General features: G+C 69.4%; 48 protein-coding genes, 3 tRNA genes and 1 pseudogene (1 of these 52 running past the window's edge). 10 read left to right on the top strand and 42 right to left on the bottom strand.

Annotation, left to right across the window (positions count from 1 at the left end):
- From IE173_RS14020 to tilS, 22 genes are all read right to left on the bottom strand, one after another.
- On the bottom strand, positions 1–71 hold the 5' portion of the coding sequence (locus IE173_RS14020; protein ID WP_191284142.1) for a hypothetical protein. Its footprint begins 67 nt before the window's first position; 71 of the gene's 138 nt are visible here — the first part of the coding sequence; the start codon lies at positions 69–71; the stop codon falls past the left edge of the window.
- Positions 72–94: 23 nt separating this feature from the next.
- Positions 95–700, bottom strand: a complete 606-nt coding sequence (locus IE173_RS14015) for a hypothetical protein (RefSeq protein WP_191284141.1) — start codon at positions 698–700, stop codon at positions 95–97.
- A 160-nt stretch (positions 701–860) separates the two neighbouring features.
- Complete coding sequence (locus IE173_RS14010; protein ID WP_191284140.1) at positions 861–5756, bottom strand: DUF11 domain-containing protein; 4896 nt, start codon at positions 5754–5756, stop codon at positions 861–863.
- A gap of 155 nt (positions 5757–5911) precedes the next feature.
- Positions 5912–7411 carry a lysine--tRNA ligase gene (gene lysS / locus IE173_RS14005; RefSeq protein WP_191284139.1) on the bottom strand — a complete coding sequence of 500 codons (1500 nt, stop codon included), beginning with the start codon at positions 7409–7411 and terminating at the stop codon, positions 5912–5914.
- 9 nt (positions 7412–7420) lie between these two features.
- Positions 7421–8275 carry a pantoate--beta-alanine ligase gene (gene panC / locus IE173_RS14000; RefSeq protein WP_191284138.1) on the bottom strand — a complete coding sequence of 285 codons (855 nt, stop codon included), beginning with the start codon at positions 8273–8275 and terminating at the stop codon, positions 7421–7423.
- On the bottom strand, positions 8272–8997 hold the full coding sequence (locus tag IE173_RS13995) for a DUF2520 domain-containing protein (protein ID WP_191284167.1): 726 nt from the start codon (positions 8995–8997) through the stop codon (positions 8272–8274). Before IE173_RS13995 ends, panC begins: the two co-directional genes overlap by 4 nt.
- Positions 8991–10592: a PH domain-containing protein gene (locus IE173_RS13990; protein ID WP_229842122.1), complete on the bottom strand. Its 1602-nt coding sequence runs from the start codon at positions 10590–10592 to the stop codon at positions 8991–8993. The genes IE173_RS13995 and IE173_RS13990 overlap by 7 nt, the downstream gene beginning before the upstream one ends.
- Positions 10589–11071, bottom strand: a complete 483-nt coding sequence (locus tag IE173_RS13985) for a PH domain-containing protein (protein ID WP_191284137.1) — start codon at positions 11069–11071, stop codon at positions 10589–10591. The genes IE173_RS13990 and IE173_RS13985 overlap by 4 nt, the downstream gene beginning before the upstream one ends.
- Entirely contained in the window at positions 11068–11547 is a 480-nt protein-coding gene (locus IE173_RS13980) for a DUF3180 domain-containing protein (protein ID WP_191284136.1), read from the bottom strand. Before IE173_RS13980 ends, IE173_RS13985 begins: the two co-directional genes overlap by 4 nt.
- Positions 11544–12041: a 2-amino-4-hydroxy-6-hydroxymethyldihydropteridine diphosphokinase gene (gene folK / locus IE173_RS13975; protein WP_191284135.1), complete on the bottom strand. Its 498-nt coding sequence runs from the start codon at positions 12039–12041 to the stop codon at positions 11544–11546. The genes IE173_RS13980 and folK overlap by 4 nt, the downstream gene beginning before the upstream one ends.
- Positions 12038–12433: a dihydroneopterin aldolase gene (gene folB / locus IE173_RS13970; RefSeq protein WP_191284134.1), complete on the bottom strand. Its 396-nt coding sequence runs from the start codon at positions 12431–12433 to the stop codon at positions 12038–12040. Before folB ends, folK begins: the two co-directional genes overlap by 4 nt.
- A complete protein-coding gene (folP, locus tag IE173_RS13965; RefSeq protein ID WP_229842121.1) occupies positions 12433–13224 on the bottom strand; it encodes a dihydropteroate synthase in 792 nt (263 codons plus the stop codon). The genes folB and folP overlap by 1 nt, the downstream gene beginning before the upstream one ends.
- The gene (folE, locus tag IE173_RS13960) at positions 13221–13796 is read right to left on the bottom strand and encodes a GTP cyclohydrolase I (protein WP_191284133.1); all 576 of its coding nucleotides are present in this window, start codon (positions 13794–13796) and stop codon (positions 13221–13223) included. The genes folP and folE overlap by 4 nt, the downstream gene beginning before the upstream one ends.
- A gap of 7 nt (positions 13797–13803) precedes the next feature.
- Positions 13804–15807 carry an ATP-dependent zinc metalloprotease FtsH gene (gene ftsH / locus IE173_RS13955; RefSeq protein WP_191284132.1) on the bottom strand — a complete coding sequence of 668 codons (2004 nt, stop codon included), beginning with the start codon at positions 15805–15807 and terminating at the stop codon, positions 13804–13806.
- A 115-nt stretch (positions 15808–15922) separates the two neighbouring features.
- Entirely contained in the window at positions 15923–18757 is a 2835-nt protein-coding gene (locus IE173_RS13950; protein WP_191284131.1) for a discoidin domain-containing protein, read from the bottom strand.
- Between the two features lie 149 nt (positions 18758–18906).
- Positions 18907–21450 (bottom strand): ROK family protein, encoded by a 2544-nt coding sequence (locus IE173_RS15550; RefSeq protein ID WP_461786906.1) that lies wholly within the window; start codon positions 21448–21450, stop codon positions 18907–18909.
- 173 nt (positions 21451–21623) lie between these two features.
- Complete coding sequence (locus IE173_RS13935) at positions 21624–22484, bottom strand: carbohydrate ABC transporter permease (protein WP_191284130.1); 861 nt, start codon at positions 22482–22484, stop codon at positions 21624–21626.
- On the bottom strand, positions 22471–23352 hold the full coding sequence (locus tag IE173_RS13930) for a carbohydrate ABC transporter permease (RefSeq protein ID WP_191284129.1): 882 nt from the start codon (positions 23350–23352) through the stop codon (positions 22471–22473). The genes IE173_RS13935 and IE173_RS13930 overlap by 14 nt, the downstream gene beginning before the upstream one ends.
- A gap of 75 nt (positions 23353–23427) precedes the next feature.
- Positions 23428–24666: an extracellular solute-binding protein gene (locus IE173_RS13925; protein WP_191284128.1), complete on the bottom strand. Its 1239-nt coding sequence runs from the start codon at positions 24664–24666 to the stop codon at positions 23428–23430.
- A gap of 60 nt (positions 24667–24726) precedes the next feature.
- Positions 24727–26127 (bottom strand): GH1 family beta-glucosidase, encoded by a 1401-nt coding sequence (locus IE173_RS13920; protein WP_191284127.1) that lies wholly within the window; start codon positions 26125–26127, stop codon positions 24727–24729.
- 178 nt (positions 26128–26305) lie between these two features.
- On the bottom strand, positions 26306–26857 hold the full coding sequence (hpt, locus tag IE173_RS13915; RefSeq protein WP_191284126.1) for a hypoxanthine phosphoribosyltransferase: 552 nt from the start codon (positions 26855–26857) through the stop codon (positions 26306–26308).
- Positions 26844–27845, bottom strand: a complete 1002-nt coding sequence (gene tilS / locus IE173_RS13910) for a tRNA lysidine(34) synthetase TilS (protein WP_191284125.1) — start codon at positions 27843–27845, stop codon at positions 26844–26846. Before tilS ends, hpt begins: the two co-directional genes overlap by 14 nt.
- Positions 27846–27888: 43 nt before the next feature.
- On the opposite strand from tilS, the gene IE173_RS13905 reads away from it, so the two are divergent.
- The gene (locus IE173_RS13905) at positions 27889–28380 is read left to right on the top strand and encodes an inorganic diphosphatase (protein WP_191284124.1); all 492 of its coding nucleotides are present in this window, start codon (positions 27889–27891) and stop codon (positions 28378–28380) included.
- 6 nt (positions 28381–28386) lie between these two features.
- On the opposite strand, the gene IE173_RS13900 is transcribed toward IE173_RS13905, so the two are convergent.
- Genes IE173_RS13900 through IE173_RS13890 form a run of 3 tightly spaced genes read right to left on the bottom strand, consistent with a single transcriptional unit; the run spans position 28387 to position 31682 of the window.
- On the bottom strand, positions 28387–29181 hold the full coding sequence (locus IE173_RS13900) for a YajG family lipoprotein (protein WP_191284123.1): 795 nt from the start codon (positions 29179–29181) through the stop codon (positions 28387–28389).
- 12 nt (positions 29182–29193) lie between these two features.
- Positions 29194–30420, bottom strand: coding sequence for a C40 family peptidase (locus IE173_RS13895; RefSeq protein WP_191284122.1), 1227 nt, complete (start codon positions 30418–30420; stop codon positions 29194–29196).
- Between the two features lie 11 nt (positions 30421–30431).
- Complete coding sequence (locus IE173_RS13890; RefSeq protein WP_191284121.1) at positions 30432–31682, bottom strand: M23 family metallopeptidase; 1251 nt, start codon at positions 31680–31682, stop codon at positions 30432–30434.
- Positions 31683–31910: 228 nt separating this feature from the next.
- On the opposite strand from IE173_RS13890, the gene IE173_RS13885 reads away from it, so the two are divergent.
- The 3 genes from IE173_RS13885 (at position 31911) to IE173_RS13875 (ending at position 32224) form a co-directional block, all read left to right on the top strand.
- A tRNA-Glu gene (locus IE173_RS13885) sits at positions 31911–31983 on the top strand.
- A 34-nt stretch (positions 31984–32017) separates the two neighbouring features.
- Positions 32018–32091, top strand: a tRNA-Asp gene (locus IE173_RS13880).
- A gap of 60 nt (positions 32092–32151) precedes the next feature.
- Positions 32152–32224, top strand: a tRNA-Phe gene (locus IE173_RS13875).
- A gap of 3 nt (positions 32225–32227) precedes the next feature.
- Here IE173_RS13875 and IE173_RS13870 read toward each other — a convergent pair.
- The 8 genes from IE173_RS13870 to IE173_RS13840 all read right to left on the bottom strand — a co-directional run bounded on the left by IE173_RS13870 (position 32228) and on the right by IE173_RS13840 (position 38029).
- On the bottom strand, positions 32228–33226 hold the full coding sequence (locus tag IE173_RS13870; protein ID WP_191284120.1) for a tyrosine-type recombinase/integrase: 999 nt from the start codon (positions 33224–33226) through the stop codon (positions 32228–32230).
- A 45-nt stretch (positions 33227–33271) separates the two neighbouring features.
- A complete protein-coding gene (locus IE173_RS13865) occupies positions 33272–33640 on the bottom strand; it encodes a hypothetical protein (RefSeq protein ID WP_191284119.1) in 369 nt (122 codons plus the stop codon).
- 79 nt (positions 33641–33719) lie between these two features.
- Complete coding sequence (locus tag IE173_RS13860; RefSeq protein WP_191284118.1) at positions 33720–34139, bottom strand: hypothetical protein; 420 nt, start codon at positions 34137–34139, stop codon at positions 33720–33722.
- 57 nt (positions 34140–34196) lie between these two features.
- Positions 34197–34856, bottom strand: coding sequence for a hypothetical protein (locus IE173_RS13855; protein ID WP_191284117.1), 660 nt, complete (start codon positions 34854–34856; stop codon positions 34197–34199).
- Entirely contained in the window at positions 34853–36004 is a 1152-nt protein-coding gene (locus IE173_RS13850) for an AAA family ATPase (protein ID WP_191284116.1), read from the bottom strand. The genes IE173_RS13855 and IE173_RS13850 overlap by 4 nt, the downstream gene beginning before the upstream one ends.
- Before the next feature lie 247 nt (positions 36005–36251).
- On the bottom strand, positions 36252–36377 hold the full coding sequence (locus tag IE173_RS15615) for a hypothetical protein (RefSeq protein ID WP_268248916.1): 126 nt from the start codon (positions 36375–36377) through the stop codon (positions 36252–36254).
- Between the two features lie 14 nt (positions 36378–36391).
- Positions 36392–37384 carry a replication initiator gene (locus tag IE173_RS13845; protein ID WP_308433107.1) on the bottom strand — a complete coding sequence of 331 codons (993 nt, stop codon included), beginning with the start codon at positions 37382–37384 and terminating at the stop codon, positions 36392–36394.
- A 279-nt stretch (positions 37385–37663) separates the two neighbouring features.
- Positions 37664–38029: a response regulator transcription factor gene (locus IE173_RS13840; protein ID WP_191284114.1), complete on the bottom strand. Its 366-nt coding sequence runs from the start codon at positions 38027–38029 to the stop codon at positions 37664–37666.
- An 86-nt stretch (positions 38030–38115) separates the two neighbouring features.
- Here IE173_RS13840 and IE173_RS13835 point away from each other — a divergent pair, with 86 nt between their 5' ends.
- Both IE173_RS13835 and IE173_RS13830 read left to right on the top strand, forming a co-directional pair.
- The gene (locus IE173_RS13835; RefSeq protein WP_191284113.1) at positions 38116–40101 is read left to right on the top strand and encodes a sensor histidine kinase; all 1986 of its coding nucleotides are present in this window, start codon (positions 38116–38118) and stop codon (positions 40099–40101) included.
- 76 nt (positions 40102–40177) lie between these two features.
- Positions 40178–40885, top strand: coding sequence for a VIT1/CCC1 transporter family protein (locus IE173_RS13830; RefSeq protein WP_191284164.1), 708 nt, complete (start codon positions 40178–40180; stop codon positions 40883–40885).
- A 15-nt stretch (positions 40886–40900) separates the two neighbouring features.
- Here the strand turns inward: IE173_RS13830 and IE173_RS13825 are convergent, their stop codons facing one another.
- Positions 40901–41557: a DUF1345 domain-containing protein gene (locus tag IE173_RS13825; protein ID WP_191284112.1), complete on the bottom strand. Its 657-nt coding sequence runs from the start codon at positions 41555–41557 to the stop codon at positions 40901–40903.
- Positions 41558–41603: 46 nt separating this feature from the next.
- On the opposite strand from IE173_RS13825, the gene IE173_RS13820 reads away from it, so the two are divergent.
- Positions 41604–42299, top strand: a complete 696-nt coding sequence (locus IE173_RS13820) for an alpha/beta fold hydrolase (RefSeq protein ID WP_191284111.1) — start codon at positions 41604–41606, stop codon at positions 42297–42299.
- 3 nt (positions 42300–42302) lie between these two features.
- Here the strand turns inward: IE173_RS13820 and IE173_RS13815 are convergent, their stop codons facing one another.
- The 4 genes from IE173_RS13815 to recQ form a co-directional block, all read right to left on the bottom strand.
- The gene (locus IE173_RS13815; protein WP_191284110.1) at positions 42303–44336 is read right to left on the bottom strand and encodes an acyl-CoA dehydrogenase family protein; all 2034 of its coding nucleotides are present in this window, start codon (positions 44334–44336) and stop codon (positions 42303–42305) included.
- Between the two features lie 128 nt (positions 44337–44464).
- Complete coding sequence (gene ypfJ / locus IE173_RS13810; RefSeq protein ID WP_191284109.1) at positions 44465–45337, bottom strand: KPN_02809 family neutral zinc metallopeptidase; 873 nt, start codon at positions 45335–45337, stop codon at positions 44465–44467.
- Between the two features lie 9 nt (positions 45338–45346).
- Complete coding sequence (locus IE173_RS13805; RefSeq protein WP_191284108.1) at positions 45347–45904, bottom strand: GNAT family N-acetyltransferase; 558 nt, start codon at positions 45902–45904, stop codon at positions 45347–45349.
- Positions 45901–47829: a DNA helicase RecQ gene (gene recQ / locus IE173_RS13800; protein WP_373298476.1), complete on the bottom strand. Its 1929-nt coding sequence runs from the start codon at positions 47827–47829 to the stop codon at positions 45901–45903. Before recQ ends, IE173_RS13805 begins: the two co-directional genes overlap by 4 nt.
- Between recQ and IE173_RS13795 the strand changes: the two genes are divergently transcribed.
- Positions 47813–48676: a DMT family transporter gene (locus IE173_RS13795; RefSeq protein WP_191284106.1), complete on the top strand. Its 864-nt coding sequence runs from the start codon at positions 47813–47815 to the stop codon at positions 48674–48676. The genes recQ and IE173_RS13795 overlap by 17 nt on opposite strands.
- 283 nt (positions 48677–48959) lie before the next feature.
- Here IE173_RS13795 and IE173_RS13790 read toward each other — a convergent pair whose 3' ends face one another.
- The gene (locus tag IE173_RS13790; RefSeq protein WP_191284105.1) at positions 48960–50756 is read right to left on the bottom strand and encodes a DEAD/DEAH box helicase; all 1797 of its coding nucleotides are present in this window, start codon (positions 50754–50756) and stop codon (positions 48960–48962) included.
- 300 nt (positions 50757–51056) lie between these two features.
- Here IE173_RS13790 and IE173_RS13785 point away from each other — a divergent pair, with 300 nt between their 5' ends.
- Entirely contained in the window at positions 51057–51977 is a 921-nt protein-coding gene (locus IE173_RS13785; protein ID WP_191284104.1) for an alpha/beta hydrolase, read from the top strand.
- Positions 51978–52079: 102 nt separating this feature from the next.
- Here IE173_RS13785 and IE173_RS13780 read toward each other — a convergent pair whose 3' ends face one another.
- Together IE173_RS13780 and yczR are read right to left on the bottom strand one after the other, a co-directional pair.
- Positions 52080–55157 carry an efflux RND transporter permease subunit gene (locus IE173_RS13780; protein WP_191284103.1) on the bottom strand — a complete coding sequence of 1026 codons (3078 nt, stop codon included), beginning with the start codon at positions 55155–55157 and terminating at the stop codon, positions 52080–52082.
- Positions 55158–55280: 123 nt separating this feature from the next.
- Positions 55281–56702: a MocR-like transcription factor YczR gene (gene yczR, locus IE173_RS13775; RefSeq protein ID WP_191284102.1), complete on the bottom strand. Its 1422-nt coding sequence runs from the start codon at positions 56700–56702 to the stop codon at positions 55281–55283.
- 97 nt (positions 56703–56799) lie between these two features.
- On the opposite strand from yczR, the gene yczE reads away from it, so the two are divergent.
- Entirely contained in the window at positions 56800–57411 is a 612-nt protein-coding gene (yczE, locus tag IE173_RS13770) for a membrane protein YczE (RefSeq protein WP_229842119.1), read from the top strand.
- 147 nt (positions 57412–57558) lie between these two features.
- On the opposite strand, the pseudogene IE173_RS15545 reads toward yczE, so the two are convergent.
- Positions 57559–57671, bottom strand: a pseudogene (locus IE173_RS15545) (IS481 family transposase); the annotation flags it as partial.

Here is a 57671-nt window from a genome sequence, read left to right as displayed (position 1 = left end):
ATCCAGACCGTGATGCGCGCCGGCGAGATCCGCGGCTTCTCGCCGGGGGTGGGGGGCGTCTTGTCGCTCACCGTGGCACTCTAACAGCCGGCCCTCAGGCCTCGCGGCGCACGCGCACCCAGGTGCGGGCGACGACGGCCAGCAGGATCACCGCGAACGTCGACGCGACGACGAGGTAGAGGATGCCGTCGACGGCCGCCCAGCCGCCGGCCGCGGCGGGGGTGCGCGCGGGCTGCTCGCCCGGGCTCTCCGCGCCATCCGGAGCGAGCGTGTCGAGTTGTTCGCCCTCGCCCGTGCCCGCCTGCACGACGAACGAGGATGCCGCCGACCACGGGCCGGCCGAGCCGTCGGGGCCGATCGCCCGCACCTGCCAGTGGTAGGTGAGGTCGGCGAGGTCGGGGATGTCGAACCGCGGTTTGGTCAGGCCGGCCACGGAACCGTCGGCCACGATGAGGCCGTCCGGCCCGAGCCCCTCGACCGTTCCCCAGCGCACCTCGTACGAGGCCGCCGACGTCGAGGGCGTCCAGGTGAGCAGCACGTGCCGCGCCGCGACGGTCGCGCCGTCGGCGGGTGTCGCCGGAGTGACGACCGGGGCATCAGCCGTGACCGCGCTCGCGGGGGCGCTCAGGCTCGCTCCGGCACCGAGCAGGAGCGCGACGGCTCCCACGAGGGTGATGATCCGACGCAGGGCGTTCGGCACGGGTTGATCCTCTTCGGGGGCGAGGCGATCGGTCGGGGGAACCGAGTCGTACTCACAACCGTAGCCACCTCCCTGTAACGCGACAACGTAGAACGGTCGGGCGGATGTCCCCCAGTTCGGGGCACACCCGCCCGACCGCGTCAGCAGTGCGATCCCCCGGTCAGGTGCTGTGTCGACCGCGCGGTCGACGGCGCAGCGCCATGACCGCGAAGGCGACTCCGACGGCCAGCAGGCTCAGGCCGAGTTGCGTGGCGGCCCCGATCGCGGCCCCGGTGAGGGCGAGCGTCGGCAGGTCGGGCTCGTCGGGCGGCAACGGCAGCGTGATCAGCACCGTCGTCTCGGCATCGTCCTCGTTGTTCGTCAGGTCGCTCTCCGGGGTGATCGTCGACGTCGTCGCGACGTTGTCGATCTGGAACGACGTCGCCTCCTCGTCGAACGGGTAGTCGACCGGAATCGAGACCGTGATCGTCACCGTGCGGGTCTGGCCGACCCCCAAGTCACCGAGTTCGCAGGTGACGACCCCGGCCGCGAAACCGCAGGTGACACCGGTGCCGGTCGCCGACACGAAATCCAATCCCGCGGGAATGGGGTCTTCGAGCACCGCGTCCTGAGCCGTCTCAGGGCCGAGGTTCTCGACGACGATGGTGTAGTCGAACTCGGTCGGCCCGACGGCCGGCTCGAAGTCGACCGAGAAGGGCGCGTCCTTGGTGATCTCGAGGTCGGAGATCGGCAGCTCGGCGCACGCGTCATCGGTGTCGGTGTCGCTCCAGAACTCGATCGTGCCGGCGTTGAGGAAGCCCGACCCCTCACCGTCGGCGACCTCGCAGTCGGCCGCATCGGGATCCAGCTCGGCGTCGACCTCGGCGGTGACCGTCACCGTGTAGGTGTGCGTGCCCAGCGCGGGGATCGTCGCCCCCGTCGTCACGACGATGTCGGTGTCGCCATCCCAGCCCGCGTTGACGGTCACGCCGTCGTTCGAGACGACGCCCGCGGTGAGCGGCACGATGCCGGCACCGAAGTCGAGCTCATCCTCGAGGTCGTAATCCTCGGGGACGTTCGACGTGCTCGTGACCGTGAGGTCGTACTCGATCGTCCAGGTGCCGTCGCCGTTGTTGACCGGGAAGCCTCCCGCGACGACCTTGTCGAACTCGAGCGGGCCACGCTGCGCGTTGGTGAAGGTGCAGGTGACGGTCTCGCCGAGCGCGACGTGCACGGTCGCGGTGGCGCCGTCCACGACGGGAGCCGTGTCGTCATCCGCCGTGTCGCTGCAGACCAGGCCGGTGAGCACCCACCCGTTCAGCGTGCTCGTCTCGCTCACCTCGTAGTCGCCGGGCGGGATCGTGCCGGTGCTGAAGGCGTCGCTCTCGTCGGCGAGGGTGAAGTCGTCGGCCGCCTCGCCGACCGGTGCCCACTCGAAGTCGAACACCTGCTCGGAGCCGTCGGGGAGCGTGACCTTGTCGACGACGAGCGTTCCCCACTCGGAGTTGGTGTACGTGCAGGTGAGCGTCTCGCCGGGGTCGAGCCCGAGAGTCGCGGTCAGGCCGTCGACTGAGGTGTTGTCTTCGTCGCTGCAGTACAGGTCGATTCCGTCGTAGCCGGATCCGAGCACCTCGGTCAGCACGTACGAGCCGGGCAGCACGTCGTCGAACGTGCGCGTTCCGGTGCCCCCGTCCGTGGTGATCTCGAAGTCGTCGGGAGTCAACCAGTCGCCCGTGAAGTCGAAGGTGCCGTCGGTGCCGACGACGTTCTTCACGACGATGATCGTGGCCGTCGCGGTGTTGGTGATGGCGCACGCGATGACGTCGCCCGGTGCGACCACGAAGTCGTCGGCATCCAGCTCGACGGCCGTCTGCTCGCCCGCCGCGGTCACCGTGCAGACCAGGTCACCCGGCGTCCACTCCGCTCCGGGGTCGTCCTCGGCGAGCGAGAACCGCGCACCGGGTTCGAGGTCGTCGAACTCCGCCGTGCCGGTACCCGCCGTCGTCGTGACCGAATCGGTGATCGGGTCGCCGACGGGGTCGCCGGCGCCGTCGAGCGGCTGAAGCACGAAGTCGAACGAGCCGTCGCCCCCGACCGTGGACTTGGTGATCTCGATCGACCCCGGATCGGCGACGTTCTCGGCGGTGCAGTCGAGCTGCAGACCGGGCTCCGCCGTGAACTGGTAGCCGGCCAGCTGCGCGTCGGCGTCGTCGAGCCCGGAGCCGTCGACCTCGCAGACGACGGCACCTTCGGTCCAGCCGGGCACGTCGGTCTCGGCGATCGTGTAGGTCACGCCCGGCGTCAGGTCGGCCCAGGCGATCGTCGGGTCGCCGTCGGTCGCCGTCTGCACGGCCGACCCGCTGCCGGGATCGGGGCTGAGAGTGAACTCGAACGACCAGGCGAAATCGTCACCGACCCCGCTGACCGTCTTCTCCAGCTCGACACCCGCCGGATCGGCGGTGTTGAGCAGGGTGCACTCCAGGTCGAGGCCGGGAGTGACCGTGAACTGGAAGCCGTCCGTCGCCGGGTCGAGGTCGTCGAGGCCGGTGCAGGCGATGTCGCCGGCGGTCCACCCCGCGGGCAGGTCGCCCTCGATCACGGTGTAGGTCTCACCGACCACGAGATCGGCCCATTCGGCAACCGGATCGGCGTTGTCGACGGTCTCGGTGACGACCGAGTCGTCAGAGGCGACCAGGTCGACCGAGAACTCCCACGCGTAGGCCGGGTCGACGCCCTCGACCGACTTGGTGAGCGTCAATGCGCCCGGGTCGGCCGTGTTGGTGAACACGCAGGTGACGACGGCACCGGGCTCGAGGGTCACGGTCGCCGAGGTCTCCCCGGCGACCGGGCACGAGATCGAGGTGAGCGACCAGTGGGCCGGCACCGTCTCGGCGACGGTGTACGTGCCGGGTGGCACGAGACCCGACGACCAGGGGTCGCCTTCGTCGTCATCCGCGTCGTTCAGCAGGAACGGGATCGTCGACTCTCCGTCCGGCGTGAAGCCGAACGAGAAGTCCTGGTCGTACTCGTCGGGCAGCGTCTCCTTGTCGACGAGGATGATGCCGCGCTCGGTGTTGGTGTACGTGCACGAGACCGTCTCGCCGGCATCCAGATCGATCTCGGCCTCGAGCGCGGTCAGGTCGACCTCGGTGCCGTCGTCGGGGTCGACGCAGACCAGGTCGGTGGCGTCGAATCCGGTGGTCGGCAGTTCGCTCAGGTCGTAGGAGCCGGGTGCGACGTTGAGGAACGCCTGCGAGCCGACGATCGCGTCGCCCACAGTCGACGTGGTGATCCCGAACTCGCCCCCGACGATCGCCGGGGTGCCCGACGTCCACGATCCGCCGAAGTCGAACGTCGCGTCGTCGGTCTCGCCCTCGACGACCTTGTTGACGATGATCTGCCCGAGCTGCGAGTTGGTGAAGACGCAGTCGATCGTCGAACCCGCGACGGTCGTCACCGTCACCGCGCCGGCGGAGCCCTCGGTGTCGTCGGAGCACTGGATGTCGGTGATCTCCCAATCGAGGTCGTCACTCGCGGCGTCGTTGACCGCGTCGAGCAGCTCGGTGATCGTCACCGAGCTGCCGGGTGCGTAGTACACGGGGTCCGACGTGGTGCCGGCGACCGTGCCGACGAGGTCGACCTCGGAATCCGACTCATCGCCGTCGAGGTCGAACCCGAAGGTCTCGGTCTCGGCGCCGTCGACGACCTTCGTGACCGTGATGGCGGAGGTCGCGTTCGTCAGCACGCAGGCGGTCGCCTCGCCGACGACGACCGGGATGACGGCATCCTCGACCGGCTCGCCGTCGTCGACGATCGTGTAGCTGTCTCCGTCGACGGTGCACTCCAGCGACCACAGGGTCCACGGGGCGTCGCCCGGGATGACCTCCTCGATCGCGTAGTCGCCCGAGAAGACGGGACCCCAGGTGTGGGTCTCGCCGAAGCCGATCTCGCCCTCGATCGACGTCTCGACGTCGTCGAGGTCGGCGACGTCGTCGGTTCCGTCGGTGCCGGCGAGGGTGTCGTCGTGCACCGGGTCGCCGCCGTTGGTGATGACGTATCCGAACGCGGTGTCGTCGGCGGAGCCGGCGGGTGAGTCGGCTTTGGTGATCGAGATCGTGCCGCAGTTGCTGATCGTGAGTGGGGTGGCTCCCGGTCCGACCGAATCCTGAAGCTGCGCCGTGGCGTTGTTGCCGGTCCGCGTCACGTAACCGCGAGCCGTGAACGCCGTGCAGGCATCCTCATCGAACAGGGCGTTGGAGGTGAGGTCGACCGCGATCTCGCCGAACGTCTCCGGTTCCCCGGGCAGGCCGGGACCCTCGACGCGCACGCCGACCGCAGCCGCGTGCGGGAAGTTGGCCTGAAGCACGGTCCACGCCCCCGGTGAGCTCGCGCCGCAGTCGTTCGCGGTCGTCGGGGTCCACTCGAGGATGTTGACGACGGTGCTCGGCCCGCTGGAGACGTAGTTGAACTCGACGAGGATGTCGTCGCAGCGACCGGTCGACCCGCCGTCGAGGATCTGGTACGTGCTCATGTCGCCGTTGCCTTCGAGCCGCGTCCAGTACTGGTACAGGACGTGATGCTCGACATCGTCGTCGTCCGTCACCACCTCGTACGCCGAGCCGGAGCTGCAGCCGTCGGCCTTGTTGTTGACGTTGGCCGACGAGGCCGTCCACGGGTTGGTGTTCGGGCTGAAGTTGCCGGGGAACCCGGTGGCATCGTTGCCGGGGTGCGGACACGCGGTCGCGAGGGTTCCGTTGTCCCAGGAGAAGGTCGCCTCGATGATCCCGGTCGACGAGTATCCCTGCGCTGTCGTGTAGGGGCCGGTCGGGGTGAAGGTGTAACTGCCGTTCGCGGCCGGCGCCGACAGGAAGTTGTCCCAGTCGAATGCGGCCTGGGGGGCGGCGGCGGCATTCGCCGTCTTGTTGCCGTCGATCGAGAAGCCGGTCTGGAGGGTGCCGATGGTGGCCGCCTGGGCGGGCGCGGCAAGTGCGAGGGGGGCGAGAAGCCCGGCGATGAGCACGGGGAGCGCGAAGAGCGCTCCGCGGCGGCGCGCGGGGGCAGCGGACGATGCCGTCACGGGGTAAGACTCCGGTCTCGTGGGGGCGAGAACGGCACTTGGTTCGGTGGGTGCCCACTCTGATGCAAGGGGGACAGTGCGACCCCCCTTCGGGGGAGGGGTCAGCGAGACTCTATCCGCCGGGCGTTCCCAGCTGCAACAGGCCCTGAGCCGCGCTACTTCACCAAGGGGAAGAGGATCGTCTCGCGGATGCCGAGCCCGGTGATCGCCATGAGCAGCCGATCGATGCCCATCCCCATGCCTCCCATGGGCGGCATCCCGTGTTCCATCGCCCGCAGGAACTCCTCGTCGAGCCGCATCGCCTCGACGTCGCCGCGTGCGCCCTGCTTGGCCTGCTCGACGAAACGTTCGCGCTGGATGACGGGGTCGACGAGCTCGGAGTAGCCGGTGGCGAGTTCGAAACCGCGCACGTAGAGGTCCCACTTCTCGACGACGCCCGGGATGCTGCGGTGGTCGCGCACGAGGGGCGAGGTGTCGACGGGGAAGTCCATGACGAAGGTCGGATGCTCGAGCCCGGGCTTCACGAAGTGCTCCCACAGCTCTTCGACGTACTTGCCGTGGGTGGGCAGCTTCACCTCGACGCCGACCTTCTCGGCGAGCGCCGCGAGTTCGGGCAGTCCGGTCTGCGGGGTGATCTCGACGCCCGCGGCCTCGCTCAGCGAGGAGTACATCGGCAGCCGCGCCCAGTCGCCGCCGAGGTCGTACTCGGTGCCGTCGGCCCAGGTGACCACCGTCGACCCGGCGACGGCGCGGGCGGCGTTCTGGATGAGCTCCTGGGTGAGGTCGGCGATCGAGGTGTAGTCGCCGTACGCCTGGTAGGCCTCGAGCATCGCGAACTCGGGGCTGTGGGTCGAGTCCGCCCCCTCGTTGCGGAAGTTGCGGTTGATCTCGTACACCCGCTCGAGCCCGCCGACGACGGCGCGCTTGAGGAACAGTTCCGGCGCGATGCGCAGGAACAGCTCGGTGTCGAACGCGTTGCTGTGCGTGACGAAGGGCCGCGCGGAGGCCCCGCCGTGGAGGGTCTGCAGCATCGGGGTCTCGACCTCGAGGAAGTCGTGACCGGCGAAGGTCGCCCGCAGGCTCGACACGGCCGTCGCGCGGGCCTTCACCGTCGCGCGAGCCTGCTCGCGGGTGATGAGGTCGAGGTAGCGCTGCCGCATCCGGGTCTCGTCGGAGAGCTCGGTGTGCAGGTTGGGCAGCGGCATGAGCGCCTTGGAGGCGATCTGCCAGTCGCGGGTGAGGATGCTGAGCTCCCCCCGCCTGCTGGAGATGACCTCACCCGACACGAAGACGAAGTCGCCGAGGTCGACGAGGTCCTTCCAGCGCTCCAGCGACTCTTCTCCCACCTCGGCGAGAGACACCATCGCCTGGATGCGCGAGCCGTCGCCCGCCTGCAGCGCCGCGAAACACAGCTTCCCGGTGTTGCGCAGGTGCACGACGCGGCCGGCGACGCCGACGACCTCACCGGTCTGGGCGTCCACCTCGAGATCGGGGAACCGGGCCCGCACCGCCGCGATCGAATGCGTGATCGGAACCGAGACCGGATAGGCGCCGTCAGCCGCCGATTCGGCTTCCTGAATCAGCCGGGCGCGCTTCGCCAGCCGGACGGCCTTCTGCTCGGCGATGTCCTCGATGTCGGGGGTCTCGTCAGTCACAGCGGAAGCTCAATTCAGGTAAAGGGAGTCGTTGTCGATGAGGCGAGCCGGGCCGACCTTCGCGGCGATCAGCACACGCGCCGGCCCCCGGTAGCCGTCGTCGACGGGCAGGAACGTCTTCGGATCGACGACCTTGAGGTAGTCGAGGGTCACCAGCTTCTCATCCATCAGCACCGCCTGCGCGGCCGCGAGCACGGAGTCGATGCCGCGGTCGCTCGCCGACTGGGCAGCCTCGAGAGCCCGGCTGAGCGCGCGCGCCGCCGTGCGCTCGTTCGGCCCGAGGTAGCGGTTACGGCTCGACATCGCCACGCCGTCGGCTTCGCGCACCGTCTCGATCACCTCGACCGCGACGTCGATGTTCAGGTCGCGCACCATGCGCTGCACGAGGAACAGCTGCTGCGCATCCTTCTGCCCGAAGGTCACCACGTGCGGCTGCACGATCTGCAGCAGCTTCGCCACCACCGTGAGCACGCCGTCGAAGTGGCCCGGGCGCGACCGGCCCTCGAAGAGCGACGCGACGGGGCCGCCGGTGACCTTCACCTGGGTGCCGCCGTCCGGGTACATCTCGGCGGGCGTCGGCGCGAAGACGTACTCGACGCCGAACGGCTGCAACCGGGCGAGGTCGCCGTCGAGGTCGCGCGGGTACTTCGCGAGATCCTCGTTCACCCCGAACTGCAGCGGGTTGACGAAGATCGACACGACGACGACATCGGCGAGTTCCCGGGCCCGTGCCACATGGGCGAGATGCCCCTCATGCAGGGCCCCGAGGGTCGGCACCAGCGCGACCGTCTTGCCTGCCGACCGCAGCGCCTCGAGCTCGGACCGGATGCCGGCGATCGTCTCCACGACGAGCGGACTGCTCACTGTTCCGGTGCCTCCGCGTCGATCGTACCGGCGTCGGCGACCCCCGCCGCGCCGAGCGCGTTCTCGACCGCCGAACGCACCAGCGGGCCGAGCACGCTGCCCGGTCGGTCGACGCCGATGCCGGCGAGGGTGCCGGCGGCCTGCGTCACGATCGACGCCGCGAACTGCGTGGCCGCCGCGATCGCGTCGGCGTAGGCGGCCCGGTCGGCTTCGGCGATGACGAGCGGCTCCGCCCCCATCTCGACGACGAGCGCCTGCCCGATCGGCAGCACGGGCGTCGGCGCGGTCACCGCGCACCACGACTCGCGCAGCCGCACCAGGTCGAGGCTCGTGCCGGTGAACGCCATCGCCGGATGCAGGGCGAGCGGGATGACGCCGGCCGCGGTCGCCGGGGCGAGCACCCCGACGCCGAACTCGGCCGCCGTGTGCACCACGAGCTGCCCGGGCTGCCAGGCCCCGGTCGACGCGAGACCCGCCACCAAGCCCTCGAGTTCGACGGCCGGGACCGCGAGCAGCACCAACTCGGCGCGTTCGACCACCTCAGGCACGGTGAGCACCGGCACGCGCGGCAGCAGGGCGTCGGCGCGCTCGCGGCCGGCATCCGACACCGTGGAGATGCCGACGATCGCGTGGCCGGCTCCGCCGAGGGCGGCTCCCAGTACCGGCCCGACCCGTCCGGCGCCGATGATGCCGATCCCGAGCCGCCCTGACCGGGTCACGATTCGCTCGAACGCCAGCGGTGGCTGGTGTCGGTTCCGGCCGCGGCGACGGCGGCGACCGCGGCATCCCGGAAGAAGCCCTCGGCGTCCTTCGCGTCGAGCGCCCCCAGCGCCGGCGAGATCGGCCCCGCGACGGTGTGCACGTGCACGTGCGCGAGCCGCAGCCCGCGGTAGATCGGACCCTGCTCGATCGCGACGCTCTGCACCCGCGGGGTCGGCACGATCGCCAGCTCGCGCCAGATCGCTCCGCGCCGCAGCAGCACCGCTCCGGGCAGCAGCGCGAACCCGTTGCGGCGCCACGAGAACCAGCGCACGACGGCGGCCCGGCGGGGCGAGGTGGTGAAGTCGGCGTCGGGTCCGCTGCCGGCGAGTCCGCGTTCGAGCAGTTCGCGCGCATCCACGCCGTCGGCGCCGAGCCCGGGAAGCAGCAGGGCGAGCACGCGGAACACGTCGTCACGCGACCCGACCGGCAGCACGATGGTGCTCTGCTGAGCGCTCTGCCCATCCGAGGAGGTCTGGCGCGACGCCCGGTTGACGCGGATCGTCCACCAGTCGGCCGGGCGCCAGAAGATGCTCTGGCTGACCGCGACCGAGTGGATGCGCCCCGGCGGCACGGTCTCGTTGCGCGTCGACAGCAGGCCGTAGCCGATGCGCACGCCGTCGGGGGTCGCGGCGATCGAGTACCGCAGGAACTTGAGCACCCGGTTCACCTGGTAGGAGGCGAGACCGAAGGCGATCGGGATGACGGTGAACAGGGTCCAGATCAGCGCGCCGCTGCCGCCGATCGCGAGCACCAGCCCGGTGATCGCCACGGCGAGCAGGATCAGGAAGCCGAGGGTCGTGCCGCTGAGCACCGTCGAGCCGATGAGCCGGCCCGGGTGCATCCGAACCACCGACTCGGGGGGCGCGAGCGACGGGTCCAGCTCGGGGGCGAGCAGCTCCGAGACGCGGCGATCGATCAGCGACCCGCTCGCCGGGCCGGAAGCGGTATCCGCCGCGGGAACGCCACGCGCCCCCGAAGCCCGCCGCAGGATGTCGACCCGCAACGCGTCGGAGGCGGCGTTGCCGAGGTAGGCCAGCGGCACGTTCGCGTCCTGCCCGGCGACCTCGACCTCGAGTTTCGCGGTGCCGAAGAGGCGCGCGAACAGCGGCCGGGCGATCGCGACCCCCTGGATGCGGTCGAGGCGTGCCTTGCGGTGCGTGCGGAACAGCACGCCGCTGCGCACCTCGACGACCTCGTCGGTGATGCGGAAGGTGTGCATCCGCCACGACACGTAGAACGCGGCGACGCACAGCAGCAGGATGCCGAGCAGCACGAGCACCCCGATGAGCGCGTAGCCGCTCTCGACGAGGTTGCCGAGCGGGTCGTCCTGCCCGCAGTCCTGCCCGGGCGGGCAGGCCAGGCCCGGCAGGAACCACTCGACGAGGCGCTCGCGCAGATTCGCGATGATGATGCCGATCACGGCGACGAAGCCGAGCCCGCCGCGCAGCAGCGGGGTGAGCGGATGCAGTCGATGCCACTCCCCGTCGGCCAGGCCGGTCGCGGTCGCCACGGGCTGCTCGGACGCGGCGCCGTCCTGGGGCTCTGGAAGGGTCACAGCCCCGCCCGGCGGCTCTCCGCAAGTTCGACGAGGCGGTCGCGGAGCGTTTCGGCGTCCGCTTCGGGCAGACCCGGGATCGTGATGTGGCTCGTCGCCGCGGCGGTCACCAGTTTGAGTTCGGAGAGCCCGAACCCGCGCGCGATCGGGCCGCGGTTGATGTCGACGAGCTGCATGCGGCCGTAGGGCACCGCGACGACTCGCAGGAACATGATGCCCTTGCGGAACACCAGGTCGTCGTCGCGCAGCCGGTAGCCGAGGGCGCGCACGCGGCGCGGGGTGAACGCCGCGATGAGCACGTGAAGCAGCAGAACCGCGGCCGGCGCGATGAGCCAGGCCGGCTCGCGGGTGATCGCGAACGGCACGGTCGCGCCGACGGTGAAGAGGATCGCCGAAACGAGGATGCCCAGTAGGTCGACGACGACGTACTTGGGCGAGACCCGCTGCCAGTCGCCGGGAACGGGATCGAGAGAACTCACGTTTCCAAACTACCCGCCGGGTCGGTCTTGCCTTCGTCGTCGCCGGGCGGCACCGTGCACAGGAACTCGCCGACCAGACCCGCGACGAGCACCGCGATCGCGCCGACCAGCACCGCGAGCGAGCGCAGCAGCGAGTCGGTGTTGAGCCCGCCGTTGCGCACCAGCAGTTCGGCGAGCAGTCCCGCCGCCGCGCCGGTCAGCAGACCCCCGGCGATGCTCGACGCCTTCGCGAACAGCACCACCCGGGTCGCGTGGAACGGGTCGATGCGGGTGCGCACGGTCGCCCGGGTGGCCCGACGGATCGGCACCGCGAGCGCGATCGTGATGCCCGCGATGAACAGCAGGCTGAGGGCGAGGGTGTACTCGGGCCGGAACTTCGGCAGGCTCCCCGCGGCGAGGGCGACCTGTACGAGGAATCCCGCTGCCGCTCCGACGGTGATCAGGATGACGATGGTCGAGATGCGGGTTCTGGTCACCGGCTCTCCAGCTCGGCGAGGAGGTCGGCGATCCGGCCGTGCCCGGGCAGCACGGCATCCGGAGCGACCTCGGCCCACGGACGCAGCACGAAGACGCGTTCGTGGGCGCGCGGATGCGGCAGCGTGAGGTCGTCGGCGGAGGACTGCATCCCGGCGTAGTCGATGATGTCGAGGTCGAGGGTGCGGTCGCCCCAGCGTTCACCCCGCACGCGGCCGTGCGCCCGCTCGATGTCATGCAACCGGCTCAGCAGCGCGCGGGGCGCGAGGGTGGTGCGCACCAGCACCACGGCGTTGAGGTAGGCGGGGGCATCCGCGTCCTCGCCGGTGGGCCGTACCGCGACCGTCTCGATCGGCGTCGAGATCGCGGTCACCTCGATGTCGTCGGCTTCGGCGAGCGCACGCACCGCCGCCATGAAGGTCGCGGTGCGGTCGCCGAGGTTGCTGCCGACGGCGATCACGGCATCCGCTTCGATGCGACGCAGCTGCACGTTCATGCGTCCACCCCCGCGGCTCGGCGGCGAAAGATCGTCACGCTGACGTCGTCGAACGGCACGGTGATCGGGGCGTTCGGCTTGTGCACGGTCACGACCACCTCGTGCGCGGCCGGGAACGACAGGGCGACCGTCGCGACGCGTTCGGCGACCGTCTCGATGAGGTCGACCGGGTCGCTCTCGACGGCGACGACGACGGCCTGGGCGAGTTCGCCGTAGTGCACCGTGCGGGTGAGGTCGTCGGCGGCGGCGACGGGCCCCAGCGGCAGCCGCACCGTGAGGTCGACGATGAACAGCTGCCCGTCGCGCCGCTCGTGCTCGAACACGCCGTGGTGGGCCGTGGCGCGCAACCCGGTGAGGCGGATCTCGTCGAGCGGTTCAGCCGGGGAAGGCATCACGACGCTCCTTCGGTCACGGCGGCCGCGACGGCCAGCGCGAGCCGGGTCGAGGGCACGTCGTGCACCCGCACCGCCCAGGCCCCCTGCCGGGCGACGAGCGCCGAGATGACGGCGGTCGGCAGATCGCGGTCCGCCATCGGGGCGTCGTCGGGCAGCAGTTCGCCGACGAAGCGCTTACGCGAAGCCCCGATGAGGATGCCATGGCCGAGCGATGCGATCTCGTCGAAGTGGCCCAACAGGGCCCAGTTGTGTTCCGGTGCCTTGCCGAACCCGAGACCCGGGTCGAGCACGATCTTCGCGGGGTCGACCCCGGCGACGACGAGTTCGGCGACCCGGGCCTTCAGTTCGGCCCGCACCTCGGCGACCACGTCGGTGAAGGCCGGAGCGACGTCGGCCCCGCCGCGCCAGTGCATGACGGCGTAGTGCACGCCCGTCTCGGCGACGACCCGCGCCATCCCCTCGTCGGCGAGGCCCCCCGACACGTCGTTGACGAGCTGCGCCCCCGCGTCGATCGCGGCGAGCGCGGTCGCGGCGTTCATCGTGTCGATGCTCACCGCGACGCCGTCCTGGGCGAGCGCCTGAACGACGGGGATGACGCGCTCCTGCTCCTGGGCCGGGTCGACCTTCACGGCGCCCGGCCGGGTCGACTCGCCGCCGACGTCGACGATCGCGGCGCCGGCATCCCGCAGTTCCAGGCCCCGCGCGATCGCCGCATCCGTCTGAGCGAAGCGCCCGCCGTCGCTGAACGAGTCGGGGGTGACGTTGAGGATGCCCATGATGATCGTCACGAGGCGGCTCCGATCAGGGTCATCGCTTCGGCGCGCGCGGCGGGGTCGCTCAACGCACCCCGGCTCGCGACGGTGACGGTCGTCGAGTTGGTCTGCCGGGCGTCCCGTGCGGCGACGCAGTCGTGTTGGGCGTCGAGCACCACGATCACGCCGCGCGGGGCGAGACCGGCATCGAGGGCGTCGGCGATCTGTTCGCCCAGGCGCTCCTGCAGTTGCGGCCGAGCCGCGAGGGTCTCGACGACCGTGCCGAGCCGACCGAGGCCGACGACCTTGCCCCCCGGCAGGTAGCCGACGTGGGCGACGCCGCGGAACGGCAGCAGGTGGTGCTCGCACATCGACCGGAACTCGAGGCCGCGCAACAGCACGAGGTCCCCGCGCTCGCCGTCGCCCGCGGCATCCACCCCGTCGCGCAGGATCGCGACCGGGTCGACGCCGAGCCCCGCGAAGTATTCCGCGTACGCCTCCGCCACCCGGCGCGGGGTGCGCTGCAACCCGGGGCGCGTCGGATCTTCACCGATCGCCGCCAGCAGCTCGGCGACGGCGGCCTCGACGCGACCCTGATCGACGCTCATCGCCGCGTCAGGCGGTGGCGATGCCGGGCGACTTGCGCGGACGCGGTGCCGACCGCGGCTTCGACGGCTCGGAGTCGACACCTCCGTCGACGGCTCCCGGGTCGACCGGTGCCTTGCTCGGCACCTTGACCGGAGGGCGGTCGCTCAGCGGGCGGCTCTTGCTCGACAGCCACTGCGGGCGCTCGGGCAGGCGCTTCACGTCGGTGAACAGTTCGGCGAGCTGCACGTGGTCGAGCGTCTCCTTCTCGAGCAACTCGGTCGCGAGCTTGTCGAGGATGTCGCGGTTGTCGTTGAGCACCTTCCACGCCTCGTCGTGCGCCTGCTCGATGAGCTTGCGCACCTCGAGGTCGACCTTCTCGGCGATCTCCTCGGAGTAGTCGCGCTGGTGGCCCATGTCGCGGCCGAGGAACACCTCGCCCGCCGACTGCCCGAGCTTGACGGCGCCGATGTCGGCGCTCATCCCGTATTCGGTCACCATCTTGCGCGCGATCGCGGTGGCCTTCTCGATATCGTTCGAGGCACCCGTCGTCGGGTCGTGGAAGACGATCTCTTCGGCGACGCGGCCACCCATCGCGTAGGCGAGCTGGTCGAGCAGCTCGTTGCGGGTGACCGAGTACTTGTCTTCCAGCGGCAGCACCATCGTGTAACCGAGGGCCCGGCCGCGGGGCAGGATCGTGACCTTCGTCACCGGGTCGGTGTTGCGCATCGCGGCCGCGGCGAGGGCGTGCCCGCCCTCGTGGTAGGCGGTGATGAGCTTCTCTTTGTCGTTCATCAGACGCGAGCGGCGCTGCGGGCCGGCCATGACGCGGTCGACGGCCTCATCCAGGGCGCGGTTGTCGATCAGCTGGGCGTTGCTGCGTGCGGTGAGCAGCGCGGCCTCGTTGAGCACGTTGGCCAGGTCGGCACCCGTGAAGCCCGGCGTCTTGCGGGCGAGCACCGCGAGGTCGACGCCCTTCGCCATCGGCTTGCCCTTGGCGTGCACGGCGAGGATCTGCTCGCGGCCCTTCTGGTCGGGGGCGTCGACGCCGATCTGGCGGTCGAAGCGGCCCGGGCGCAGCAGGGCGGGGTCGAGGATGTCGGGGCGGTTCGTCGCCGCGATCAGGATGACGTTCGTCTTGACGTCGAAGCCGTCCATCTCGACCAGCAACTGGTTGAGGGTCTGCTCGCGCTCGTCGTGGCCGCCGCCGAGACCCGCTCCGCGGTGCCGGCCGACGGCGTCGATCTCGTCGACGAAGATGATCGCCGGCGAGTTCTGCTTCGCCTGCTCGAACAGGTCGCGCACGCGGCTGGCGCCGACGCCGACGAACATCTCGACGAAGTCGGAGCCCGAGATCGAGTAGAACGGCACGCCCGCCTCACCCGCGACTGCGCGGGCGAGCAGCGTCTTGCCGGTTCCGGGAGGGCCGTACAGCAGCACGCCCTTCGGGATGCGCGCCCCGACCGCCTGGAAGCGCGCCGGGTCCTTCAGGAAGTCCTTGATCTCGTGCAGCTCCTCGACGGCCTCCTGCGCGCCGGCGACGTCCGCGAAGGTGACCTGCGGGGTCTCCTTGCTCACCAGCTTCGCCTTCGACTTGCCGAACTGCATGACGCGGTTGCCGCCGCTCTGCATGCTCGAGAACAGGAACCAGACGATGAGGCCGATGAGCAGGAACGGCACGAGGATGCTGAGCAGGCTCACGAACCACGGCGACTGCGGCACCTCGTCGTCGAACTTCGCGTCGCTCGCGGTGATCGCGGCGATGACCTCCGTGCCACGCGGAGCGACGTAATAGAACTGCACCAGCGTGCCCATGTCGCCGAACGAATCGCTGAGGGTGAGGTCGACGCGCTGCTCGCCGTCGACGATCTTCACCTCGTCGACCGTGCTGCCCTCGAGCAGCTCGAGGCCCTCCTGCGTGGTGATCTCGCGGAACCCGGTCTGACTGATGAATTGGAACGCGACGATGAGGGCGATGAGGCCCACGAGGACCCACACCACCGGTCCGCGGAAGATGCGCTTGAGGACGTCCATGAGACAGCCAGGGTATCGCTCAATTACTGGGCGCCGCCCCGGTGTTCGCTGGGCGCGGACTTCGCCCGTGTGGTCCCCCCATCGCGGAAGGACCACACGGGCGGTCGCCACGGCGTCAGTACGACGAGTAGACCGTCACCTCGTCGATCGTCCACCACTGCGGTGCCGCACCGGTCTGGGTGATCCGCAGATAGCGCGCCGTCGTCGGTGTCACCGAGATCGGGCGCTTCCAGCCATAGGCGATGCCGGTGGCGAGGGTCGTCCACGACGTGCCGTTGGTCGAGGCCTCGAGAGTGAAGCCACGCGGGTAGTCCCATCGGTTTCCCGACGGAGTCTGCACGATCACCATCGCCACGGTCCGGTTCGAGCCCATGTCGATCCGATACCACTCACCGCCCGCCATCGCGCTGCCGGTCGCCCAGCTACCGCCGCCGACACCGTCGATGCCGCCTCCCGTCGAGGTGCCCCCCGCCGTGCTCGAGGCCGTCGCCGTCCACCCGGAGTGACTGATCGCCACCGGGTTGTAGGTCGAGAGGCCGCCCGCGTACTTCGTGAGCGTCGCGACGAATCGCGCGTTCTGCGTGAAGTTCGCGGTTCCGAACTGCTGGAGCTTCGCGATGAAGGTCGCGGAGTCGTCGCCGTTGATGATCGGAACCGGCTTCTGGTTGTCGTAGTACATGCCCCAGTACGCGAACCCGTCGTTCGCGGTGCCGCGCACCTTGTAGGTCCACGCCGACCACGACACGTTCGAGGCGTTGAGTCCCGCCATGAACCGCGACCAGACGTCGTCGTTGTAGTACAGCGAGTACTCGCCGTACAGGATGGGCACGCCCGGGTTCGACAGCTTCGCCGCGAGCCCACCGAGTTCGTTGGTCACGAGCTGGTTCTGCGCCGTCCAATCCTTCGAGTTCGGCATGTCGTACGGGTGGTACTCGTACACGACGTTCGTCCATCCGTAGGTCGACGGCGACGCGATCGCGCTCAGGCTGAAGAACGCCCCGAAGAAGATCGTGTGGTCGGGGTCGATCGCGCGCACGGCGTCGTAGAGCCGGTCGTAGTAGTCGCTCTTCTGCGTGACATCGTCCGCGTCTTCGCCGTAGTCGATCAACGGCTCGTTGATCAGGTCGTAGCCCGCGACCGCCGGCTCGCCTTCGTACCGGGTCGCGATCTCCTCCCAGATGTCGACGACCCAGTCCTGGTAGGTCGAACTTCCCCAGAACCCGTTCGGGTTGGGCCCGATCCGACCGCAACTGCCCCACGGGCACCCGCCGCCGGGAACCGTGTGGAGGTCGATGAGCGTGTAGATGCCCCGCTGGCTGAGTTCGTCGATGACCCAGTCGATCTTCTCCCACGGGTTCGACTTCCACGTGCCGTCGAGGTTGAGGAAGGTGTTCCACCCGATCGGAACGCGCACGAAGTTGAAGCCCGCGGCATCGATGTTGTCGAGATCGCTCTCGGTGAGCCAGGTGTCCTGGTGGGCATCGATGATCGCCTGCGCCCCGGAGGCGCCGAATCGGTTCGCCATCGCCAGCTGCAGCGAGTAGTCGTCGTTGTAGAGCCCGGCCGTCAGTTCGCCGATCGACCACCAGGAGCCCGAAGACCCCGTCTGCGTCAGGCGGAAGTAGCGCGCCGCCTGGGCGACGAAGCCGATCGTCGTGGCCTTGCGCGTTCCGACGCCGGTTGCGACCGTGGTCCAGGTCGAGCCGTTCCGCGACAACTGAAGGGTGTAGCCCCGCGCGTAGTCGGTCTCGTCGGACGTGTTCTTCGCCGTGTCGATCGTGACGTTGTTGAGGGTCACCAGCGCACCCATGTCGGCCTGGATGTATTGGCCGTTGGTCTGCGCGGCACCGGTCGTCCACCGCGTCCCGACGTTGCCGTCGATCATGTTGCCCGGCGACGCCCCGACGGATGCGCTCATCGACCATCCGCCCCGATCGATCGCCGTTCCGCTCGAGATGGCGATCTCGGCGATCGACCACCATTGGCTGGACGTTCCGTTGGAGACCAGACGCAGATACCTGCCGTTCTTCGTGCCCTGGAAGTCGGCCTGAATGGTGCGATCGTTTCCGAAGCCGCTCGCCACCTGGGTGTAGGTCACGTTGTCCCACGACACGTAGACGTCCCAGATGCGCGGATAGTCGTTCGCGGTCGCCGATCCGGCGTCGAACAGCACCTTGTCCATGTCGACGTTGCGGCCGAGGTCGATCGTGAAGGACTGGCCCGGCACCTGCGCGGTGCCGCTCTGCCACACGGTCGCCGCGTTGCCATCCAGTGCGTTTCCTGCGGCACTGCCGCCCGCCGTCGCGAACGCCGTCGCCGTGTGGGTGCCGTTGTGGAGTGCGGGGTCGCTGAAGAGGTTCAGTTCGCCGACCGACCACTGCGCCGCCGCGCTGGCGACCTGCCGCACCCGCACGTAGCTCGCGACCTGCGGCGAGAACTTGGCGGTCGTGACGCCGTCGACCCCCGGCTGGCTGGCGACGCTCACCCAAGAGGAGCCGTTGCTCGAGACCTCGACGACGATGCTGCGCGGGTACTGGCCGCCGTTCGCCGTGTTGTCGATCGAGAGGCGGTTGAAGAGGGTCGGAGCGCCGAGGCTCACCTGCAGCCACTCCGTCCCGGCCTGATTCGACCCGGTTGTCCACCGCGACGTGCCGGACCCGTCGAGCGCGGCCGAGGCCGTGCCGGCGGATGCGCTGGCCGACCACCCCGTGCGATCCACGGCGAACTCGCCGAGGGGCGACATCCAGTCCTCCTGGGTGAGCCAGCCTCCGACGTTGGTGCCGCGCAGGTTGATGGTGGCGCCGGTGCCCGAGTTCGTCTTCAGGACGTTGCCATTGGCCTTGATGAAGTCGCCGGCTCCGAGCGCGGCGTGCGCGGCGAGTGGTGGTGTCAGTCCGACGGCGACGAGCGTGGCTGCGAGCAGCGCTCCCGCGAAGGTCTTCCCTTTCATGATCCTCCTCGATCACACCCCGCGTCATTGCAGGGTGGGTGACTCTCGAATGTGTGCGCAATGCACGGGCGACGACGCCCGCCGCGTTCCAGCATGGCACCAGGAGGAGGCTTTGTCGATGACTTAAATTAAGCCTTACGGAAAATGAGTCATGGTCGGCGCTGCTCGCGCACGAGCGACTCGAGAGGCATGATCGCCGCGCCCAGCGCGACCGTGTCGCCGCCGAACGTCGAGGCGACCAGATCCGTCTGCTCCCCGATCCGACGCAAGGCGTTGGCCCGGGTCGCCGCTTCGATCCGGGGGCCCAGATGCTCCATCAGCCGCAGTCCCACCCAGCCCCCGATGACGATCCGCTGCGGGTTGGTGAGGTTCACCAGGCTGCCGAGTGCCACGCCGAGCGCATCCACGACATCCTCGACGACCCCTGCCGCCCGGGCATCCCCGGCCTCGGCCGTCTCCAGCAGGTCGCCGATCGCCCGCCAGCCGCTGCCCTCGAATGTCGCACCCGTCGCGCGCCAGGCGTCGAGAATCGCGGTCGCGCCGACGTACGCCTCGACGCAGCCTCGATCTCCGCAGCGACAGAGCGCTCCACCCCGCTCGATCTTCATGTGGCCCCACTCGGCCGCGCTGCTCGTCGCCCCGCGCTGAAGGCGGCCGTCGGCGATGATGCCCATGCCGACGCCGCGCCCGAGGAGGGCGACGAGCGCATGCTCGACCCCGCGCGCCGCGCCGAACCAGAGCTCCGCCATCGCCTGGGTCTTCGCGCCGTTCTCGGCGAACACCGGTACGTCGAAGTCGATCAGCTCGTCGACCCGCACGGGTTCCCAGCCGAGGCTCTGCGCATAGAGCATCTGCCCCCCGTCGGCCGTGGATTCGACCACGCCCGGCAGCCCGAGACCGATCCCCACCAGCGACGACCAGGCCTCGAGGTTCCGGTCGCGCAGAGCCACCAGCGCGTCGTGCAGATCGTGGGCGATCGTCTCGGGGTTCTCCTCCTCGCGGCCACCGCGGAACTCCCGGTCGACCCGATGCATCGACAGATCGAAGAGCTCGACCGCGACCCCGCGCTCGCCGACGTCGGCACCCACCAGGTAGGCACCCTCCGGGCGCGGCTCGACGAGACTGATCGGCCGGCCGCCGCGGGAGGCGATGAGGCCCGTCTCGTGCACCAGGCCCTCGGCCACCAGATCGCTCACGATGTTCGTGGCCGACGCGAGGGAGAGCCCGCACGCGCGAGCGAGATCGCCGCGGTTGGTGCGCCCCGTCTGCAGGATGTGGGTCAGCACGACACCTCGGTTGCGCTGCCGNCCACCCGAACCCCGCAGCTCGACCCCCGCGAGGGTCACCGGCCGTTCCGCGACGACCCGCACCCCTCGCGCCGACCGCTCCACGCGGGCTCCGTCGATGACACCCTCCGGGCCGATCACGCGGGCGCCCTCGACGGCGAGGGAGCCTCCGCCCTCGAATTCGAGCCAGTCACCGGGACGCAGGTCGACGACGAGCTGCTCGGCCGGCCGGTAGTCGCGCCCGTCCGACTGCTCGAACGGGTTCTCGGGGTTGTCTCCGCGATGCGCGAATCGAATGCCCGCCGCGTCGTCGGCTCGGATCCCGGCCAGCGGCTCGCCTCCGGCGACCGAGAACGACTCCCCCGCCCCGCGGAACCCGAACCCCCAGGCGGGCACCACCCTCGGCGCGACGCCCGTGATCGCGGCGACGACATCCGGCTGCCACCGGCAGTTCTCGATCCGCATGTTCTCCAGCAGCTCGTCGAAGATCCGCCCCGCGTCGGCGACGTCGCCGCCGGGAATCGCCGCGGAGACGTCATCCCACCCCGCGGGCGGCACGATCGAGGCCGGCGACGTGCGCGTGTCGATCTTCTTCCACGGCCAGAAGTTCCAGCCGATCCCCTCGGTCTCATAGAGCCGGAACGCGGTGTAGAGCCACGGCAGGGTGTTCTCGCCGCCCTCGCCCATGTAGATCGGCAGACCGAGCCGGTCGCGGGCCTCGAGGAACGGCGCGATCGACGCGCGATCGGGGCTCGACCAGTACTTGTGGAACTGGAGGGCGGAGTTGTCATCCCACACCTCGGTGAAGATCGACCAGTTGGTCGCCCAGTGGCTTCCCTCGTACATGATCAGGTGATCGGCATCGACGGCGCGGATCTCCCGGGTGAGGTCGCGGTAGAGCTCGACGAGGTCGTCGGCGAACCGATGCTGCCACTCGTTCGGCAGCGGCTCGTTGAGCAGGTCGTAGCCGAGCACCGTGGTGTCACCGGCATACCGGGTGGCGAGCTCTCGCCAGAGCGTGAGGGTGTTGGCGCGATGGCGGGCCTCGAAGAACAGATCGGGGCGTCCGAGCGAGTCGTCGATGTTGGTGCCGGTCTGCCCGCCGGGAGCGCCGTGCAGATCGAGCAGCACCCACAGGTCGTGCGCCCGGCACCAGCCGATGAGCCGGTCGATCTGCTCCAGCCCCGCCTCGATCATCGAGCCGTCGGCGTTCTGGATGCCGCGGGCGTTGATCGGCAGGCGCACGTGGTCGAAGCCGCTCTCGGCGATCCGCACGATATCGGCCTCGCTGATGAAGGCATCCCGGAATCGCGCCCAGAACGCCGCCGCCCCGTCGACGCCGAGCAGCCGCTCGACGAGCGCTTCGATCTCGCGCGGCGACTCGGCGCCGGGGCCGAACCGCCACATGTACCCCTCGGGCAGCATCCAGTTGCCGAGGCCGACGCCGCGCAGGATCAGGTCGCGGCCCGAACCGTCGACGAGACGGCGGTCGTGCGCGCGCACGAAGCCGTCGAAGGATGCCGGACGGCGCGGGAAGACGGGGGTGGCCGGTGAGGTCACGGATGCAGCTCCTGTCGGGATCACTTGAGTCCGGAGAGCGCGAAGCCCTGGACGACGTAGCGCTGGAAGACCACGAACACGAGCAGCACGGGCACGACCATGACGGTCGCCGCGGCCATCTGCAGCGCCGGGTCGACGGCGAGCTGCTGATTGAGCAGCGCGAGCCCCACCGAGAGCGTGTAGAGCTTCTGGTCGCTCGCGATGATGAGCGGCCAGAGGAACGAGTTCCAGCCGGTGATGAATGCGAGCACCGCCTGCACCGCGAGGATCGGCTTCGACATCGGCAGCACGATCTGGAAGAAGGTGCGCAGTTCGCCGGCACCGTCGACCCGGGCCGCCTCGAGCACCTCGTCGGGAATCGTCGACATGAACTGCCGGAAGAGGAACACCCCGAAACCGCTCACCAGGGTCGGCAGGGCGATGCCGACCAGGGTGTTCGTCAGCTTCATCCCGTTGAGGATGAGGTAGGTCGGGATCATCGTGACCTGCACCGGGATCATGAGCGTCGCCAGCACGAGGAAGAACAACCCGCCCTTGCCGCGGAACCGGAACTTCGCGAACGCGTAGCCCGCCATCGCCATGAACAGCAGGCCGACGCCCCCGATCAACACGACGATCACGGTGTTGCCGAGGTAGCGACCGAAGTCGAGCTCCGTGAACAACCGGAGGTAGTTGGCGAGCGTCGGCTCCTGCGGAAGAAGCGTCGGCGGGAAGTCGATCGCCTCGCGCTGCGGCTTGAACGAACCGGCGATCATCCACAGCAGCGGGAAGGCGGTGGTGATCGCTCCGGCGAACAGCACGAGTCCGATGGAGAGCGAGATCGCGAGGCGACGGCGCGCCTCGGGCGGGCGGCGCCGACGGCGCGGGTCAGGCGTCGACATCCGGCCTCCTCAGGCGCAGCTGCACGAACGTGATGATCGCGATGATCGCGAACAGCACGAGCGAGCCGGCACTCGCGTAGCCGAACTGGTTGAGCCGGAAGCCCTCCTTGTAGAGGAAGATCGAGACGGATGTCGTCGCCCCGAGGGGCCCGCCGTCGGTGAGCACGAACGGCTCGTCGAAGAACTGCAGCCACGAGATCGTCGTGGTGACGGTGACGAAGAAGATCGCGAAGCCGAGCAGGGGCAGCACGACCGAACGGGTGGTGCGCCACTCGCCGGCCCCGTCGAGGGCGGCGGCTTCGCGGTACTCCCGCGGGATGCCCTGAAGGGCCGCGAGGAAGATGATGATGTTGAGGCCCGTACCGCGCCAGATGGCGACGAGCGCGACCGAGAACTTCGCGAGCCACGGGTCGGAGAGCCACTGCACCTGGTCCACCCCGATCAGGGAGAGCAGGTAGTTGAAGAGTCCGAACTGGGTGTTGTAGAGGTAGCCCCAGACCAGCGAGATCGCGACGATGCCGGTCACGGCGGGCACGAAGTAGAAGGAGCGGAGCGCGCGGGCGAACCGGCCGCCGCTGCGCTCCAGCATGAGCGCGATGCCCAGCGAGACGATCACGATCGCCGGCACGCCGACGATCACGAACAGCCCGGTGTTGCCCAGCGCCCGCCAGAAGTCGGGATCGGCGGCGAGCGCGACGTAGTTGTCGACACCGACGAACTCGACGTTGCCCCAGTTGGCGAGGCCCGAGATGTTCATGTCGGTGAGACTCACGGCTGCCGCGACGGCGATCGGCAGGACGCCGAACGCGAGCAACAGCAGGATCGCCGGCGAGACGAACAGGTACGGAGTGAGGGATGCGCGGCGCATGTGGTCTCCGTTCCGGTCGAGGGTGAAGGGGGGTGGTGCGGGGCGCCTCAGGAAGGCGCCCCGCACCGGTCTCGATCAGCCGATCGAAACACCCTCGGTCTTGGCGAACAGTTCGGCAAGCGTGGCATCCCGGTCGGCGCCGGTCAGCACGATCGCGTTGAGCGCCGCGAGCAGGTCGGACCCGGTCGCGCCGTCCCAGTTCGGAACGAGCGGCAGCACCTTCGAGTCCGCGAGCTGCTGCGAGTACACCTCGACGAGCGGGTCGCTCTGCAGGCCCGCGTCTTCCAGCGCCGCCGAGACCGCCGGCAGTTCGCCATTGATCTCGAACCACGACAGCTGCGCCTCGACGCTCGACAGGTACTCGAGCAGGTCGAGCGAGGCCTCCACCTGCTCGGTGTTGTGCCACACGCCCAGGTTCGAGCCGGCGAACAACGACGTCTTCTCGTCGGCGCCGGGAACCATCGTGACGCCCCACTTGCCGTCGAGCTCGGGAGCCGCGTCGGCGATCGACCGTGCGAGGTACGGGCCGCTCACCAGCATCGGGGTGATGCCCGAGATGAAGCCCTGCGTCTGGTCGAAGTCCGAGTTGGTCGGCACGCTGCCGTCGGCGTAGAGACCCGTGTACAGGTCGACCGCCTCGGCGAACTCCGGGGTGTCGAAGTCGACGTTGCCGTCGGCGTCGATGATGTCGCCGCCGAAGTCCCAGGTCATGATGACCGGCAGCGGGCTGTCCCACTGCGGGATGTAGTACCCGTACTGGCCGTCGCCGCGGGCGGCGAGGGTGGCGGCATCCTCACGCAGCTCGTCCCACGATGCGGGCGGTGCGTCGATGCCGTTCTCCTCGAGGATGTCGGAGCGGTAGAACAGCACACGGGTGTCGCTCACCCACGGCACGCTCACCGTCTCTCCGCCGACCTGGGTGGCCTCGGCCACGCCATCGGGGAAGTTGTCGGCGGCGAGACCCGGGTGGTCGCCCAGGTAGTCGTCGAGCGGAAGCAGCGCGCCGGCGTCGGCGAAGGTACGCAGCTTCGACAGCCCGATCTGCAGCAGGTCGGGGCCGGAGCCGGAGGCGACCGCGGTCGTCAGGCGCTCGTCGATCGCGTCCCAGGGGACGGCCACGACCTCGACCTCGATGCCGGTCTCCTCCGTGAAGGGGGCGACGAGCTGTTCGAAGTTGGCGCCGGAGTCGCCCATGATCCAGACCGTCAGCGGACCTTCGGCGTCGCCGCCGCTGTCCGTCGAGCACGCCGCGAGACTCGCGGCGACACCCAGGGCCGCGACTGCGGCGAGGGTGCGGGTAACCGTTCTCTTCATCGAGATTCCTCTCATCGTGTGATTCGGATTGTGGTGCACGGGAGCGGCGCTCCCGGGGTTTCAGGCCGATCGCGTCAGTGCGTCGGCCTGGGCTCGGTGCTCGAGAATCGCCCGCCGGTACCAGTGGGCGCTCAGTTTGGGGATGCGCTCCTGGGTTCGGTAGTCGACGTAGACGAGTCCGAATCTCTTGCTGTAGCCCTCGGCCCACTCGAAGTTGTCGAGGAACGACCAGGCGTAGTACCCCTGCAGGTCGACGCCGGCGCGAACGGCGTCTGCCGCCGCGTCGAGGTAGCCCCGCAGGTAGGCGACCCGTTCGTGGTCGGCGACAACGCCATCCGGGTCGACGTAGTCGGAAAAGCTGGCACCGCTCTCGGTGACGTAGATCGGCAGCGACGTGAATTCGGTGGCCACGCGCCGCAGCACGGTGGTGAGCGCGTCGGGCGTCACCGACCACCCGAACGACGTCGTCGCGGGTTCGGCGGCCGTCTCGACGGCGTCGAGCATTCCGGAACCGGGGGCGTGATGCACGAGCACCCGCTGGTAGTGGTTGACGCCGGCGAAGTCGGTCGGCACCGCGATGATCTCGAGATCGCCGGGGCGAACGTGATCGCGCAGCCCGGGAAGGGTGTCGAGCACCGCGTCGGAGTACCGCCCGAGGTAGACGGGATCGAGGAAGATCCGGTTGCTGGCGGCGTCGACGCGGGTGGCGGCGGCCCGGTCGACCAGCAGGTCGCTCTCGGGCACGACGTCGGTGACGATGTTGGTGATGCCGATGCGGGCGTCGGGGCTGGCGGCGCGGATGCGCGGCACGGCAAGCCCGTGCGCGAGGTTGAGGTGATGCGCGGCGGCGACCGCGGCGGCGGGCTCGGTGCGGCCCGGCGCGTGCGCCCCCGAGCCGTAGCCGAGGAACGAGCTGCACCACGGTTCGTTGAGGGTCACCCAGTCGGTCGCGAGGTCGCCGAGGGCGCGCACCGCGAGGTCCGCGTAGTCGGCGAAGCGCTCGGCGGTCGCGCGCACCGGCCAGCCGCCGGCATCCTCGAGCGGTTGCGGCAGGTCCCAGTGGTAGAGCGTGACGAGCGGGCGGATGCCGCGGTCGCGCAGGCCGGCGAGCACCGCCCGGTAGAAGGCGACGCCGTGCGGGTTGAGGTCGCCGCGTCCGGTCGGCTGGAGCCGCGACCACGAGACCGACAACCGGTAGTCGGTGACTCCGAGGTCGGCGAGCAGATCGAGGTCGTGCTCCCACCGGTGGTAGTGGTCGCAGGCGATGTCGCCGGTGTCACCATGGAACGTGCGACCGGGGGTCGCGGCGAAGGTGTCCCAGATGCTCGCGCCCCGACCGCCTTCGTTCGCGGCACCCTCGATCTGGTAGGCCGCGGTCGCCAGCCCCCACCGGAAGCCGGGGGGAAAGGCGGATGCGTCGGCGAGCGAGAGCTCGGCGTTCAGGCGTGCGGCAATCGGCATCGATCGGTCGTCTCGGGTTGGGAGCGGAAGCGGTCATCCCGCTTATTTCACGCCTTACTCTAACCCCTGCTAAATATGATCGCAACCCCCGCGCCCGACACGCGCGTTTGCTCCGCACCTTGCGCGTCGCTCCGCGGGATTCCGGCGGAGCAAGGCGGAAGAAGCGGAGTAACCGGGCCTACGAGTAGACGTGCGGGGCGAGGATGCCGATCGACCGCAGGTTGCGGTAGCGCTCCGCGTAGTCGAGGCCGTACCCGACGACGAACGCGTTCGGGATGTCGAAGCCCACGTAGCGCGCCTCGATGTCGACCTTCGCCGCTTCGGGTTTGCGCAGCAGGGCGCACACCTCGAGGGATGCCGGATTGCGGCTCTCGAGGTTGGTGCGCAGCCACGACAGCGTGAGGCCGGAGTCGACGATGTCTTCGACGATCAGCACGTTGCGCCCGGCGATGTCGGTGTCGAGGTCTTTCACGATGCGCACGACGCCGCTGGACTCGGTGCTCGTGCCATACGACGACGTCGCCATCCAATCCATTTCGACGTCGCGCTTGAGTTCGCGCGCGAGGTCGGCCATCACCATCACGGCACCCTTGAGCACGCCGACGATGAGCAGGTCGCGACCTTCGTAGTCGGCTTCGATCTGCCGGCACAGTTCGGCGATGCGGGCGTGGATCTGGCCTTCCGTGTACAGCACCTCGGTGAGGTCGCCCTCGATGTCAGCCGTGTCCATCCGTGTGCTCCTCAGCGATCCGTGCCCGGAATTCGATCATGCCACCCGTCCTGGCCACCCTCACCCCGGGAACGTCGAGCGGCCCCTGCCCGCGCCAGTCGGTGACCAGCCGCGCGATCTCGAGAGTGTGGGCGCGGCTCAGCGACACGCCGAACTCGCTCGCGACGACGAAGCGGATGATGCGCTGCCGCAACGCCGCCGGGTTCGCGGCGAGCGCGGCGACCGGCACCGCGAGCCCGCCGTCGATGTGCTCGGCGAGTTCTTCGGCGACCTCGTCGATCATCGTCGCGAAGGCCTCTTCGTCCTCCCGCAACTGCTCGGCGGTGCGGGCGAGCGCTTCCGTGACGCCCGGCCCGAGTTCGGCTTCGAGCACGGGCAGCACGTTCCTGCGCACCCGCACCCGCGTGTACGCGGGATCGTCGTTGTGCGGGTCGGCCCACGGCTCCAGCCCCGCGTCGGCGCAGGCCTGCACCGTCGTCGACCGACGGATGCCGAGCAGCGGCCGCCGGTACGGCCCCGCCACGGGCGCCATGCCCTGCAGGCTCGCCGAGCCGCTGCCGCGCGCCAGCCCGAGCAGAACCGTCTCGGCCTGGTCGTCGAGTGTGTGCCCGAGCAGCACCGCGGCGGCGCCCGTCTCGGCGGCGACGTCGGCGAGCGCCGCGTATCGGGCGTCGCGGGCCGCCGCCTCCGGCGACCCGTCGAGCGCGACCGTGACCCGCACCACGCGAACGGGGTCGAGCCCCAGCGCCCGCGCCTGCTCCGCTGCCCGCTCGGCCACGGCATCCGACCCGTCTTGCAGCTGATGATCGACGACCACCGCACCGGCCCGGCCGCGCGCCTCGAAGGCGACGGCGGCGGCGAGCGCGAGGGAATCCGGCCCACCCGACAGCGCGACGAGCACGAGACCCTCCACGGGAAGCGACTCGCGAACCGCGCGGCGCACGTCGGCGACGGCCGGAGTCAGCCGAGGACGAGCGGATTCAGGCATCGACTAACGTTAGACCCGCCTTCCGAAGCGAACCAGGAGCGTCATGTCCAGCAGCTACGCCGTCGTCATCGAATGCCCGAAGGGCAGCCGCAACAAGTACGAGGTCGACCACGTGACCGGCCGCGTCATGCTCGACCGGGTGCTGTACACCCCGATGGCGTACCCCACCGACTACGGCTTCTTCGAGAACACCCTCGCCGACGACGGCGACCCGCTCGACGTTCTCGTCATCGGCGAATACCCGCTGTTCCCGGGCATCGGCATGAGCGTGCGCCCCGTCGGCGTGTTCAAGATGACGGATGACGGGGGCGGCGACGCGAAGATCATCGCCGTCGCCGCGGGAGACCCGCGCTGGGACCACATCCAGGATCTCGCCGACGTGCCGGAGTACAAGCGCAAAGAGATCGAGCACTTCTTCGAGCACTACAAGGATCTCGAGCCCGGCAAGTGGGTCAAGACCGAAGGCTGGGGCGACAAGGCCGAAGCCGAGGCGATCGTCGCCGCCAGCTACGCGGCGTACGTTCCGGCGCACTGACGCCGGTTACACCGTCCCGTCGGCACCGATCAGACAGCCGTCGCCCCACTGGGCGGGCAGGGTCCAGCCGAACTCGGTCGACAGGCGTTGCGCTGCGCTCGAGAGCTGGATGACGCAGTCGACCCAGCGCACCTCCACGGCCGAGCCGGAGTCGGATTCGAACCCGAAGATGCCCTGCGCGATCTGGTTCTCGAGGTCGATGCGGTCGGTGATCGCCGGGTCACCCAGCAGCACGCTGGTGAACTCGGCGGCTCCGGGGCCGGTGACGATCGGCACGGTGCAGCCGAACGCCCCCGGGTCGTCCTGAGTCTCGGCGACGCTGCGGCCCTCGCCGAACGATGCGACGATGCCGCCGGCGGCGATCGCGACCGTCATCCCGTCGGGCCAGTCGCCGACCATCGTGAGCTCCGAGGTGACGACGCCGGTCGGCTCCATGCCGGGGTACAGCTCGAGCTGCGAGGAGATCGCGTTGGGGCAGGCCTCCTGAACGGCCCCGAACGGCTCAGGGGCGCTGACCTTGGTCTGGGCACGGTTGAAGGTGAGCTGCAGGCGCACCTCCTCGCCCTCGGCCTGGGCGGTGACGGAAACCCGCAGGAGGGCGCTGCCCGGCAGCGAGCCGACGGTCGTCGGGGTGTCGGTGGGTTCGACCTCGGGAACCGTCGCCGACGGTGAGGGCGACGCCGTCGTCGACGGTGAGGGCGTCGGGGCGCCGACGGCACATCCGGCGAGTCCCCCGAGGGCGAAGACGACGGCAGTGCTGACGAGAAGCCTGGCGAGGGGGGCGATCTTCGTACGGCGCATCCCTCGATTGTGTCAGCCCGTGGGCCTGCCCACGTAGGGAACCAGATCTGCGTAGCGCACATTCACGATTCGCACGAGCGCCGTCGGGTTCGGCGCCTCGATCATCTTGCCGTCGCCGAGGTAGATCGCGACGTGATACTTGCGGGGCGTGGAGGCCGATCCGCCGTACGAGTAGAACAGCAGATCGCCGCGCTGCATCTGTTCGCGGGGCACGAGTCGACCCTGCGCGTTCATGTAGTTGTACTGATCGGTCGAGGAGTGCGGGCCGATGTACACCCCGACGGATGCGTAGCTCGCCTTGGTGAGGCCCGAGCAGTCCCACGCGTTGGGGCCCATCCCGCCGAGTTGGTAGGCCTCGCCGAGCTGCGCGCTGGCGTAGGCGATCGCGCCTTCCACGGCGCTCGAGGCGGGCGGCGGCGGGGTCGGGTCGACGCCGGGCGGAGGCGTGGTCGGCGGCGGCGCGGGCGGCGGGGCGCTCGGCGGATTCGCGGCGAGCCCCTCCTGGTACTCGCGCTCGAGCGCCTCGGTCGTGCCCTTGAGCGTCGCCAGCTGCGCGTACATCCGGTCGATGTCGGCGCGCTGCGCGTCGGCCTTCGCCTGGGCGTCGCTCGCGGCAGCCTGCGCGGCGTCGTACTTCTCCTGTGCGTCGTCGGCGAGCTTCTGCCGTTCCCGCTCGGCGGCGCGGGCATCCTTCGCGAGAGCCTGCGCGGTCTTCTTGTCGTAGATCGCCCGGTCGAGCAGCGCGGCCGATGAGGCGGTCAAGCGGTCGGCGGTGCCGAGCCGGGCGAGCAGGGTGTCGGCGTCGTCGGCCGAGCCGAGCAGCAGGCCGAGGGTGACGTCGCCCCCGCCGTTCCGGGCGAGCTGGGCGACGATCACGGCGACCTGCTGTTCGGACTGCTCGGCGCGCTCCTGCGCCGCATCCGCCTGGGCTTTCAGCCGGTCGAGCTTCGCGGTCGCGGCGTCGAGGGCTGCCGCGGCGAGGGCGTACTCCTCACCGAGCTCGAGCGCGATGCGGTTGAGCTCGGCCGCTTCCGCTTCGAGCCGGATGAGGATGCCCTCGATCTGCTCGACCGTCGCCTGGGCGGCCGCCTCGTTGTGCCGCGCCTGCTCGACGTCGTCCCAGCTCGGGTAGTCGGGCTGGCGAAGCGCCATGGCCGGCATCGGGTTGGCGAACGCGAACAGCAGCGTCGCGGGAACCCCCGCCGCCACCATCCGTCGTCTGCGCTTGCCGTCTGCCATGGGGGATGCTCCTAACCGAGCGTGATTCCCTGGTTGCGCATGAACGGTACCGGGTTGGTGATGTCGCTGTTGCCGTTCACCCGCACGATGTAGTGCAGGTGGCATCCGGTGGACTGGCCCGTCGACCCGACCCTTGCGATCGGCTGGCCGGGCGAGACCTCCTGGCCGATGTGCACGCCGATGCCGCCGGCCTGGATGTGGGCGTAGCCGGTGCCGGTACCGTCGCGGTGGTCGATGGCGACGTAGTAGCCCCACGAGCCGTAGTAGCCGGCGTAGGTCACCACGCCCGAATGGGCGGCATAGATCGTGGCCCCACAACCCATTCCCGCCAGGTCGACCCCGGTGTGGAACTGCTGCTGGTGGGTGACGGGATTGATGCGCCAGCCGTACTGGCTCGAGATGTAGCCGCTCACCGGACGGGCCCACCCGGTCTGGCTGATCTCGCCCGCCGCGTTCTCGCCCCACAGCGCTTTGATGCCGGCGTTGTAGTCGGCGGTCGTCGCCTCTCGGATGCCGGCGAGGTACTCGATGCGCGAGCGCACCTCGGCGATGTCCTTCTCGGTCTGCGCGAGCTTCTCGGCGGCGGCGATGGCGGCGGCCTGGGCCTCCTGGAATGCCTTCTCGGCGGCGACCCGCAGCTCTTCGAGGATGCCCTGCGCCACTTCGGCCTGCTCGGCGAGCGCGTTGGCGCGGTTGCGCAGCTCGATGGCCTTCGCGTAGAGGTCGGCGTACCGGTCGCCGATCACCCGGCTGAGTTCGAGGCGATCGAGCAGCGCGTCAGGGGAACCGGGCGTCGTGAACAGCCGCGGCGAGAGGTCGGAGGATCCCCCCGACTTGCTCATCTCCGCGATCACCTGCGCGGCCACCGCGTACGCCTCGTCGGCTTCGGTCTGCGCGGCGGCGGTCTGTTCGACCAGCGCGTCGGTCACGACCTTCTGCTCGTCGTAGGCCTGCTGGGCCTCCGCGTAGATCACACCCTTGGCATCCGCTTCGTCCTGCGTCCGCTGCGCCTCGGCCTGCAGCCCCGCCAGCTGGCCTTCCAGGCTCGCCCGCAGAGCCTTCGCCTGCGCCTCGTTCTTCTGGGCGGCGACGACCTCTTCCCAGCTCGGGTAGTCGGCCGTGACTGCGGCGTTCGACGGGGCGATTCCGCCGAGGGCGGGGATGAGGGCGAGCGTGAGAGCCGCCGCGAGCACCCGGATGCGGCGCGCGAGTGTCGACGGCGCCTGCGCGCCGCCTGCCCCCCGGCTGGACGAACGTCCCATGATTCCCCGCATCTTCCCGTCGGCCGACCCCTCCGCCGTCACAGGAACAACATCGGCAACACTAACAACAAAGTCTCAACGGCGACTTGAACCTAGTTCAGGGGGCAGCCCGTGCCCGGTTCATCCGCGGGGTGTCCGACATCTGAGGCGATTGGCGTTTCCGACGCGCCGACCGTATGCTTGACCCTCGGTTGCTGTGCGGTTCGCACCTGCGTTGTCGCACTTCACGGCCCCATCGTTTAGTGGCCTAGGACACCGCCCTTTCACGGCGGCAGCACGGGTTCGAATCCCGTTGGGGTCACGCAATCGATGCTTCACCACAACTCAATACGCAAGGCCCTGTAGCGCAGTTGGTTAGCGTGCCGCCCTGTCACGGCGGAGGTCGCGGGTTCAAGTCCCGTCAGGGTCGCGGAGTGAAAGCCTTTCCGCGAGGGAAGGCTTTCTCACCATCGGAGGGTCTCCCCTCCGAGGCTCTGTAGCTCAGTTGGTAGAGCGTCCGACTGAAAATCGGAAGGTCACCGGATCGACGCCGGTCGGAGCCACCTTCAAATACCCAGGTCAGAAGCCCTTTTCTCCGCTTCACCCCCCTCCGGATCTGATAGTCCGAGTGGGGCGAAGAAGGATGAGAGGGCTTCTGTCGCTCTGCGGGCCGCATCCCGACGAGTGTCGGCATAGCGCTGCGTGACCTGCAGCGTTGAATGGCCCGCCACGGCTTGCACGTCGGGCGCTGAGAGGCCCGCCCGAAACATCAGCGTCAGCGCCGTATGCCGCAGATCGTGCCAGTGCAGCGGCGGCTCCCCCGGCGCGAACGTCTTTACCTGACCGCGCACGTTCTTCCAGTCGAGCGCGCGGCTGAGATTCTGCGAGTTGAGGACGCCGCCACGAGGACCGGGGAACAGCCAATCGTGCGGCCCCTTCTTCTCGCTCGCCTCCACCACGACGGGAACGAAGGGGTCAGCCAAGGGCACGAGGCGAATGCGCCGGCCCTTGGTCGGGCCGATCACAAGTTCGCCGTTGGCTCCGGCGGATGCCGTGCGTGAGACGGAGATCGTGCGCGTCTCCCAGTCGACGTCAGATACCCGCAACCCCGCGACCTCGCCGAGGCGGCAGCCGGTGTAGAGCATCCCGAGGACGAAGCGGCGATACGGGCCCGATGCTGGGAGCACGTCGAGCAGACGAGTGACTTCTGGCCAGTCGAGAGCCCGCGCCGCCGGATCGTCGTCTTGCATGCGCGGCAAGTCGACACCCGCGCACGGATTGACCGGGATCAGCCGACCTTTGATTGCGACCTGGCACACCTGCGACAGCACGGCGAGGGCATCGACCTTTGTCGAGCGCTTGCCCGACCACATGGCAAAAGCACGCTCGACGTCGAGGGTCGTTATCTGGTCGATCGGCACATCGGCGAAGGACGGGCCCACTCGCTGACGCCACGCGGAGGCATAGCCGCGAGCAGTTCCGGGAGAGATGCGGTTTCGGATCACCGGCCAGTACCGCTCGAACAGCGCGCCGACGGTCGGCATCGCGTCGGCGGCTAGTCGCATATTGCGAGACTAGCGGCATCGGCGCGTTAGTTCAACATTGTGAGACTACGTGTTTCGCTGTCTCTCTGCCATGCCCTCTGCGAACTTGACGGGATCGACGGTGACGCCCGGGAACTCGTAAACATCCGGGTGCTCACCGAACACCTCTCGGAACTGGGCGATGCGACGGAACATGCCGGCCCTGCTCACACCGAGGGACTTCTGCATCCCCTCGAAACCGCCCGTGAGACGCCACATCACCCAGAACCCGAACAGGTCGAACAAGCGCGCACTCGCGTACCCACGAAGCGCCGTCCTCAACTCGGGGAAGGCCCCGAAGATCCGACGGTTCACCGACGCGTTGGCCTTGATATAGGTCTCGTAGCCGGAGTCGAGCGCCGTCTTGGCGCGACCCTCGCCCTCGGGAGAAGGCATCCGGTCAGATCGGAAATCAGCCATGCGTTCGCACCTCGCAGTCCCATGTTCTAGGACTACAGACTAGGCCCGGCTCCTGTCAGCGAACCTCGCTGCATGCATCAGCCGCCGCATCAATCGCGTTGCGGAAGTCCAGCTGGCTCGAACCCGAGACCTGCCCGGCCTGATTCGCCTCGTCATAAACGCCCGCCACGATCGAGGCCGACGTCGACAGCGCGAACGAAAGGTTGCCATCGTCCGCCAGGTTCGCGCGTTCGTTGAGAAGAGTGGCGATCGTGAGGATGGCTGCCTTGGCCGCGTTGAAGTCGGCTGGGTTTGCTGCGGCTGCGTTCACCGCATCAACGAGCCCGTCACACGCCGCGATGTCGTTTGCTGTGTGCGAGGGCTCCTGGGACGCAGGAGCCGGGGCAGGCGTCGCCGCCGGTTGTTGAATCACAATGCAACCGGACAAGGTCGCGGCAACGACGAGCGCAACGGCGGTGGACAGCCAGATTCTCACGAGGCAAAGGTAGCGGCACAGCCGGACGTGCGACGTCCCGAAATTTCCCTTACAGGATCAAGAGCCGGCTGACGCCGGCGGGTAGGCCCCAGCACTACCGGCGTTCATTTGATCGGCCAAGAACCCCACAGCGGTGCGAAGCCGCCGGTAAGAGGACAAATCGGCCTCTCCAAGGTCGGCAAGCAAGAGCCGAGCGGTGAGCGGCCTCTGATGCAGTGTCGGCTTGTATGAGGTGCCGCCAAACAAGTTGCGACTGATCCAACCCTTCGCATCGCGATGGGCCTCGGGATCAGTCGGAGGTGCGCCGGTGAGCGACATCCTGACAATCACCGTGCCCTTCGTAGAAATCAGCTCCACCCCGTCCAGCTCGCCCGCGACGGACAGTGCAAGCGTCTCGTACTCGCGATAGAAAAGTACGACAGCGACCGGAAACGGAAAGGCGCGGGCACGTAGCGCGGCTGCGATCGTCGGGGCGAGATCGCGGGGGCAATCGTCATCACAATCCGCTGTAACCAGCACGGCGTCCGGGCTATACCGAGCCGCGATCTCGACGGCCTTTAGCGCTGACTGCGCATTGGTGACCGCCACTCTGATGCTCTGCAGCGATGCGATCGGGTCGGGGTTGACTCCCAAGTCGCGAGCGACCCTTGCGACGAGACTCTCCAGCGAGCCCGCCTCGCCAAATCCCTCCCGAACCAGAACCAGGCGGCCCGTCACGAAACCGGCTCGTCGAGAAGGTCGAAGAGGTTTGGTTCGGAGCCCTCCATTTTGATCCCACCGGATCGAAGGAACTCTCCAAGGGTCATCAGGTCGTCACGAACAATCGAACGTTGCGCTTCGGAGACTAGTCCGACAGTGGTCACGCCGTCGCGGCGCTGAACGACTCGAATGTTCTCCACTGGCAGCAAATCGAGAAGGTCGGGGCTGTGGGTCGTGATGACGATCTGAGCCCGCTGGCTTGCGGCTTTCAGGTAGTCGAAAAGCAAGGGGAGGAGGCCCGGGTTGATGGTCAGTTCCGGTTCCTCGATCCCCAGCAGCGGCGGGGCAGGTGACTGAAGGAGGGCTGTCAGAATGCCAGCGGTCCGCAAAGTTCCGTCGCTCTCTTGCCCTGCGCTGAACCACTTCGGCGCGCCCTCAGTGAACACGTGCTCGAACTCCGCAGTGTAGAACCCGCCGCTGCTGTCGACTCGGATGTCGCGGATATCTCCGGTGACCTTCTCCATTGCTAATCGCAATTCGGTCATCGCTCGCTCATCGAGTGTGCGCAGGACCGCGCACCAGTTCGAGCCCGACTCATCCAGGGGTGGGGTGGCGCCAACCGGCTGGGGGGTGCTGAGTTCGCGCGGGTAGATGCTGTGGATCCGCACGGCGCGAAGGGCCTCCACTACGGGGCGAACTTCCGGCGCTCCGGCGAGACTCGGCAGGGTCAATTCGACCTCAGACCCAATCGGGCGCAAGCCCTCGGGCGCGACCTTGACCTTCCCCCCGCTCACGTCCAGCATTACCTCGCCGCCTGCTCCCGGCCACTCGGTAACGAGTCGCTCTCGTTCGACCTTGTAGGTACCGTTCGCGGCCGCATTGATTTGGATGTCGTAACTTGCAGACCACCCGCTCGAAGAGAGGTCGACCCCGACCTTGATCGCGCGCGGCTTGAAAGGAGCGGTCCGCCGCAACTTCTTGATACCCAGCCGCTTCGAGACTGCAGGCTCCAGTCCGAAACTCAGGGCTTCACGCAAGAATCGGAACACATCGAGAACGTTCGACTTGCCCGAGCCGTTCGGCCCGACGAGAGCCGTCAGATCCCCAAACTCAACGACGACATCGTCGTCCAGGGACCGATAGTTCGAGACGCGCAAGCGCTCCACCCGCACCGGGTCGCCAAGTCGACTGTCTAGGGACATACGGCATATCTTCCCCGTCGACGGCCCGAAACGGGAACACGCCACTCTCCCAGCCGAACGAAGCGTCGGACTTCCCTCCGCTAGCCGCCAGCATCGACGCTCCACACGGGGCGTCAACCCTGCTACGCATCCTTCGGACGGATGGGGTTGACGCCCCGCGCTCCACGCCGTTGCCTCTGGCTATCGAAGGGAAGCCCTCAGAGACGGAGAGTTAGCGGCAGGAGGCGCACAGGTCACGCCCGAGCGCATCCCGGTGCTTGTCGAACACCAGGCCTCCGCATTCGTCGCAGGTTCGGTAGCCGAGCGCCTCACAGGTCGAGCAGTCAGCAGCAGCCATCACAGATCACCTCCTCACGGCACCGCGCCGGCCCGAGGCCGAGCGGTGTGGCGTTCCAGGTCAGCCAGCAGCGCGTCATCGTGACGCGCCGGACGAGGTTGAGGAGCCGACGCCGGCGGGCGCAGGTTCGCGGCCCACTCCCGCCGCTGTTGCCGCTGCACCGACCGGGTGAGCCCGGAGAACGACCAGCCCGTCCGGTGCTTAGTGCGACGAGTCGCGCTGACCACGTGAGCGCGTGCGCCGTAGCGGTCGTGCGAGCGGCTGCGGCAGGACGCGGGGATGCACTCAGGCGAGCAGCGGATCGAGCGGGCCGCCGCCTCCAACGCGATCAGATGCCGCCACACCCGACTGTCACCACGGCCACGCTGACCGGCGAGCGCCTCCCGAGCCGCATCCTTCATCACATAGTTCAGGCACTTCGACAGATACCAGATGGTGCGAGCCCCATCCCCACCGACCCGGAACCGCTTCACGTCGACCTGATCACCCCACCCGACGACCGTCCCGTCGACCGCGGAGGCAGCCGTGGCAGTGCGGGCCGCGACCTCGAGATCCGGGCCGCTCGAGAAGTCGAGCCGCGAGATCCGAACCAGGACATGCAGATGCAGGACCCCGCGGTCCTGCCACTCCCGCACCACGAAGAACTCAGCCGAGTCCCACCGATCCCGAATCCGCCGCCGCGTCCGATCCCACAACGTTCCCGCATCCCGATTCCACGCCACCTGCCCGAGGTAGTCGTACTCGTCAGGGACGAGCGGTACCCCGCGCAGATCGACGTCCCGCGGATCGTGCGTCACCCCGCAGCCGCAGCGCCTCCGCTTGCTCGCCGCCGACCGCGGCACCCGATGAACCCGACCGAACGACGGAGCCGTCAGGGTAAGCAGATAGAAGCGGAAGTCCTCAGCACGAGCCTCGAACACACCCGAGCGAGCAATCGCCGCCCAGTCACCCCGGTACAACTCAGCGCACGATGCGCACGCACTCGCAATCCGAGAACCGCACCGCACCCAGTCACCCGACCGAGTTCGGAACGGACGACCACAGCCGCCGACGCGAGGCTCAGGGTCCCGCGCTTCACCCCCTGCGGGGGCCCCGCGCGCGTCCCCCTGAGCCTCCGCGACCGGAGGACCGTTGTTCGAACGACCTGAAACCACGCCATGCGCGGAGGTTCAGAACATGACTGAAAATCGGAAGGTCACCGGATCGACGCCGGTCGGAGCCACCAGCCGAAGCCCCCGCGCAGTGTTCTTCAGAACGGCGCGGGGGTTTCGCGGTTTCGGGCCCGTTCAGGTCGCCGGAAGCAGCGCGCCGACGGCGTTGAGCAGGTCGGGGCCGAGGAACGGCTTGACGAGGAAGTCGTCGACTCCCGCCGCGCGGGCCCGGTCGATGTCGGACTGCTGGTTGCGCGCGGTGAGCATCAGAATCCTCGGCCGGGGTCCGCCGTCGGCCGCGAGACGCTCGACGACGCCCAGACCGTCGAGGCGGGGCATCATCCAGTCGAGCACGACGACATCGGGCATCCGCTCGTGGATCAGCTCGAGCCCTTCGACCCCGTCGACGGCGGATCGCACCTCGTGTTCGGCCCGCTCCAGACGTCGAACGATGAGCATGCGGATGTCGTCATCGTCTTCCACGACGACCACGCTGCCCATCCGACACCCCCTGTTATGGCGTCGCGGGCGGACGGCCGCGCGACTACGGTCGCAGTATATGCGCGAGGTCGCGTAGGGCGGGGGCCATGTATCGGGACAGTCTGACGGCAGCAATCCGCCGCCAGACGCCGCGCCGCTACGCGATGTCGATCGCGATACTGCTACTGCTCGTGTTCGTGGTGAGCGTCGCCTCGGCCGAGCTGCGTTTCCCCGGTTCGTCAACCGCACCCTGGTGGCCGGCCGCAGGGATCTCGGTCATCGCCGTGCTCGCCGCCCGAGGGCGCGGGTTCGCCGTGGCCGGGTTGATCGTGGTGGTGACGACCGCCGCCAACCTGCTGGCTTCCACCGTCTGGTGGGTCGCGATCGGGTTCGGGATCGCGAACGCCGCGGAGGCCTGGGTGGTCGCCGCGATCATGCGCTATCGACGTCAGACAGGTCGCCGCTTCCGGCACGGCGACAGCGTGCGATTCATCGTGGCCACCGCGGCGGGGGCCGCCGTCATCGGGACCCTCGTCGGCGCGATCGTCGCCGTGAATGGAGGGGATCTCCTCGGCACCATGGCGCATGTCGCCGCCTCGCACGGCAGTTCGGTGCTGCTGCTCGGCGTGCTGGGGCTCGTGCCGCGCTCGTCGTTCCTTCCGCGCCGGCCGGCGGAACTCGCGCTGCAGCTGGTGCTGCTCAGCGTTGCCCTCGGCATCGCCTTCGGGCCCGGTCACCGACTGCCGCTGGCCTTCTTGGCCTTCCCGGTGCTGGCCTGGGCGGCTTTCCGGTTCAGCGCGGGCGTAACCCTCATCGAAATCGTGCTGAGCAGTGTCGCGATCGCGACGATGAGCTTCCTCGGTTGGGGAACCTTCGTCACCGTCGCCGCGGGCAACGGCGAGCTTCTCATCGGGATCATCCAGATCTTCACCCTGAGCCTCAGCGCTTCGCTGCTGCCGCTCGCCGTCGCCCAAGACGACCGCACCGACCTCTATGTGCGGCTCAGCGCGCGCGAGCAGTTGCTGCGCGGGGCCATCGTCAGCGCCCACGCCGGGTTCATCGTCGTGCAGCGCCAAGACGACGGCGGGTACCGGGTGGTCGAGTCCAACCCGAACGGTGAGCGGATGCTCGCATCCTGGCTCATCACCGACGGCGAGACGACGACCATCGATCGCGAGAAGCTGTCGATGCTGCGGGTGGCCGCCCCCGAAGGAACCGCGACCGGCATCGAGTTCCCGGGCGACGTCTACCTCGATCTGAGCGTGGCCCCGGTCGCCGACGATCGAACCCTGCTGCTGATCCAGGCGATCGACATCACCGAGCAGAACAAGGCCGCTCGGGCGGTCGCCGACGCTTTCGTGCACGAGCGGGAAGCCGCCGACCGGTTGCGTGCCCTCGCCGCCCAGAAGGACGAGTTCGTGTCGTCGGTGAGTCACGAGTTGCGCACACCGGTCACGAGCATCCTGGGGTACGCGGAGGAACTGGGCGAGGCCGATCTCCCGGAGAGCGAGCGCAAGAGCGTCGAGATCATCATGCGCAACGCCCGACGGCTCGCCGACCTCGTCGAGGACCTGCTCGACGTTTCGCGAGAAGCCGGCCTGCCCTCCACGGAGCCGACCGCGATCGACCTGCGATCCGCGGTCGTCGACCGTGTCGACGAGCTCTCGACCATCGCGAGCCGCGCCCGCGTGACGATCACCGTGACGGAGGGGGAGGACTACGTGATCGGCGGCGATCGGACCGGGGTGGATCGCATCCTCGTCAACCTCATTGCGAACGCGATCAAGTTCACCCCTCCGGACGGTCGCGTCGACATCGCCCTCTCGCCGGGACCCGACGGCTTCGCGCGCATCGAGGTTGTCGACACCGGCCGCGGCATTCCCCCGAGTGAGCTCGACAAGGTCTTCGAACGGTTCCACCGGGTCATGGGCAAGAACGAGTTCGTTCCCGGCACCGGCCTCGGCCTGCCGATCGTGCGCGACCTCGTGACGCGAATGGGCGGTCGGATCGAACTGCGGTCCGACGGCAAGACCGGCACGACGGCCATCGTCGACCTGCCGCTCTATGTGCCCGACACCGTGCCGGCTCCGTGAGCCCCATACGGTGAGCGGAGCCTGACCTTGCTGGCGCGGTGAGGGCTCGGAGTGCTCAACTTGGTCTGTGACCGACATGCAGCATGCCGACGAGCCGCACGGGGCGGGCATCGCACACAAGCTCAACTGGCTGCGCGCGGGAGTGCTCGGCGCGAATGACGGCATCGTGTCGGTCGCCGCGATCGTCGTCGGTGTCGCCGGGGCGACGCCGGCCTTCGCGCCCATCCTCACCGCGGGGGCCGCGGGCCTCGTCGGCGGCGCGATCTCGATGGCGCTCGGCGAGTACGTCTCGGTGAGCAGCCAACGCGACAGCCAGCGTGCCCTGATCGCGAAGGAGACCCGCGAGCTACGCGAGATGCCCGACGAGGAACTCGACGAGCTCACCGGGATCTATGCCGCGAAGGGGCTCACTCCCGAGACCGCGCGGCAGGTGGCGGTCGAACTGACGGCCCATGACGCACTCGGGGTGCACCTGGAGGCCGAGCTCGGAATCCGCGAACGCGACGTGGTCAGCCCCTGGCAGGCCGCGGGTGCCTCCGCCCTCGCCTTCGTCGTCGGCGCCCTGCTGCCGCTCGCGGCGATCCTGCTGCTGCCCGACTCGGTGCGCATCCCCCTCACCTTCGTCGCCGTGCTCGCCGCCCTCGCCGCGACCGGGGCCCTCAGCGCCTGGATCGGCGGAAGCCCGTTGCTGCGCCCCACCCTCCGGGTCGTCATCGGAGGCGCTGCGGCGCTCGGCGCGACGTTCCTCATCGGCACGTTGCTCGGGGTCTCGGGCGTCGTCTGAGCCGACCTCCTGCGGTCAGCTGATGATGTTGACCGCGCGCGCGATCACCAGCGCGAGAAGCACGAAACCGGTGAGCGACTCGTACGCCATGAGGGCTTTCGCCCGGTGGGTCAGCGGCATCACATCGGTCGGGCTGAACGCCATCATCGAGGTGAGCGAGAAGTAGAGGTAGTCGAAGAACTCCGGCCGCCAATTCGGGTCGGCGCCCGGCGAGCCGTCCTCTTGCGGAAACCGGAAGTCCATCGGGGCGTGGTCTCGCACGCCCTCGAACCTTCGGGCGTAGGGGCCGCCGCGGTCGAGCTCCCAGAACACGACCGCGAATGCGATGACGTTGGTCGCCCAGACTCCCGCGGCGACGTATACGACGGTGACGCCGACGCCGCGCCCGTTGAGCAGCTGATCGAGGATCTGCACGATGTACACCTGGTTGATGAGCGCGAGACCCACGGCAATGCCGACCCCGAGCCCGCGCGACCAGGTCGTCTCACGCCCGAGGCGCCGAGGGTTGAGCACGACGAGCGGGATGAACGCGACCAACCCCACGGCGGGAACCATCCACGACGGAAGGAACGCCGTCGGCGCCGGCAGGAACAGATAGACGCCGAGGGCCACGATGATCGCGGCGGCAGCCGGCCAGCGATGTTCGGGCTTCGGCGAGGGACCGGCGCTCATGAAGCGAGTATCCCCGGCTGACGGAGGTGGCGCCTAGCGTGGCGGGATGGACGTCATCCTCATTCCCGGATTCTGGCTCGACTCCTCCGCGTGGGACGAGGTGGTGCCCGCGGTCGGGGCGGCGGGGCACGAGCCGAGACCCATCACGCTTCCCGGTCTCGCGCCGGCCGACCCGTCCGTCGGTCTGCGCGACCAAGCCGATTACGTCGTCGGCCTCGTGGATGCCGCGGTCGGCCCGGTCGTGCTCGTCGGGCATTCCGGTGGCGGGGCGGTCGCCCACGCCGTCGTGGATGCGCGGCCCGATCGCATCGCGAAGGTGATCTACGTCGACTCCGGCCCTCTCGGCGACGGCGGCATGATCAACGACGAGTTCACGGCGGTCGACGGCATGGTGCCGTTGCCGCCTCGCGACGAGTTCGATGCCGAGTCGGTCGTGGATATGGATGATGAACGCTGGGCGGCCTTCGCGGCACGGGCGCTCCCGATCCCCGAGAAGGTCGCGACCGAGAAACAGGTGCTCGGCGACCCACGCCGCTACGACGTGCCCGTCACGGTGATCACCTGTGAGATGTCGGAGGCGACGCTGCGCGACCTCATCGCGAAGGGCCACCCCTACGTGCGCGAACTCGCAGCGGTGAAGCACTACGAGATCGTCGAGCTGCGCACCGGCCACTGGCCGATGCTCAGCAAGCCGGCCGAACTCGCGGCTCTCGTCGCGGCAGCACTTCCGCCGACGGGGTGACGGCTATTCCGCGGCGGGGGCCTTACCCGAGGCTCTGAGGTCGGCGTAGTAGGCGCGAGCCTCATCCTGCCGCTGCTTCTCGGCACCCGACGCGATCGGCGCCCGCAGGTGCTCGGGGGCGAAGCCGAAGGCATCCACGAGGTCGAGCGCGTGCGCGCGCAGCCGCGGCAGCAGACGGTCGTCGATGTAGTCGGTGATCGCCACGGCGCGCGCCGTCGAGAGGCGCCCGTTGATCAGGTACCAGGCGGCGTGCTTCTCGATCAGCGTGAACCCGAACAGGTCGCGCAACCAGGTGAGCACCTGCTTCGTGCCGGGGTCGGCGATGCGGTCGACGGCGTCGGTGAACGCCTCCCACTCCAGCAGCTCGGCGTGTGCGTAGGCGGCCTCGATGAGTTCGTTCTGGTTGGCGTTGAACAGGGCCGCGGCCTCCTGAGTCGGCAACTGCGCGACCCCCTTCAGGCGTCCCGCGATCTCGGCCACCATCGTGTGCACCCGGTCGGTGAGCAACTGGCGCTGCGCCGCCGGCCCGCGCACGAAGCCGATCGACCGAGCGCGCGACCCGAAGTCGGCGACGCTCTGCACGAACGACCGCAGGCCCGAGCGGTTGATCGCCACCTCACCCACCTGCGCGGCGACGAGGCCCGCGATGGCCGCGGCATCCGCGTTCTTGAAGCCCTTCGCGTAGTCCGCGAGCAGGCGCTTCGCGACCAGCTGCAGCAGCACGTTGTTGTCGCCCTCGAAGGTGACGTAGATGTCGAGATCCTGCCGCAGCTGGGTGAGGCGGTTCTCGGCGAGGAAGCCGGCACCGCCGCACGCCTCGCGCGACTCCTGAAGGATGTCGAGGGCCGACCAGGTCGAGAACGACTTGAGGGCCGCCGCGAGGGTCTCGAGTTCCTGGCGGTCGGCATCCGTCGCCTTCTCACCGCTGAACACCGCGTGGAAGGTCTCGAGCAGCCGCTCGTGGGCGAACGCCATCGCGTAGGTCGTGGCCAGCCGCGTGATCAGCCGGCGCTGGTGGCGCTGGTAGTCGAGCAGCACGATCTCTTCGCCGTTCGGGCCGTCGGCGAACTGGCGCCGCTCCGAGCCGTAGGTGATCGCGATCTTCAGAGCCAGCTTGCTGGCGATCACCGCGGCGCCGTCGAGCGAGACCCGGCCCTGCACGAGGGTGCCGATCATCGTGAAGAAGCGCCGACCGGGGCTGGCGATGCTCGACGTGTAGACGCCGTTCGCGTCGACATCCCCGTAGCGGTTGAGCAGGTTGGTGCGCGGCACCCGTACGCCGGTGAAATGCAGGCGGCCGTTGTCGATGCCGTTGAGGCCGCCCTTGAGCCCGTCGTCGTCGCCGCCGATGCCCGGCAGGAAGTCCTTGCCGTCGCGGATCGGCACGTAGAGGGCATGCACGCCGTGATTCACGCCGCCGACGATGAGCTGGGCGAACACGACCGCGGCCTGCCCGTGCAGGGCCGCGTTGCCGAGGTAGTCCTTCCAGGCGGCGCGGAACGGGGTGTCGATGACGAACTCGTCCCGCTCCGGGTCGTAGGTCGCCGTCGTGCCGATGCTCGCGACATCCGATCCGTGACCGGTCTCGGTCATCGCGAAGGCACCCGGCACCGCGAGGCTCATCGCGCCGGGCAGGAAGGTGTCGTGGTGGTACTCGGTGCCGAGGTGCATGATCGCGGCGGCGAAGAGGCCCCACTGCACGCCCGACTTGATCTGCAGCGACGGGTCGGCGATCGCGATCTCCTCGAACTGCGCGAGGTTGCCGCCGTGGTCGTCGAGCCCGCCGAGCCGCTGGGGGAAGGCGCGCAGCACGGTGCGCTCGTCGACGAGTAGCTTCAACTGACCGAGCACGCGCTCCCGGTGCTCGTCCATCGACTGGCCGGGGATGCGATGGAACGCGTCGCGCTTCATCAGCTCGCGCGAGGCGAGGCGCACGTCTTTCCAGCGACCCAGCAGCAGTTCACCGAGCGCGGCGACGTCGACGTGCACGTCGTCGCCGGGGGTCACCTGGGCAGCACGATCAGCGAGATCCGTCATGACCACACGGTACGTCCGGGTGGCGTGCGCGTGCCGATTCGTCGTTGAGGGCTACGAAATCACGAACTGGAGATGTGGCGTGAGTTGTGGTGACCCTACAAGCTCCGTGGGTTGGGTTCGGAGCAGTCCTACAGCTGCACACCCGCCGCGAAGGTGTCGCAGGCCCCGACTCCCTGGGTGAATCCGGTGCGGAACCAGGCCTGACGCTGCTCGCTCGAACCGTGCGTCCAGGTCTCGGGGTTCACCTGACCACTGCCGAGGTTCTCCTGGATGTAGTCGTCGCCGACCACCTCGGCCGCGTTGAGCGCATCGGCGATCTCGGCATCCGTCGGCTCTTTGAGCAGCGCGATGCCGCTCGAGTCTTCAGTGTCGCTCGCCGCGGCCACCCAGGCGCCCGCGTAGCAGTCGGCCTGCAGCTCGAGCCGCACGCCATCGGAGGTCGGCCCGGTGTCCTGCAGGTCGAGACCGTTCATCGTGCCGACGATGTTCTGGATGTGGTGGCCCCACTCGTGGGCGACGATGTACATCTGCGCCAGGCTCTCGCCCGTCGCCCCGAATTGCGTCTGCAGCTGCTGGAAGAACGCGGTGTCGATGTAGACGATCTGGTCGGGCGGGCAGTAGAACGGGCCGACCGCGCTCGTGGCGTTTCCGCATCCGGTGGTGACCGAGCCGCTGAACAGGATGAGCTGCGGAGCTACGTAACCCTCGACCTGGGTTTCCCAATAGAGATCGAGTGAGGTGGCCGCCCCCTGCATGCGGCAATCGATGTTCTCGTTGGCGTCCTCACCCGTGAGGCACTCGGTGAGCGGCGTCTCTTCGCCGCCGGTTCCTCCCTCTCCGCCGAGCAGCGGCGCGAGTCCGGTGAGGTTGACGCCCGTGAGCTGGGAGATCACGAGCAGCGCGATCACGACGAGGCCGCCGCCACCCGCTCCGAGCGCGGCGTTGCGGCCGCGCTTGGATACCCTGCCACCCCGGATGTCGGCGTCGTCGTTGAAGGTCATGAGGGAACGCTACCGGGGCCCGGGTGGTTGAGAAGCCCCTTGCGCGAGCGCGCGGTACAGCACATGGGGTCGCAGCGGGCTGCCGTGCGGGACATTCGGGTGGTCGAAATCGTCGGCCGGATCGTGCGTCATGCCGAGCCGCGCCATGACGGCGCGCGAGCGGGCGTTGGTGACGCTGGTGAGCGACACCAGTTGCGGCAGCCCGAGCTCGTCGAACGCGAAACGCATCGCCTCGCGCGCCGCCTCGGTCGCGAACCCCTGCCCCCAGGCATCCCGTCGCAGGCGCCAGCCGATCTCGGTCGCCGGAGCGAAGGGCGCCTCGAACCCGACCGGGGCCAGCCCGGTGAATCCGAGGAAGCGGCCGTCGTGCTCGACCGCCCAGAGGCCCCAGCCACGCGCCGCGAGTGCGGCCTGGATGCGGTCGAACGCGGCGTCCGCCTGCGCCCGGTCGAGCGGCGCCGGGAAGTACTCCATCACCTCGGGATCGGCGTTCATCGCCGCCCAGTCGTCGCGGTCGTCGTCACGCCACTCGCGCAGCTGGAGCCGCGCGGTGCGCAGTGCGCTCACGCCGCCTCCTCGATCGAGGCGACCACTTCGAGGACACCGTCGCCGTAGGCCTCGAGCTTCTTCTCGCCCACCCCGCTGATCGTGCCGAGCTGCTCCAGCGTCTGCGGTTTCGTCACCGCGATGCCCCGCAGCGTCGCGTCGCCGAACACGATGTACGCGGGAACGCCCTGCTCGCGGGCGACGCCGGCACGCCACTCCCGCAGTTTCTCGAACAAGCCGCGGGCGCCATCCGGCAGTTCCACCCCGGCGCGCTGCTTGGTGACCTTCGCCGTGCGCTCGGGCTCCCGACGCAGCATCACCCGGCGCGAGCCGTCGAGCACCTCGGCCGCCGCGGGCGCGATCACGAGCGTGCCGTAGCCGTCGGCGCTCACCGCGAGCAGCCCCTGCGAGAGCAGTTGCCGCACGACGCCCCGCCACTCCTGGTCGCCCAGCTCGGTGCCGATGCCGAAGGTCTTCAGCTCGTCGTGGCGGTTCGAGCGCACCCGCTCGGTCTCTTTGCCGAGCAGGATGTCGATGAGCTGCCCCGCCCCGAAGCGCTGGTTGCGTTCCCGCTGCAGTCGCACGACGGTGGACAGCAGCTTCTGTGCGGGTACCGTGCCATCCCACGACTCCGGGGGCGAGAGGCAGGTGTCACAGTTGCCGCACGCCTCGCTCTGCTGACCGAAGTAGCCGAGCAGCTGCTGGCGGCGGCACGACACCGTCTCGCACAGCGCGAGCATCGCATCCAGGTGTTGGCCCATGCGTTGCTTGTGCGCGCGGTCGCCCTCGCCCTCGTCGATCATGCGGCGCTGCTGCACGACGTCTTGCAGCCCGTAGGCGAGCCAGGCTGTCGACGGCAGCCCGTCACGGCCCGCGCGTCCCGTCTCCTGGTAGTAGCCCTCGACGCTCTTCGGCAGATCGAGGTGGGCGACGAAGCGCACGTCGGGCTTGTCGATGCCCATGCCGAAGGCGATGGTCGCGACCATCACCACGCCGTCTTCCCGCAGGAACCGCGACTGGTTGCGCGAGCGCACCTGAGCGGTGAGACCCGCGTGGTACGGCAGGGCCGGGATGCCCTCCGCCACGAGTGCGTCGGCGGTCTTCTCGACGCTCGCCCGCGACAGGCAGTAGACGATGCCGGCGTCTCCCGAATGCTCGCTCTTGATGAGCGACAGCAACTGCGCGAGGGGTTGGTTCTTCGGGTCGATGCGGTACTGGATGTTCGGCCGGTCGAACGACGACACGAACTGCCGCGCGCCCGCCAGGTCGAGCCGCTGGGCGATCTCCTTGCGCGTCGCCTCGGTCGCGGTCGCCGTGAGGGCGATGCGCGGCACGGCCGGCCAGCGCTCGTGCAACACCGAGAGGGCCAGGTAGTCGGGGCGGAAGTCGTGGCCCCACTGCGACACACAGTGCGCCTCGTCGATCGCGAACACCCCGACCGGCACCCGGTCGAGCAGCGCGAGAGTCTGCTGCAACTTGAGCCGCTCGGGCGCGAGGTAGAGCAAGTCGATGTCGCCGGCCAGCAACTCCGACTCGACCCGGTGCCGCTCCGCCGCGTCTTGCGTCGAGTTGAGGAACGCCGCCCGCACTCCGACCGCGGAAAGGGCATCCACCTGGTCTTGCATGAGGGCGATGAGCGGCGAGATGACGACACCGGTACCCGGGCGCACCAGGGCGGGGATCTGATAGCACAGCGACTTGCCGCCGCCCGTCGGCATCAGCACGAGGGCATCCCCGCCCGCCACGACGTGGTCGATGATGCTCGCCTGCTCGCCCCGGAAGTCGGCGTACCCGAAGACGCGGCGCAGCACGTCGAGCGGAGCCTCCGGAGCTGCGGTCGTCATGCGCCCCACCCTACGGCGCACCGCTGATCGAGCAGGCGCACCTGTGGAGGCCGTCGGTACCTGTGCCACCGGATAGCTTGGGGAGGTGCTGGCGATCGTCATCGGACTGGCGAGCGCCCTCACCTACGGCGTCGCGGACTTCTTCGGCGGGCTCGCTGCCAAGCGCGCGGCCGCCGTCGTCGTCACCGCGTTCGCCGTGCTGGTCGGGCTCGCCCTGCTGGTGCCGGTCGCGCTCCTCCTTCCGGCGCGCGCCTCGTTCGAGGCGTTCCTCTGGGGTGGCCTGAGCGGAGTCACCGGGTCCGCCGCGATCTTCCTGCTCTACGCGGCTCTCGCGATCGGGCCGATGAGCATCCTGTCTCCCCTCACCGCGGTGCTGTCGGCGCTCGTGCCGATGACCTGGGGTCTGCTGGGCGGAGAGCGGCTGCCGTGGTGGGGTTACGTCGGACTCGGCGGTGTGCTCGTCGCGATCGTGCTCGTCGGCTTCGTGCCCGAGAAGGGAGCCGTCCGGCCCCGAGCGCGCGGGCTCGTCTATGCGACGCTCTCCGGGCTGCTGATCGGCTGCTTCTTCATCCTCGTCGACCGGGCGCCCGCCGACTCGGGGCTCTACCCGATCGTCGCGAACCGGCTCGTCGCCGGCACGATCCTGGCCGGTGTGCTCGTCGTGCTTCTCGTGGCCGCCCGTCGCCGCGGGGTGCCCGCCTTTCCCGGGCTCCGGGGCGCGTGGGGGCTCATCGTCGCCTGCGGTATCGCGGATGCCGCCGCCAACGTACTCATCCTCACCGGACTACGGCTGGGCGACCTCACCGTCGTGAGTGTGCTCGTAGCGCTCTATCCGGGTGGCACGATCGCCCTCGCCGCGATCGTGCTGCGGGAACGCATCGCGCCCGTGCAATGGGCCGGGCTGGCGCTCGCGCTCGCCGCCGCCGCGGTGCTGGCGATCCCCGCCTGACCGGCGGGTCGCCGACTGGATCCCGCCCCGGTCATCTTCAGGATGTCGGCCTCTGAGGACGGACGGCGCGACACGCGACGCAACACGCGGGGTGCGAGTCGTTTGTCACATCAGGGCGACGCCGAGGGCAGCCCGGGCGGAGCCACCGACCGACCGGACGCGTCGTGAGGATGTTGACCTCATGGTCGAAGTGCCCTGCCCAGACGGTACGGGACGCGAAACTCCCCGCGCTGTCGGCCTTTCGGCTGACAGCGCGGGGAGTGTCTACGGGTGACGCGCCGACTCAGCCGGCGAGGTCGGTGATCGCCTGGTCGCCCGGGCGCACCGAGATCCACTCGGGGGTGATCTCGGCGCGGGCGAGCAGATCCTCGGTCTTGCGACGACGGTTGCGCGGCACGAGGGTCACGACGGTGCCCGTCTTGCCGGCCCGGCCGGTGCGGCCGGCGCGGTGGAGGTACGCCTTGTACTCGTCGGGCGCGTCGGCCTGGATGACCAGTTCGATGTCGTCGACGTGGATGCCGCGGGCGGCGACATCCGTGGCGACGAGCACGCTGACGCGACCGCTCGTGAACTTCTCGAGCGCCCGGGTGCGGCGCGCCTGGTTGAGGTCGCCGTGGATGCTCTCGGCGCGGATGCCCGCGTCATCCAGCAGGTCGGCGAGCTGCTCGGCGAACGCCCGGGTGCGGGCGAACACGAGCTTCTTGCCCGGTCCGGCGGCGAGTTCGATCAGCACATCCTGCTTGTCCCGCTGCTCGAGCAGGAACGCGATGTGGCGGATGTCGCTCGAGGCCTGGTCTTCACCGGAGATCTCGTAGACGGCCGGGTCGACGAGGAACTCCTCGACGAGCGACGCGACACCCGAGTCGAGCGTGGCCGAGTAGAGCAGCTTCTGGCCGCCGTCGCTCGTGCGCTGCAGCAGCTCGCGCACCGGCTCGAGGAATCCGAGCTCGCACATGTGGTCGGCCTCGTCGAGCACCGTGATGACGACCTGCGAGAGGTCGAGCCGGCCCTGCGACACGAGGTCGCCGATGCGGCCCGGGGTGCCGATGATGATGTCGACGCCGCGCGAGATCGCGCCGGTCTGCCGGGCGTAGGGCACGCCGCCGTAGATCTGCGTGGTGAACAGCCCGACGCTCTGGGCGAGCGGCTGAATGGTGCGGTCGATCTGCAGGGCGAGTTCGCGGGTCGGCGCGAGGATGAGGGCCCGCGGTGCGCGACCCGGCTTGCGCCGTTCGGTCGCACCCTTCTGCGACTGCAGGAGGCGCTCGACGAGCGGAGCGCCGAAGGCGATCGTCTTGCCGGAGCCGGTGCGGCCACGGCCGAGAACGTCGCGGCCTTCGAGCACCGACGGGATCGTCGCCGCCTGGATCGGGAACGGGGTGTCCGCCCCGAGCTCGGCGAGCACGCGGACGAGGTTCTGGCCGAGGCCGAGCTCGCCGAAGCCGCTGCTCTGCATGTCGGTCGCGTCGACGGCCTGCGCCTCGAGTCGGGCGAGCACGACATCTTCTTGGTGCACGGCGGGACGCTCGGCGCGGTCGCGCTCGCGGGGCTCATAACCGTCGCGGTTGCGGGGCTGGTAGGCGTCGCGGTCGCGTCGCGGGGCGGCGTCCCGGTCATAGCGCGGGCGCTCCGTGCGCGGGGCATAGTCGCGGGTCGGACGCTCGGTACGGGGAGCGTAGCCCTCGCGGGCCGGACGCTCCGTGCGCGGCGCGTAGCCCTCGCGGGCCGGACGCTCCGTGCGCGGCGCGTAACCGCGGTCATCGCGGGGCGCACGATCGGTGCGCGGCGCGTAGCCGTCGCGGGCCGGGCGATCGGACCGCGAGAAGCGGTCACCGGTGCTGGGGGTCTTGGCGCGCGGCTCCCAGTTGGGGCGGGTCGACTGACCGCGCTCGACGTTGTCGCGGCGCTCCGACGAGTCGGCCTGGCGCTCGCGCACCGGCCGGGTCGCGGTTCCGCGCGGACGCACGGGCGACTTGCCCTGCGCGGCGCGCTGCTCCGTGCTCCAGCGCGCCTTCTTGGCTCCGCCGGTCGCGTTCTTGTTGCCGGCGCGCACGGGCGCGCCCTTCTTGTTCGTGGGCATTCTGGTTCTTCCGTTACTCGGTGTTCAGCGTGCGACGCGCGCCGAAGCACCCGCCGAGAACCCGGGCATACGTAGACCGGGGCCGTTTTCCTGAATGGATTCCTCGTGCCTCGACTGAGTCACGATCCGGCCCGCTCGACTTACAGTCTTGCTTTCGCGCCTGAGGCGCGTGTCGAGAGCCGACCTAGCGACGATACAGCATCCCGCCCGTGGGAAGCGGCTATTCGCCCAGATTGGCCCTCTCGCAGCCTGAGCAGGGGGCCATCTCGGGCAAATAGCCGCTTCGCTTAGGCTTCCGGGATGTCCGCCGCCCGCGTCATCCCGATTGCGCTTGTCGCGCTGCTCGGGCTCGCCGCGTGCGGGCCGACGGGCTCGGATGCCGGCGTCATCGACCCGCAGATCGACGCGGTCGGCACCGACCTGGCGACCGATCCCGACGTGACCGTGGTCGCCGACATCGAGTACCGGGTCGTCGACGGCGTGCCGCTGCTGCTGGATGCCTGCCTGCCGCCCGACCTCGACCGGGATTCGGCGGCTGTGCCCGGCATCCTCATCATCCACGGCGGCAGCTGGCGAGAGGGCACGAAGGACAGCGTCGGCTGGCGGGCCGTCTGCACCTGGCTCGCGGCCGCGGGATACCCGGCGTTCTCGCTCGACTACCGCCTGGCGCCGGAGTGGGTGTTTCCGGCGGGCTTCACCGACGTACAGGCCGCCGTCACCTGGCTGCGCGCGGACGAGCAGGCGGAACGCTTCGGCGTCGACCCGGAGCGCATCGGCGTCTTCGGCGGGTCGGCGGGCGGCAACCTCGCGGCGCTGCTCGGAACCTCAGGAAGCGGCGACCTCTCGACCGGGCCACGCGTCGCCGCCGTCGTCGATCTGAGCGCCCCCATCGACCTCACCGGCGTCGACCTCACCGACGACTTCGCCCCGCTGCAACTCGAGTACCTCGGCTGCACGACGTTCGCCGACTGCCCCGCCGCCGAACCCGCATCGCCGAGCTCGCACGTCGACGAGAGCGATCCGCCGTTCTTCGTCGCCCATTCGACGGTCGAGAAGATCCCGCTGGCGCAGTCGGAGCACTTCGTCGAAGCCCTCCGCGCCGCCGGCATCGACGTCGAGTTCCTCGTCGCCGACGGCACCCTGCACTCGATCGCGCTGCTCGACGACGACCTCAAGTCGCGCATCGTCGCGTTCTTCGAGCGCACCCTCGGCCCCGGCTAGTGCGCCAGACCCGGCTACTCCGCCATTTCCGCGTTGCTCCGCGGGAATCTGGCGGAGCAACGCGAATGTGGCGGAGTAAGCAGATCGGGGCAGCGCGTGAGTTCAGCCGACGCTATGGGCGCCGTGGTGAGTCGAGCGCTTGGCAGCCCGGCGCTCTGAGAAGCCCTCGACGAGCGAGTAGAGCGCGGGCAGCACGAGCAGGGTGAGGGCGGTGGATGAGATCAGCCCACCGATCACGATGATGCCGAGCGGCTGCGAGATGAAGCCGCCGTGCCCGGTCAGCCCGATCGCCATCGGCAGCAGCGCGGCGATCGTCGCGAGTGCCGTCATGAGGATCGGCCGGAGGCGACGGGCCGCACCATGACGGATCGCCTCGACCACGCTCATCCCGCGTTCGCGGTACTGGTTCACGAGGTCGATGAGCACGATCGCGTTGGTGACGACGATGCCGACGAGCATCAGCAGACCGATGATCGACGCGATGCCGAACGGGATGCCGGAGGCGATCTGCAGCAGCAGCGCGCCGGTCGCGGCGAACGGGATGGAGACGAGCAGCAGCAGCGGCTGGCGCAGCGACCGGAAGGTGGCGACCATGATCGTGTAGACGATGAGGATCGCGGCGAGCAGGGCGAGGAAGAGCTGCGAGAACCCTTCCGCCTGATCCGCGGCGACACCACCGACCGAGGCCGAGACCCCGTCGGGCAGGTCGGCGTCGGCGATCATCTGCTCGATCGCCGGGGTGACCACCGCGAGGTTCTGCACCGCCGGGGTGACCGTGATGGTGGAGGTGCGGATGCCGCGTTCGCTCGAGATCGTCGCGGGGGCTTCGACCTCTTCGATGGTGGCGAGGTCGGAGAGCGGAACGAGTCCGAAAGCCGTCGGGATCTGGAAGTCACGCAACTCCTGCACCGTGACGGGCGCGTTCGGGTTGGTGATGTAGACCGACAGCACGGTGTTGTCGATCGTGACCGAGCCGACGGCAGCGGGCAGCATCGCCTCGGCGACGATGCCGCCGACCGCGATCTCGCTGAGTCCGGCATCCGCCGCCTTCTGCCGGTCGACCTCGATCGCGAGGTACGGCTGGGTGACGGCGAGGTTGCTCTCGGCCTGGGCGGTGACGTCGAGATCCTGCGCGCCGGCGAGCAGTTCTTCGGTCGCGGCGGCGAGCTTCTCGGGGTCGGCGGCGCGCACGTCGATCTCGAGGTCGCTGCTGAAGCCACCCCCGCCGGAGCCGACGGAGAGTTCGCCCGCCCCCTCGATCCCGTCGAGCACCTCGGTCAGTTCGAGCCGCAGCTCCTCCTGGTCGGCGTCGGGATCGGTCGTGATCGAGTAGGTGGCGTCGGCCCCGCCGCGGAACAGCGAGAGCACCGAGGCGCTGTCGCTGCCGATCGAGACCTGCACCACCTCGACGCCGTCGATGTCGAGCAGGGCGTCTTCGACCGTGTGGGCGGCCTCGTCGATCGTGGCGAGGTTCGAGCCGGCGGGCAGGGTCTGCCGCACCGAGATGGTGTTCTGGCCCTGGTCGCCGACGAAGTTGGTGGGGGTGATCGACACCAGCCCGACGGTTCCGGCGAGGATCGCCCCGGCCGCGCCGAGGGTGATGACCGGATGCCGCACCGTCCAGCTGAGCGCGGGGAGGTAGACGCGCTGCAGCAGGTTCGGCTTGTCCAGTTCGTCTTCGGCCGACTCCTTCACGCCGGTCGGCTTCGGCGCCTTGAGGAACCAGTAGGCGAGCACCGGAACGATCGTGAGCGACACCAGCAGCGACGCGAGCAGCGCGATGGTGATGGTGAGCGCGAAGGGCCGGAACAGCTCACCCGTGACGTCGCTGACGAGGGCGAGGGGCAGGAACACGGCGACCGTCGTCGCGGTCGAGGCCGTGATCGCGGTCGCGACCTCGCGCACCGCGGAGAGGATCGCGGTCTTCTTCTCCTCCCCGAGTGACAAGTGCCGCTTGATGTTCTCGATGACGACGATCGAGTCGTCGACGACCCGGCCGATGGCGATGGTGAGCGCGCCGAGGGTGAGCACGTTCATCGTGTATCCGGTGGCGAGCATCCCGATGAAGGTGACCAGCACCGAGACGGGGATCGAGATGGCGGTGACGAGCGTGGAACGCACCGAGAGCAGGAACAGCAGGATGACGAGCACCGCCGCCGTCAGGCCGAGCACGCCTTCGAGGGCCAGGCTTTCGATCGACTGCTCGATGAACGGCGCCTGGTTGAAGATCGTCGTGAACTCGGTGTTCGCCCCGATGGCCGCGCTCAGCGCCGGAAGTGCCGCGGCGATCTCGTTGGCGACGTCGACGGTGTTGGCGGCCGGGTTCTTCGTGATCGAGATGGTGAGCGACGGGTCGCCGTTGACGCGGGAGATCGCGGTCACCGGGTTGGAGACGATCTCGACGTCGGCGACGTCACCGATCGTGACGGATTCGCCGGTGCCGCCGAGCAGGGGCAGCGCCGAGATGTCGTCGGCCGAGGCGAGCGGGGATCCGGCCTGCACGATGAGTTCGGAGTCGCCCTCGTCGATGACGCCGGTCGCGAGCAGAACGCCGTTCGCGTCGAGGGCATCCCGGATCGCTTGCGTGCTCAAGCCCTGAACCGCGAGCGCCGTGAGGTCGGGGGTGATGGTGACGCGCTGCCCGCTGGCTCCCGACAGGGTCGCCTGCCCGACGCCGGGCAGGTTCGAGATGTCGACGATCGTCTGGTCGCGCAGGATCGCCGAGAGCTCGTCGGCGTCCAGGTCGCTGGTGACGCCGAGCACGACGATCGGGAAGTCGCTCAGCGAGAAGGCCACCACCTGGGGGTCGACCGCGGCGGGCAGCTGGTCTTCGATGCGGTTGAGGGCGAGCTGGATCTTCTGCTCCGCACGCGCGAGGTCGGTGCCGTAGGTGAACGACGCCGTGACGGTGGACACCCCGGCGCCCGACGTCGCGGCGGTGGCCTCGAGTCCGTCGACCCCTTGGATCGCCGCCTCGATCGGGGTCGAGACGTCGGCTTCGACGACGTCGGGGCTCGCGCCGCGGTAGCTGCTGATGACGGTGAGCTGCGGCAGCGTCACCGACGGGAAGAGCTCCTGCTTGAGCGAGGTCAGCGCGATGCCGCCGAAGACTCCGACGACGATCGTGAGCAGGGCGATGAGTGCGCGGTTGCGCAGACTGAACACCGACAGCAGGTGCACGACTTCTCCTCAGGCAGGGGGTGACGGGAGGCACGCCGCCGTGCTGCCCGGGTCAGTATGGCAATCGACGCGGGCGGCGCGGTACTCCCGCGGGATGAACGCGGCTGACAGATCGCTGAGAGGTCAGACCACCTGGGCGTAGTCGCCGTCGGTGACCGAGAGCGGGGTGCGGGTCACCGACCGCCAGGCGGCGGCGAGCGCGTCGACCCCGCGGTCGATGACCTCGGGCGGGTAGGTGAACGGGATGCGGATGAAGCGCTCGAAGAGCCCCTCGACTCCGAAGCGTGCCCCGGCCGCGATCACGAGACCCTCGTTGCGGGCGGCGAGCGCCAGTTGCGACGAGATCGGCAGCCCGATGTTGACCCAGGCCGCGATGCCGCCGGCGACCGACGGCATCTGCCAGGTGGGGAGGTCGGCGGCGAGGCGACGGGCGAGGTGGTCGCGACTCGCCCGCAGGTAGGCGCGACGGTCGTCGAGGATGCGGTCGAGGTCGGCGAGCAGTTCGACGAGGATGAGCTGCTCGAGGATGGGCGTCCCGAGGTCGGTCATGAACCGGTTGCGCGCGACGCGCTGGATGAGTTCGCGGTCGGCGCGCATCCAGCCGATCCGCAGCCCGCCCCACACCGATTTGCCGAGCGACCCGAGCATGACGGCGCGACCGAGGGTCGCGAACGGCGGTTGCACCGCCTGCCCGTCGAGTTCGAGCCCGCCGATGGTCTCGTCGGCGATCAGGGTGGTGCCCTGTTCGGCGGCGAGCGCGACGATCCGCTCGCGTTGCGCCTTCGGCATGGTGGCGCCCGTCGGGTTGTGGTTGTCGGGCATGAGGTAGGCCAGCACGGGGCTCGTGCGCTGGAAGGCCTGCTCGAGCGCCGACTCGTCCCAGCCCTCCGCCGGGGTCACCGGCACGGTCACGACGCGGGCGCCGGCCGACCGCAGGGCCTCGACCGCGTGCGGGTAGCTGGGGGACTCGATGATCGCGCGATCGCCCCGTGACAGCAGCGTGTGCGCGAGCAGCACGATGCCGTGCTGGGCTCCGACGGTGATCAGCACCTCGTCGGCATCCGTCGGCAGCCCGCGGGCCGCGTACCGGTCGGCGATCGCCTGGCGGGCGAGCCGCATCCCGTAGGGGTCGAATCCCGACTCGTCGAGGAACGACGGCAGGGCGGCGACGGCCCGCTGCGCCGCTTCGGCGACCGCCGGATGCGCGGGCAGCACGGCTTTGCTGAAGTCGAGTTGGTCGGTGACGAGCACGTCGGGCACGACGCCGCCGCGGGCGGGCAGGCGCGCGACGCTGCCGGAGCCGCGGACGCTGTCGAGGTATCCGCTGTCGCGCAGGTCGGCGTAGGCGGCCGACACCGTCGTGCGACTGAGGCCGAGCTGGGCGGCGAGCTCGCGTTCTGCGGGCAGCCGGGTGCCGAGGGCGACGCGGCCGTCGAGGATGAGCAGTCGCACGCGATCGGCGAGCGCGGCATAGGCGGGACCGTTGGCGAGGTCGCGCCAGCCGACGATGAGAGCGGCGAGGGCGCGGGCAGAGAGGGATGCCATCCGGCCACAGTAGCAGGATTGGCTTCTTGATCCCATGCCAATTCAGCGGTTGGCTGGCGACATGATCCCATCGGCCCCCTCCTCTCGGCTCCTATGGGTGCGTCGCGGGGTCCAGTTGATCGTTGGCCTCGTCGCCTACGGCATCGCCATCGCGCTCCTGGTGCGCGGCGGCATCGGCGTGCCGCCCTGGGATGTCTTCGCGCAGGGGATCACCCGGCAGACCGGCATCCCGTTCGGTCTCGTCGTCAACGTCGTCGGTGCCCTCGTACTGCTGTTGTGGATTCCGCTGCGCCAGAGGCCCGGAGTCGGCACCGTGCTCAACGTGCTGCTCATCGGCCCGAGTGCGGAACTGGGCCTCTGGCTCGTGCCGCAGCAGACGGTGCCGTGGCAGCAGGCGGTCGTGTTCGCCGGCGGGCTCGCGCTGCTCGCCCTGGCGACGGGCGCCTACATCGGCGCGCGCCTCGGACCCGGTCCGCGCGACGGGCTGATGACCGGGATTCACGCCCGCACCGGCTGGCCGATCTGGGTCGTGCGCACGGGCATCGAGGTCACGGTGCTCGCCGTCGGTTTCGTGCTCGGCGGCCAGCTCGGCGTCGGCACGCTCGCCTTCGCGCTGCTCATCGGCCCGATGGTCAACGTCACGCTTCCCCTGCTGCGCGTCCCCGAACGACCCGCCGCCCCGATCGCCGTGAAGGAGGTGCCCGCATGATCGCCCTGACGATCGCGCTGCTCGCGCTCGCGGCCTGGGCCGCACTGGCGACCGTCGTCGCCGTCGCGACCGACGGTTACCGCCGCGTGCCGACGAGGGCCGAGTAGTACTCCTCGGCTCCCGTCGTCACGCGCTAGATGTATTCGGTCAGAGCGTTGGTGACACGCGGCTGATGGGGGGTTGGCCTCCGCAGGCGGTGTGGGCTCGAGCGTAGTTGTAGTGATCGAGCCAGGGGCCGAGGGCTGTGTTGCGGTCGGCGT

It is taken from the genome of Pseudolysinimonas yzui, from assembly GCF_014653215.1.
GTDB lineage: Bacteria > Actinomycetota > Actinomycetes > Actinomycetales > Microbacteriaceae > Pseudolysinimonas_A > Pseudolysinimonas_A yzui.
Note: the sequence above shows the minus strand (reverse complement) of the source record. Positions and strands in the feature narration are given on the sequence as shown.

Coding starts and splice junctions, on each gene's coding strand:
- folK (WP_191284135.1), bottom strand. CDS start 12,041: ATGAACGTGCAGCTGCGTCGCATCGAAGCGGATGCCGTGATCGCCGTC.
- folB (WP_191284134.1), bottom strand. CDS start 12,433: ATGCCTTCCCCGGCTGAACCGCTCGACGAGATCCGCCTCACCGGGTTG.
- folE (WP_191284133.1), bottom strand. CDS start 13,796: ATGAGCGTCGATCAGGGTCGCGTCGAGGCCGCCGTCGCCGAGCTGCTG.
- ftsH (WP_191284132.1), bottom strand. CDS start 15,807: ATGGACGTCCTCAAGCGCATCTTCCGCGGACCGGTGGTGTGGGTCCTC.
- IE173_RS13950 (WP_191284131.1), bottom strand. CDS start 18,757: ATGAAAGGGAAGACCTTCGCGGGAGCGCTGCTCGCAGCCACGCTCGTC.
- IE173_RS13935 (WP_191284130.1), bottom strand. CDS start 22,484: ATGTCGACGCCTGACCCGCGCCGTCGGCGCCGCCCGCCCGAGGCGCGC.
- IE173_RS13930 (WP_191284129.1), bottom strand. CDS start 23,352: ATGCGCCGCGCATCCCTCACTCCGTACCTGTTCGTCTCGCCGGCGATC.
- IE173_RS13925 (WP_191284128.1), bottom strand. CDS start 24,666: ATGAAGAGAACGGTTACCCGCACCCTCGCCGCAGTCGCGGCCCTGGGT.
- IE173_RS13920 (WP_191284127.1), bottom strand. CDS start 26,127: ATGCCGATTGCCGCACGCCTGAACGCCGAGCTCTCGCTCGCCGACGCA.
- hpt (WP_191284126.1), bottom strand. CDS start 26,857: ATGGACACGGCTGACATCGAGGGCGACCTCACCGAGGTGCTGTACACG.
- tilS (WP_191284125.1), bottom strand. CDS start 27,845: ATGCCTGAATCCGCTCGTCCTCGGCTGACTCCGGCCGTCGCCGACGTG.
- IE173_RS13905 (WP_191284124.1), top strand. CDS start 27,889: ATGTCCAGCAGCTACGCCGTCGTCATCGAATGCCCGAAGGGCAGCCGC.
- IE173_RS13900 (WP_191284123.1), bottom strand. CDS start 29,181: ATGCGCCGTACGAAGATCGCCCCCCTCGCCAGGCTTCTCGTCAGCACT.
- IE173_RS13895 (WP_191284122.1), bottom strand. CDS start 30,420: ATGGCAGACGGCAAGCGCAGACGACGGATGGTGGCGGCGGGGGTTCCC.
- IE173_RS13890 (WP_191284121.1), bottom strand. CDS start 31,682: ATGGGACGTTCGTCCAGCCGGGGGGCAGGCGGCGCGCAGGCGCCGTCG.
- IE173_RS13870 (WP_191284120.1), bottom strand. CDS start 33,226: ATGCGACTAGCCGCCGACGCGATGCCGACCGTCGGCGCGCTGTTCGAG.
- IE173_RS13865 (WP_191284119.1), bottom strand. CDS start 33,640: ATGCCTTCTCCCGAGGGCGAGGGTCGCGCCAAGACGGCGCTCGACTCC.
- IE173_RS15615 (WP_268248916.1), bottom strand. CDS start 36,377: ATGGCTGCTGCTGACTGCTCGACCTGTGAGGCGCTCGGCTACCGAACC.
- IE173_RS13840 (WP_191284114.1), bottom strand. CDS start 38,029: ATGGGCAGCGTGGTCGTCGTGGAAGACGATGACGACATCCGCATGCTC.
- IE173_RS13835 (WP_191284113.1), top strand. CDS start 38,116: ATGTATCGGGACAGTCTGACGGCAGCAATCCGCCGCCAGACGCCGCGC.
- IE173_RS13830 (WP_191284164.1), top strand. CDS start 40,178: ATGCAGCATGCCGACGAGCCGCACGGGGCGGGCATCGCACACAAGCTC.
- IE173_RS13825 (WP_191284112.1), bottom strand. CDS start 41,557: ATGAGCGCCGGTCCCTCGCCGAAGCCCGAACATCGCTGGCCGGCTGCC.
- IE173_RS13820 (WP_191284111.1), top strand. CDS start 41,604: ATGGACGTCATCCTCATTCCCGGATTCTGGCTCGACTCCTCCGCGTGG.
- IE173_RS13815 (WP_191284110.1), bottom strand. CDS start 44,336: ATGACGGATCTCGCTGATCGTGCTGCCCAGGTGACCCCCGGCGACGAC.
- ypfJ (WP_191284109.1), bottom strand. CDS start 45,337: ATGACCTTCAACGACGACGCCGACATCCGGGGTGGCAGGGTATCCAAG.
- recQ (WP_373298476.1), bottom strand. CDS start 47,829: ATGACGATCGCCAGCACCTCCCCAAGCTATCCGGTGGCACAGGTACCG.
- IE173_RS13790 (WP_191284105.1), bottom strand. CDS start 50,756: ATGCCCACGAACAAGAAGGGCGCGCCCGTGCGCGCCGGCAACAAGAAC.
- IE173_RS13785 (WP_191284104.1), top strand. CDS start 51,057: ATGTCCGCCGCCCGCGTCATCCCGATTGCGCTTGTCGCGCTGCTCGGG.
- yczR (WP_191284102.1), bottom strand. CDS start 56,702: ATGGCATCCCTCTCTGCCCGCGCCCTCGCCGCTCTCATCGTCGGCTGG.